General features: G+C 62.9%; 51 protein-coding genes and 1 pseudogene (2 of these 52 cut by a window edge). 24 read left to right on the forward strand and 28 right to left on the reverse strand.

All coding sequences use genetic code 11. The annotated features are described in order from the left end of the window. The 5 genes from AC0L2R_RS08360 to AC0L2R_RS08380 form a co-directional block, all read left to right on the forward strand. Positions 1-343: the 3' end of a FadR/GntR family transcriptional regulator gene (locus AC0L2R_RS08360; RefSeq protein ID WP_473508425.1), read on the forward strand. 377 nt of this gene lie to the left of the window's left edge; the window shows 343 of its 720 coding nt (coding positions 378-720); the start codon falls outside the window, past its left edge; it ends in the stop codon at positions 341-343. A gap of 60 nt (positions 344-403) precedes the next feature. Beyond that, positions 404-1378 carry a sialic acid TRAP transporter substrate-binding protein SiaP gene (locus AC0L2R_RS08365; protein WP_027151856.1) on the forward strand — a complete coding sequence of 325 codons (975 nt, stop codon included), beginning with the start codon at positions 404-406 and terminating at the stop codon, positions 1376-1378. Between the two features lie 79 nt (positions 1379-1457). Beyond that, complete coding sequence (locus tag AC0L2R_RS08370) at positions 1458-2030, forward strand: TRAP transporter small permease (RefSeq protein ID WP_473508426.1); 573 nt, start codon at positions 1458-1460, stop codon at positions 2028-2030. A 3-nt stretch (positions 2031-2033) separates the two neighbouring features. Beyond that, a complete protein-coding gene (locus AC0L2R_RS08375; protein ID WP_473508427.1) occupies positions 2034-3440 on the forward strand; it encodes a TRAP transporter large permease in 1407 nt (468 codons plus the stop codon). Beyond that, positions 3437-4486, forward strand: coding sequence for an L-idonate 5-dehydrogenase (locus AC0L2R_RS08380; protein ID WP_473508428.1), 1050 nt, complete (start codon positions 3437-3439; stop codon positions 4484-4486). The genes AC0L2R_RS08375 and AC0L2R_RS08380 overlap by 4 nt, the downstream gene beginning before the upstream one ends. A 43-nt stretch (positions 4487-4529) precedes the next feature. Here AC0L2R_RS08380 and AC0L2R_RS08385 read toward each other — a convergent pair whose 3' ends face one another. After that, positions 4530-7133 (reverse strand): TRAP transporter permease, encoded by a 2604-nt coding sequence (locus tag AC0L2R_RS08385; protein ID WP_473508429.1) that lies wholly within the window; start codon positions 7131-7133, stop codon positions 4530-4532. 72 nt (positions 7134-7205) lie between these two features. Then, entirely contained in the window at positions 7206-8189 is a 984-nt protein-coding gene (locus AC0L2R_RS08390) for a TAXI family TRAP transporter solute-binding subunit (protein WP_473508430.1), read from the reverse strand. 117 nt (positions 8190-8306) lie between these two features. On the opposite strand from AC0L2R_RS08390, the gene AC0L2R_RS08395 reads away from it, so the two are divergent. Continuing rightward, complete coding sequence (locus AC0L2R_RS08395) at positions 8307-9179, forward strand: MurR/RpiR family transcriptional regulator (RefSeq protein ID WP_473508431.1); 873 nt, start codon at positions 8307-8309, stop codon at positions 9177-9179. Between the two features lie 12 nt (positions 9180-9191). Here the strand turns inward: AC0L2R_RS08395 and AC0L2R_RS08400 are convergent, their stop codons facing one another. Further along, positions 9192-10514: an aspartate aminotransferase family protein gene (locus AC0L2R_RS08400; RefSeq protein WP_473508432.1), complete on the reverse strand. Its 1323-nt coding sequence runs from the start codon at positions 10512-10514 to the stop codon at positions 9192-9194. A 94-nt stretch (positions 10515-10608) separates the two neighbouring features. Here AC0L2R_RS08400 and AC0L2R_RS08405 point away from each other — a divergent pair, with 94 nt between their 5' ends. Next, complete coding sequence (locus AC0L2R_RS08405; protein WP_473508433.1) at positions 10609-11466, forward strand: beta-keto acid cleavage family enzyme; 858 nt, start codon at positions 10609-10611, stop codon at positions 11464-11466. 114 nt (positions 11467-11580) lie between these two features. Beyond that, entirely contained in the window at positions 11581-11856 is a 276-nt protein-coding gene (locus AC0L2R_RS08410; protein ID WP_287051813.1) for a hypothetical protein, read from the forward strand. Between the two features lie 86 nt (positions 11857-11942). Here the strand turns inward: AC0L2R_RS08410 and AC0L2R_RS08415 are convergent, their stop codons facing one another. Then, positions 11943-12629: a N5-glutamine methyltransferase family protein gene (locus tag AC0L2R_RS08415; RefSeq protein WP_473508434.1), complete on the reverse strand. Its 687-nt coding sequence runs from the start codon at positions 12627-12629 to the stop codon at positions 11943-11945. A gap of 371 nt (positions 12630-13000) precedes the next feature. Here AC0L2R_RS08415 and AC0L2R_RS08420 point away from each other — a divergent pair, with 371 nt between their 5' ends. Then, positions 13001-13675 (forward strand): LuxR C-terminal-related transcriptional regulator, encoded by a 675-nt coding sequence (locus AC0L2R_RS08420; RefSeq protein ID WP_091593852.1) that lies wholly within the window; start codon positions 13001-13003, stop codon positions 13673-13675. Between the two features lie 67 nt (positions 13676-13742). On the opposite strand, the gene AC0L2R_RS08425 is transcribed toward AC0L2R_RS08420, so the two are convergent. Continuing rightward, positions 13743-15494 (reverse strand): PAS domain S-box protein, encoded by a 1752-nt coding sequence (locus AC0L2R_RS08425; protein WP_473508435.1) that lies wholly within the window; start codon positions 15492-15494, stop codon positions 13743-13745. Positions 15495-15740: 246 nt separating this feature from the next. Here AC0L2R_RS08425 and AC0L2R_RS08430 point away from each other — a divergent pair, with 246 nt between their 5' ends. Further along, complete coding sequence (locus AC0L2R_RS08430; protein WP_473508436.1) at positions 15741-16481, forward strand: helix-turn-helix transcriptional regulator; 741 nt, start codon at positions 15741-15743, stop codon at positions 16479-16481. A 124-nt stretch (positions 16482-16605) separates the two neighbouring features. On the opposite strand, the gene AC0L2R_RS08435 is transcribed toward AC0L2R_RS08430, so the two are convergent. Then, complete coding sequence (locus AC0L2R_RS08435; protein WP_473508437.1) at positions 16606-16908, reverse strand: DUF982 domain-containing protein; 303 nt, start codon at positions 16906-16908, stop codon at positions 16606-16608. A gap of 188 nt (positions 16909-17096) precedes the next feature. Between AC0L2R_RS08435 and AC0L2R_RS08440 the strand changes: the two genes are divergently transcribed. From AC0L2R_RS08440 to otsB, 4 genes are all read left to right on the forward strand, one after another. Further along, entirely contained in the window at positions 17097-18158 is a 1062-nt protein-coding gene (locus AC0L2R_RS08440; RefSeq protein WP_473508438.1) for a glycosyltransferase family 4 protein, read from the forward strand. A gap of 41 nt (positions 18159-18199) precedes the next feature. Next, positions 18200-20362, forward strand: coding sequence for an amylo-alpha-1,6-glucosidase (locus AC0L2R_RS08445; protein ID WP_473508439.1), 2163 nt, complete (start codon positions 18200-18202; stop codon positions 20360-20362). A gap of 152 nt (positions 20363-20514) precedes the next feature. Next, the gene (locus tag AC0L2R_RS08450) at positions 20515-22275 is read left to right on the forward strand and encodes an alpha,alpha-trehalose-phosphate synthase (UDP-forming) (protein ID WP_473508440.1); all 1761 of its coding nucleotides are present in this window, start codon (positions 20515-20517) and stop codon (positions 22273-22275) included. After that, the gene (gene otsB / locus AC0L2R_RS08455; RefSeq protein ID WP_473508441.1) at positions 22272-23033 is read left to right on the forward strand and encodes a trehalose-phosphatase; all 762 of its coding nucleotides are present in this window, start codon (positions 22272-22274) and stop codon (positions 23031-23033) included. The genes AC0L2R_RS08450 and otsB overlap by 4 nt, the downstream gene beginning before the upstream one ends. A 69-nt stretch (positions 23034-23102) precedes the next feature. Here otsB and AC0L2R_RS08460 read toward each other — a convergent pair whose 3' ends face one another. Genes AC0L2R_RS08460 through AC0L2R_RS08470 form a run of 3 tightly spaced genes read right to left on the reverse strand, consistent with a single transcriptional unit; the run spans position 23103 to position 26044 of the window. Continuing rightward, a complete protein-coding gene (locus AC0L2R_RS08460) occupies positions 23103-23774 on the reverse strand; it encodes an ABC transporter ATP-binding protein (protein ID WP_473508442.1) in 672 nt (223 codons plus the stop codon). After that, positions 23771-25012 (reverse strand): ABC transporter permease, encoded by a 1242-nt coding sequence (locus AC0L2R_RS08465; protein ID WP_473508443.1) that lies wholly within the window; start codon positions 25010-25012, stop codon positions 23771-23773. The genes AC0L2R_RS08460 and AC0L2R_RS08465 overlap by 4 nt, the downstream gene beginning before the upstream one ends. A gap of 6 nt (positions 25013-25018) precedes the next feature. Beyond that, complete coding sequence (locus AC0L2R_RS08470; protein ID WP_473508444.1) at positions 25019-26044, reverse strand: efflux RND transporter periplasmic adaptor subunit; 1026 nt, start codon at positions 26042-26044, stop codon at positions 25019-25021. Positions 26045-26175: 131 nt separating this feature from the next. Between AC0L2R_RS08470 and AC0L2R_RS08475 the strand changes: the two genes are divergently transcribed. Continuing rightward, positions 26176-26859, forward strand: a complete 684-nt coding sequence (locus AC0L2R_RS08475) for a TetR/AcrR family transcriptional regulator (RefSeq protein ID WP_473508445.1) — start codon at positions 26176-26178, stop codon at positions 26857-26859. Between the two features lie 84 nt (positions 26860-26943). Here the strand turns inward: AC0L2R_RS08475 and AC0L2R_RS08480 are convergent, their stop codons facing one another. From AC0L2R_RS08480 to AC0L2R_RS08500, 5 genes are all read right to left on the reverse strand, one after another. Then, on the reverse strand, positions 26944-27474 hold the full coding sequence (locus AC0L2R_RS08480) for a cupin domain-containing protein (RefSeq protein WP_473508446.1): 531 nt from the start codon (positions 27472-27474) through the stop codon (positions 26944-26946). A 14-nt stretch (positions 27475-27488) separates the two neighbouring features. Beyond that, a complete protein-coding gene (locus AC0L2R_RS08485) occupies positions 27489-28364 on the reverse strand; it encodes a class I SAM-dependent methyltransferase (RefSeq protein ID WP_473508447.1) in 876 nt (291 codons plus the stop codon). A gap of 230 nt (positions 28365-28594) precedes the next feature. Further along, a complete protein-coding gene (locus AC0L2R_RS08490; RefSeq protein ID WP_473508448.1) occupies positions 28595-29101 on the reverse strand; it encodes a c-type cytochrome in 507 nt (168 codons plus the stop codon). A gap of 149 nt (positions 29102-29250) precedes the next feature. After that, positions 29251-31776 (reverse strand): two-component system VirA-like sensor kinase, encoded by a 2526-nt coding sequence (locus tag AC0L2R_RS08495; protein WP_473508449.1) that lies wholly within the window; start codon positions 31774-31776, stop codon positions 29251-29253. Continuing rightward, positions 31773-32795, reverse strand: coding sequence for a cytochrome-c peroxidase (locus AC0L2R_RS08500; protein WP_473508450.1), 1023 nt, complete (start codon positions 32793-32795; stop codon positions 31773-31775). Before AC0L2R_RS08500 ends, AC0L2R_RS08495 begins: the two co-directional genes overlap by 4 nt. Before the next feature lie 137 nt (positions 32796-32932). Between AC0L2R_RS08500 and AC0L2R_RS08505 the strand changes: the two genes are divergently transcribed. After that, positions 32933-33715 carry a response regulator gene (locus tag AC0L2R_RS08505; protein WP_473508451.1) on the forward strand — a complete coding sequence of 261 codons (783 nt, stop codon included), beginning with the start codon at positions 32933-32935 and terminating at the stop codon, positions 33713-33715. Between the two features lie 59 nt (positions 33716-33774). Here the strand turns inward: AC0L2R_RS08505 and AC0L2R_RS08510 are convergent, their stop codons facing one another. The 8 genes from AC0L2R_RS08510 to tpiA form a co-directional block, all read right to left on the reverse strand. Next, entirely contained in the window at positions 33775-34077 is a 303-nt protein-coding gene (locus AC0L2R_RS08510; protein ID WP_027151877.1) for a DUF982 domain-containing protein, read from the reverse strand. A 305-nt stretch (positions 34078-34382) separates the two neighbouring features. After that, positions 34383-34817 carry a PIN domain-containing protein gene (locus AC0L2R_RS08515; protein WP_473508452.1) on the reverse strand — a complete coding sequence of 145 codons (435 nt, stop codon included), beginning with the start codon at positions 34815-34817 and terminating at the stop codon, positions 34383-34385. Beyond that, positions 34814-35065, reverse strand: a complete 252-nt coding sequence (locus AC0L2R_RS08520; protein WP_236374081.1) for a type II toxin-antitoxin system Phd/YefM family antitoxin — start codon at positions 35063-35065, stop codon at positions 34814-34816. Before AC0L2R_RS08520 ends, AC0L2R_RS08515 begins: the two co-directional genes overlap by 4 nt. A gap of 331 nt (positions 35066-35396) precedes the next feature. After that, the gene (locus AC0L2R_RS08525; RefSeq protein ID WP_473508453.1) at positions 35397-35936 is read right to left on the reverse strand and encodes a DUF1697 domain-containing protein; all 540 of its coding nucleotides are present in this window, start codon (positions 35934-35936) and stop codon (positions 35397-35399) included. A gap of 26 nt (positions 35937-35962) precedes the next feature. Further along, entirely contained in the window at positions 35963-37600 is a 1638-nt protein-coding gene (locus AC0L2R_RS08530) for a CTP synthase (protein WP_084646645.1), read from the reverse strand. A gap of 137 nt (positions 37601-37737) precedes the next feature. Then, positions 37738-38856 carry a L,D-transpeptidase gene (locus AC0L2R_RS08535; protein ID WP_473508454.1) on the reverse strand — a complete coding sequence of 373 codons (1119 nt, stop codon included), beginning with the start codon at positions 38854-38856 and terminating at the stop codon, positions 37738-37740. A gap of 211 nt (positions 38857-39067) precedes the next feature. After that, a complete protein-coding gene (gene secG / locus AC0L2R_RS08540; RefSeq protein ID WP_023801242.1) occupies positions 39068-39526 on the reverse strand; it encodes a preprotein translocase subunit SecG in 459 nt (152 codons plus the stop codon). Positions 39527-39772: 246 nt separating this feature from the next. After that, positions 39773-40540, reverse strand: a complete 768-nt coding sequence (gene tpiA / locus AC0L2R_RS08545; RefSeq protein ID WP_473508455.1) for a triose-phosphate isomerase — start codon at positions 40538-40540, stop codon at positions 39773-39775. 146 nt (positions 40541-40686) lie between these two features. On the opposite strand from tpiA, the gene AC0L2R_RS08550 reads away from it, so the two are divergent. The 6 genes from AC0L2R_RS08550 (at position 40687) to lexA (ending at position 47068) form a co-directional block, all read left to right on the forward strand. Continuing rightward, entirely contained in the window at positions 40687-42579 is a 1893-nt protein-coding gene (locus AC0L2R_RS08550; protein WP_473508456.1) for a SurA N-terminal domain-containing protein, read from the forward strand. Beyond that, entirely contained in the window at positions 42576-43586 is a 1011-nt protein-coding gene (gene trpD, locus AC0L2R_RS08555) for an anthranilate phosphoribosyltransferase (protein WP_473508457.1), read from the forward strand. Before AC0L2R_RS08550 ends, trpD begins: the two co-directional genes overlap by 4 nt. A gap of 4 nt (positions 43587-43590) precedes the next feature. Then, positions 43591-44442 (forward strand): indole-3-glycerol phosphate synthase TrpC, encoded by an 852-nt coding sequence (trpC, locus tag AC0L2R_RS08560; protein WP_473508458.1) that lies wholly within the window; start codon positions 43591-43593, stop codon positions 44440-44442. A gap of 66 nt (positions 44443-44508) precedes the next feature. After that, the gene (gene moaC, locus AC0L2R_RS08565) at positions 44509-45006 is read left to right on the forward strand and encodes a cyclic pyranopterin monophosphate synthase MoaC (RefSeq protein ID WP_473508459.1); all 498 of its coding nucleotides are present in this window, start codon (positions 44509-44511) and stop codon (positions 45004-45006) included. Next, positions 45006-46211 (forward strand): molybdopterin molybdotransferase MoeA, encoded by a 1206-nt coding sequence (locus AC0L2R_RS08570; RefSeq protein ID WP_473508460.1) that lies wholly within the window; start codon positions 45006-45008, stop codon positions 46209-46211. Before moaC ends, AC0L2R_RS08570 begins: the two co-directional genes overlap by 1 nt. A gap of 104 nt (positions 46212-46315) precedes the next feature. Further along, positions 46316-47068: a transcriptional repressor LexA gene (gene lexA / locus AC0L2R_RS08575; protein WP_027151887.1), complete on the forward strand. Its 753-nt coding sequence runs from the start codon at positions 46316-46318 to the stop codon at positions 47066-47068. Here the strand turns inward: lexA and AC0L2R_RS08580 are convergent. Continuing rightward, positions 47062-49517 (reverse strand): annotated as a pseudogene (locus AC0L2R_RS08580) (ComEC/Rec2 family competence protein). The gene lexA and the pseudogene AC0L2R_RS08580 sit on opposite strands and share 7 nt — an antisense overlap. Positions 49518-49620: 103 nt before the next feature. Here AC0L2R_RS08580 and gltX point away from each other — a divergent pair. Continuing rightward, positions 49621-51045: a glutamate--tRNA ligase gene (gltX, locus tag AC0L2R_RS08585; protein WP_473508461.1), complete on the forward strand. Its 1425-nt coding sequence runs from the start codon at positions 49621-49623 to the stop codon at positions 51043-51045. 180 nt (positions 51046-51225) lie between these two features. Next, on the forward strand, positions 51226-52554 hold the full coding sequence (gene gltA / locus AC0L2R_RS08590) for a citrate synthase (RefSeq protein ID WP_031255684.1): 1329 nt from the start codon (positions 51226-51228) through the stop codon (positions 52552-52554). A gap of 151 nt (positions 52555-52705) precedes the next feature. On the opposite strand, the gene lpxB is transcribed toward gltA, so the two are convergent. The 5 genes in view from lpxB to lpxD are tightly spaced (at most 13 nt apart) and all read right to left on the reverse strand, a layout consistent with a single transcriptional unit that may run on beyond the window. Next, positions 52706-53872: a lipid-A-disaccharide synthase gene (gene lpxB, locus AC0L2R_RS08595; RefSeq protein WP_473508462.1), complete on the reverse strand. Its 1167-nt coding sequence runs from the start codon at positions 53870-53872 to the stop codon at positions 52706-52708. Beyond that, positions 53862-54764 carry an LpxI family protein gene (locus tag AC0L2R_RS08600; protein WP_287222065.1) on the reverse strand — a complete coding sequence of 301 codons (903 nt, stop codon included), beginning with the start codon at positions 54762-54764 and terminating at the stop codon, positions 53862-53864. The genes lpxB and AC0L2R_RS08600 overlap by 11 nt, the downstream gene beginning before the upstream one ends. Further along, on the reverse strand, positions 54751-55584 hold the full coding sequence (lpxA, locus tag AC0L2R_RS08605) for an acyl-ACP--UDP-N-acetylglucosamine O-acyltransferase (protein ID WP_473508463.1): 834 nt from the start codon (positions 55582-55584) through the stop codon (positions 54751-54753). The genes AC0L2R_RS08600 and lpxA overlap by 14 nt, the downstream gene beginning before the upstream one ends. 13 nt (positions 55585-55597) lie before the next feature. Then, positions 55598-56056: a 3-hydroxyacyl-ACP dehydratase FabZ gene (fabZ, locus tag AC0L2R_RS08610; RefSeq protein ID WP_023801228.1), complete on the reverse strand. Its 459-nt coding sequence runs from the start codon at positions 56054-56056 to the stop codon at positions 55598-55600. A gap of 1 nt (position 56057) precedes the next feature. Beyond that, positions 56058-56265 carry the 3' portion of a UDP-3-O-(3-hydroxymyristoyl)glucosamine N-acyltransferase gene (lpxD, locus tag AC0L2R_RS08615; RefSeq protein ID WP_023801227.1) on the reverse strand. 851 nt of this gene lie beyond the right edge of the window, so the window shows 208 of its 1059 coding nt (coding positions 852-1059); its start codon lies beyond the right edge, outside the window; its stop codon occupies positions 56058-56060.

Genomic DNA, 56265 nt, shown 5'->3' on the forward strand with positions numbered 1-56265 from the left:
CCGCATGGAGGACATACCTCGCCCGACCAAAATGACGATCGCGCTCGACCGCGAGTTCCATACGATGGTGGCGGGCATTCTCGGAAACGCCGTTCTGGTGCGCTGCATCGGCGAGCTCTTCGATCAGCGCATGAACCCATATTTCGAACGCCTGTCGAGCTATTTCGAGAACAGGGAGTCCTGGCGGGCCGCCGCGGAGGAGCATCGCGCGGTGCGCGACGCGATCGCGGCGCGCGAGCCTGAACGGGCCAAAGCCGCGATGCAGGAACATCTGCGTCAGTCGCAACTGAGATTCTCACGCAATTTCGGTGAGAAATCCGCGGCCAAGGAGGCCGCGGGATAGGAGTCAGCCGACCGGGAGGATCCTGTCGGCACCGTCAATCCATTCACAGGGAGGAATATGATGTTGAGGAAATACGCCGTTCTGCTCGGCACGATCGCCGCAATCGCTCTGCCCATGGCTTCGGCCTCTGCACAAACCGCGCTGAAATGGGCCCACGTCTACGAAACGTCCGAACCCTTCCACACCGAGTCGGTGTGGGCGGCAGAAGAGATCAAGAAGCGCACCGACGGCCGCTATACGATCGATGTCTTCCCAGCTTCGCAACTCGGCAAGGAAGCCGACATCAACCAGGGGCTGACGCTCGGCACGGTCGACATCATCATCTCCGGATCGAGCTTCGCCGCCCGCGAATACCCGCCGATCGGCGTGACCTACTTCCCGTTCACTTTCCGCGACGCGGATCACCTGCTCGCTTACACCAAGAGCGACAAATACAAGGAGTTGACCGCCGGCTTCGAAGAGGCCTCCGGCCATCACATCACGGCGACCACCTACTACGGCACGCGTCACACGACCTCCAACCGGCCCATCGAGAAATGCGCCGACATGCAGGGCCTGAAGATCCGCGTGCCTGATGTGCCGGCCTATCTCGCCATGCCGCGCGCCTGCGGCGCCAACACCGCGCCGATCGCCTTCGCCGAGGTCTATCTCGCCTTGCAGCAGGGCACGGTGGAAGCGCAGGAAAACCCGCTGACGACGATCGACGCCAAGAAGTTCTACGAAGTGCAAAAGCACATTATCCTGACCGGGCACATCGTCGATCATCTCAACACGATCGTGTCGCAATCGCGCTGGTCGCAATTGTCGGACGAGGACAAGGCGATCTTCACCGAGGTGATGCAGGAAGCCGCCGCGCGAGCGACAAAGATCATCGTCGATCGCGAGAAGGCCCTGGTTGAAACCTTCAAGGAGCGCGGTCTCACCGTCACCGAAGTCGATCGCGCCGATTTCGAAAAGAACGTGATGGAGAAGGTGACGTTCGACGAGTTCGGCTACCGCAAGGAGGATTGGGAGGCGATCCGCGCCGTCAAGTAACCCGCATCGATCCGGGCCCGGCGCGACAAGCGCGTCGGGTCTGTCGAGCCCGCTGTCCAACAGTGCCCGGAGCTTGCCGATGACCCAAGAGGTCCACACCCAGGTTACAGCAGAAGAACTGGCGCATGCCTTCGAGGAAGAAGTGCCGCCCATCGATCTGTCGCGATACGCGGTAGAGGACTGGGTCACGCTCGCCGTGTTCTGGGGCATGTCGTTCTGCGTGTTCCTGCAGTTCTTCACGCGCTACGTCATGAACAACAGTTTTGCCTGGACCGAGGAGATCGCCATCAACTGCCTCGTCGTAGTGGTCTTCCTGGGCTCGGTGATGTGCACGCGCACCACGCGCCACATCCACGTCGACGTGCTCTATCACTATCTGCCCGCTGGGGCGGGGCGCTACCTGGCGCTCGCGGTCAATGTGATTACCATTTGCTTCTTCGCCTACATGTCCTGGCTCCTCTGGCGCTATGTCGGGATCGTCCACCGCGAGCGGATGGTCACCATCAACCTGCCGCGCAACGTCGTCTTCTACGCCGTCTTCGCCGGTTTCGTGCTGATGATGCTGCGCGCCATCCAGGTCTTCATCGGCAACATTCGCCGTGGCTACTCGGCGCTGGAGCGCCCCGCCGCGTTCGACGGATTGGGGGAATAGGCCATGCTGCTTCTGATCGGAGCCTTTCTCGTCCTGATGCTGGTCGGCGTGCCTGTCGCTGTGTCGATGGCGGTGTCGTCGCTGCTCTATCTCGTCTTCTATGGCGTGGCGCCCGACATCATCGCCGCGCAGCGCATGATCGCCGGTGTCGAGAGCTTTCCGCTGCTTGCCGTGCCGTTCTTCATATTCGCCGGCAATCTCATGAACATCGCCGGTGTCACCGGGCGGATCTATTCCTTCGCGCTGGCGCTTGTCGGCTGGATGAAGGGCGGCCTCGCGCAGGTGAACATCATCGGATCGGTGGTCTTCGCCGGCATGTCGGGCGCAGCCCTTGCCGATGCCGCCGGCATCGGCACCATCGAGATCAAGGCGATGAAGGACCACGGCTATCCCGTGGAGGCGGCGGTCGGCGTCACCGCCGCCTCCTCGACGCTCGGCCCGATCTTCCCGCCGTCGCTGCCCTTCGTCATCTACGGCATGATGGCCAACGTCTCGATCGGCGCGCTGTTCATGGCCGGCATCCTGCCCGGCGTCGTCATGACGGCGCTGATGATGGTGACGGTCGCGATCTTCGCCCACCGCCGGGGCTGGGGTTCGGACACGCCGTTCAAACTGAACCGGCTCGCCGCCGCCTCGATCGAGGTTGCCGTCGTGTGCTGCTTTCCGCTGGCGGTTTATGTCCTTGTCCAGATGGGACTGTCGCTCAACATTGCCGTTGGCCTCGTGCTCGTCATCCTGATCGCCTGCGACTGGTATTTCGACTTTTCCGCCGTCATGGCGTTGATGACGCCGATCATCCTGATCGGCGGCATGACCATGGGCTGGTTCACCCCGACCGAAGCGGCCATGGCCGCCGTCATCTGGTCGTTGTTTCTCGGACTCGTGCGCTATCGGACGATGACACTCGCAGCCCTCGCCAAGGCCAGTTTCGACACGATCGAGACGACCGCGTCGGTCCTCTTCATCGTCACCGCGGCATCGATCTTCGCCTGGTTGCTCACGGTCAGCCAGGCGGCGCAGCTGTTCTCGGTCTTCATCACATCGCTGACCGAAAACAAATGGGTGTTCCTGATCCTGGTCAACATCCTGATGCTGGTCGTCGGCTGTTTTCTCGACACGATCGCCGCCATCACGATCCTTGTGCCGATCCTCCTGCCGATCGTGGTTCTCTACGGCATCGATCCGGTGCATTTCGGTCTGATCATGACGCTCAACCTGATGATCGGTCTGCTCCATCCACCGCTCGGCATGGTGCTGTTCGTCCTCTCGCGGGTCGCAAAACTGTCGGTTGAGCGTACGACCATGGCAATTCTGCCCTGGCTCGTGCCGCTGATCGTCGCGCTGATCCTGATCACCTTCGTCCCCGCCATCACGCTGTGGCTGCCGACGCAAATGGGGCTGATCCGTTGATCGACAGTCCAATCGCCGCAACGCTTTTTGGCCCTGAGGATCTGCGCGTCGTCGAGCATCCGCTCGGCCCGCTCGCGCCCGGAATGGTGCGCGTGCGCTTTGGCGCCGGCGGCATCTGCGGTTCCGACCTGCACTATTTTCGCCACGCGCGGACCGGCGATTTTGTCGTCACATCGCCGCTCGTGCTCGGCCACGAGGTCGCCGGCGAGATCGTCGAAATCAACGCGGACGCGCCAGGACTTGCCGTCGGTGATCGCGTGGCGGTCAACCCGTCGCGCTGGTGCGGACAATGCCCCCGATGCGCGGAGGGCCGCGCCAATCTCTGTGAAAACATCTATTTCATGGGCTCGGCGTCGAAAACGCCGCACATGCAAGGCGGTTTTGCCAGCCTGTTCGACGCCACGCCGGCGCAATGCATCAAAGTCCGGCCTGATGTCGCCTACCAGGCGGCGGCGCTCGCCGAGCCGCTCGCCGTCAGCCTGCATGCCGTGGCGCGGGCCGGCGACATTGCCGGCCGCAACGTCATCCTGATCGGCGCCGGCCCCATTGGGCTCCTGACCATGCTCGCCGCCAGGCTCAAGGGTTGTGGCGAGCTCACCGTCGCCGACATAGCCGAGGCGCCGCTCGCCTTCGCCAGCAAACTTGGAGCAAACAGGACGATCAACCTGTTCGGCGGCGACGACGAACTCAAGGCGCTCGCGGCCGACAAGATGATCGATGTCGCGTTTGAGATTTCAGGCACCGCCGCCGGTCTCGCAGCTGCGATCGCCAGCGTCCGGCGTGGCGGCACGGTCGTTCAGGTCGGCAATCTGCCGGGTGGTCAGATCCCGGTGGCCGCCAATGCTGTGATGGCCAAGGAAATCAATCTAAACGGCACGTTTCGTTTCGGCGCAGAATTCAACGAGGCGGTCGACCTCATCGTCAGCGGGGATATCGATGTCCTGAATCTGGTGACCGCCGAACGCCCCCTCGCCTCGGCCCGCGATGCGTTTGCCTTGGCCTCCGACCGCTCGCGGAGCGTCAAGGTCGTGCTGACCGCCGACTGAGGCGTTTTCCCGGCGCCTCCCAACTGTATCAACCGTTCCGGTTTCAGCGCGCCGGCCCGGTTTCCTTCCTGTCGGCCTGCTTGCGCGCCCGCGCAAACTGCAGCCCGGCGACGCCGGCGGTCGCAGCGAGCGCCAGGCCGATCGGAATGAGGCTCGAGGGCTGGTCGGCCTTTCTGAGCACCGCCACCACGTCATACCCGACATCCAGCCCGATGCGCTTGGCGTAGGATCCGAAATCGACATTGCTGATCATCAGCGCGTCGCCCGCTTGCGCGATGGTAAGGCCGATGCCGCGCAGCCGCTCCAGCGGCTCGCCCGGCTCGCCGAGCGGCACGTTGACCGTCTTGCGGACATCATCGCCCATGAGGTCGACGCCCTCGACGACGAAATTGATGCGGCCATCGGCCGGCGTCTGCGCCACCGCCGACAGGAACTCGCTCGCCGGCAACTCCTCGTAAGGCGGCGACACCTGGTTGAGCCACCAGTCCGGCCGAAACAGCGTGAAGCAGATGAGCAGCAGCGCCGCGCTTTCCCACAGGCGGCTTTTCGTCACGAACCAGTTCATCGTCGCCGCTGAAAACAGCAATATTGCGATCAGCGACACGGTTGCCACCCAGATCGTCTGGGGCCAGGTGTCGACTCCGATCAGCAGGATCGCCGGATTGAAGATGAAGACGAACGGCAGGATCGCCGTGCGCAGCGAATAGAGGGCGCCCTGGAAACCGGTGGCGATCGGATCCTCCTTGGAAATCGCCGCCGCCGCGAACGCGGCCAGCCCGACGGGCGGGGTGATGTCGGCCATGATGCCGAAGTAGAAGACGAACAGGTGGACCGCGATCAGCGGGATCGGCAGTCCGGCCTGGGCGCCGAGATCGACCACGACCGGGGCCATCAGCGTGGCGACCAGAATGTAGTTTGCGGTGGTCGGGATGCCCATGCCGAGCACAAGGCTGATCGCGGCGATCAGGATCAGCATCAGGATGACGTTGCCGCCGGAGATGAACTCGACGAGTTCCGTCATCATCAGGCCAAGACCGGTCAGCGTGATCGTGCCGACGACGATGCCGGCGGTGGCCGTGGCGATACCGATGCCGATCATGTTGCGGGCGCCGAGCGCCAATCCGTCGATCAGATCGTCCCAGGCAGCCCGCACCGAGGCGGCGAGATTTTCTTGACGGAACAGCGCCATCAGCGGCTTGCGGGTGGCGACAATAGCGAGGATTGAAACGGTCGCCCAGAACGCCGAGAGGCCGGGCGACATCTGCTCGACCATCAGGCACCACAGAAGCACCGCGATCGGGATGAGGAAATCGAGCCCGGTCCGCGTGACGTCCCAGGCGCGCGGCAGTTCCAGGATTGGGGCGTTCGGATCGTCGAGTGCGAGGTCCGGATAGCGCGAGGAATACCAGACCGAGGCCACGTAGAGAGCGACGCCGGCGAGCGCGAGCAGCGGCGGCGCGGCCCCACCGAAGACAGCCTGGATAGCAATGATGCCGTAATAGACGATACAGACGGCGAGAACGCTGCCCGACAGTCCCAGTCCCATCCGCAGCATCCGTTCTCTTGCCGGCGTCGGACGCTGCGGGATCGTCTTCAGGCCCGTCTTAATCGCTTCGAGATGAACCATGTAGAGCAGCGCGATATAGGAGAAGACCGCCGGCAGCAGCGCGTGCTTGACGATCTCCGCATAGGGAATGCCGACATATTCGACCATCAGGAAGGCGGCCGCGCCCATGACCGGCGGCATGATCTGGCCGTTGATCGAAGCTGAAGCCTCGATGGCGCCCGCCTTGACGCCGGAAAGGCCGGTGCGCTTCATCAGCGGGATGGTGAAGATGCCGCCTGAAACCACGTTGGAGACGGACGAGCCGGACACAACGCCGTTGAGGGCCGACGAGACCACCGCGACTTTCGCCGGGCCGCCGCGCAGATGGCCGAGCAGCGCAATGGAGATCTGCATCATCCAGTTGCCGGCGCCTGCCTTTTCCAGAAGCGTGCCGAACAGGACGAACAGAAAGACGAAGCTCGTGGACACGCCAAGGGCAATGCCGAAGACGCCTTCGGTTGTCAGCCATTGATGGTTGAGAAACTTGGTCAGCGACGCGCCGCGATGCTGAATCACGTCCGGCATATACTGGCCGGCAAAGGTGTAGAAGATGAAGGTACAGGCCACGACCACCATCGGCAGGCCGAGCGCACGGCGCGTCGCCTCGAGCAGCAACAGGATGCCAACGGTGCCGGTCACCAGATCGAGCGTGGTCGGCTGGCCCGGCCGTCCGGAAAGCACGACGTAAAAGAGAAAGAGGTAGGCGCCGGCAAATCCACCGACCACGGCCAGCACCCAGTCGAGCAGCGGCACGCGATCGCGGGGTGAGGATCTTAGCGCCGGATAGGCGAGGAAGGTCAAGAACAGCGCAAAGCCAAGATGGATGGCGCGCGCTTCCGTGTCATTGAGGATGCCGAAGCCGAACACGAACGGCAAAGGCGAAGCGTACCAGAGCTGGAAAAGCGACCACGCGACTGCAACCCACAGCAGGACTCGCCCGACCGTGCCAGCCGGATGCCGGCCACCAGTGTCGGCCTCCGCGACAAGTTGTTCGAGCTTTTCGAGATCGACGCCGGCCGGTTGTGCCTTCACTTCGCTCATGACGTCGTCTCCTGTTGCGGATGGCCCCGGCGGATCAGCTGGACCCGCCGGCCCGTCGTCAGGTCACGAAGCCTACTTCAACCAGCCCTTCTCCTTGAAGTATTTTTCAGCGCCCGGATGCAGCGGCGCGGAATTTCCTTCCGCCACCATCTTGGCGGGATCGAGATTGGCGAAGGCCGGATGCAGCGACTTGAACTCGTCGAAGTTCTCGAACACCGCCCTGGTCAATTGGTAGACGCTCTCATCGGGAACCTTGGCTGAAGTGACCAGCGTGGCGAGCACGCCGAAAGTCCCGGTATCGTCGGGATTGTTTGCGTAAAGACCGCCTGGGATGATCGCCTTGGCGTAGTACGGATTCTCGGCGACAAGCTTATCCACGACTTCTCCAGTTAACGGCACCAGCTTGGCGGCGCAGGTGGTCGTCGGATCCTGGATGTTCGCTGAAGGATGGCCGACGCCGTAGAAGAACCCGTCGATCTTGCCGTCGCAGAGCGCCGGCCCGTGCTCGTCAGCCTTCAGCTCCGATGCGAGCGAAAAGTCGGCCAGCGTCCAGCCCATCGCGCCGAGCAGACGCTCCATGGAAGCGCGCGTCCCGGAACCGGGATTGCCGACGTTGAAACGCTTGCCCTTGAAATCCTCGAACTTCGTCACGCCGGCATTGGGATGCGCCAGCACCGTGAACGGCTCCGGATGGATCGAGAAAACCGCGCGCAGATCGGTATGGGCGCCACCGTCCTTGAACGATTCCAGCCCCTTGTAGGCGTTATACTGCACGTCCGACTGGGCCATGCCGAAGTCGAGTTCGCCTTCCTTGATCGTGTTCACGTTGAATGCCGATCCGCCGGTCGATTCAACCGAGCAGCGGATGCCGTGTGTCTTGCGATCCTTGTTGAGCAACCGGCAGATAGCGCCGCCGGCGGCATAGTAGACGCCGGTGACGCCACCGGTCCCGATGGTAACGAAATTCTGCTGCGCCATTGCGCTGGCCGAAAACAGCAGCGCCGCCGACAAGGCGGCGATCTGCGCTCCGAGGCGTGCAGTCCGGGCATGTTTCATCTGGTTCTCCCTTGGTACTTTGCGTGCCGTCGCGGCCGTCCGGTGTTTTGGTGTCAAGGCACGTCGATGCATGCTACGATTGTTGCGCTTTATCAATCAAGGGAAATGCTTGTTACAATGGACAGTCGGGAGATGGGTTTCGACGCGCTTTTGGCGCGCATACTGACCGAACTCCCAAAATTGAGCTCGGAACTGCGCAAGGCGGCGCGTTTCCTGGTCGATCACCCCGACGAGGTGGCGCTGGTGTCCATGCGGGTGCTGGCTTCGAGATCAGAGGTGACACCGACGACCTTCGTGCGACTGGCGCGGCGACTGGGTTTTGGCGACTGGGCGGCGCTGCGCAAGCCGTTCGAAGACCGGCTGCGCTCCGGCAAGGCGCCTTTCGCGGCAAGGGCCGATGCGCTTGTCAGGCGCCGGTCGGAGGCGATCTTCGCCGAATCGCTGAGGACGACGGTGGCCAATCTGGCGACGGCCGAAGCCGTCAACGGCAGCGAAGAAATCGCAAGGGCCTGCGCGATACTGGAGAAGGCTCAGCGCATACGTGTCGCCGGGTTCCGAAGCTGCCGCGCGCCCGCCCACGCGCTTGTCTATCTCTGCCGGATGTTTCGGCGCGAGATCACGCTGCTCGGCGGCGACGGCGGTGCGATCGAGGCGGATCTGGCAGCGCTTGGAAGGAAGGAAGCGGTCGTCGCGATCGGCTTTTCGCCCTATTCGCGAGAACTCGGGCCCGTGGTGGAGGCTGCGCAACGACACGGCGTTCCGATTGTCGCGATCGTCGACAGCATGGCTGCTCCGATCGCGCGGCATGCGCAGGTTGTCTTGCGATTCTCTACCGACAGCCCGTCCTTCTTCCCGTCGGTAGCCGCAGCCATGGCTATCGTGGAAGCGCTGGCCGCAACGATGCTGGCTCGCAGCGGGCCGGCTGCCGCGGCTCGCGTCAGGGAGACGGAACTGGAGTTACAGGCGTTCGGGGCCTATCTGCCGGAATGAAGAGCGCTGGCGCTATGCCACTGCAGCGTCTATCGCGTCGCCGAGCCGTTCAACAACCGCGTCGATTGCCGCGGCGTCTATGATGAAGGGCGGCGCCAGCAACACATGATCGCCGCGCACGCCGTCGATCGTGCCCCCTGCGGGATAGACCAGCAGTCCGCGCGCCATCGCCTCGCGCTTGATCTTCGCATTGAGCTTCCGCTTCGGTTCGAAGGGCGCCTTGGTCGAGCGATCCTCGACCAGCTCTACACCCATGAAAAGGCCACGGCCGCGAATGTCGCCGACATGGGCATGGTTGCCGAACCGTTCGCCCAGTCGCCGCGAAAGATGCGCTCCCATCGCCCGGACATTGGCAAGCAGATCGTCGCGAGCGATCACCTCCTGGACGGCGAGCGCCGCCGCGCAGGCCATCGGATGGCACATATAGGTGTGGCCGTGCTGGAAGAAGCCGGAGCCTTCGGCGAAAGCGTCGAAGATGCGGCGCGAAAGCAGCACCGCACCGATGGGCTGGTAGCCGCCGCCGAGGCCTTTGGCGATCGTCATCAGGTCGGGCGCGACGCCGTCCTGCTCGCAGGCGTGCAGCGTGCCGGTGCGGCCCATGCCGCACATCACCTCATCGAGGATGAGGAGCACACCGTAGCGGTCGCAGATTTCGCGAACGCGCCTGAAATAGCCGGGAACCGCGGGCACAGCTCCTGCTGTCGCGCCGACCACAGGTTCCGCGACGAAGGCCATGACAGTGTCCGGACCGAGTTCGAGAATTTTATCCTCGAGCGCCTGGGCGGCGCGCAGTCCGTAGGCCGCCTCGCTCTCACCGGCTTTCTGGTAGCGGTAGGCATAGCATGGGTCGATGTGATGCGTGTCGATCAGCAAAGGGCGGAATTGGGCGCGGCGCCACTCATTGCCCCCGGCAGCGAGAGCGCCGAGCGTGTTGCCGTGATAGCTCTGGCGGCGGGCGATGACGTTTCGCCGTTCTGGCCTGCCGGTCTCGACGAAAAACTGCCGTGCCATCTTGAGCGCCGCCTCCACCGCTTCGGAGCCGCCGGACACGAAGTAGGCGTGGCTGATACCTTGTGGCGCGCCGGCGACGAGCTTGTCGGCTAATGTCTCGGCCGGCTCGTTGGTGAAGAAACTGGTGTGGGCATAGGCGAGCTTGTCGGCCTGCGCATGGAGCGCGGCTGTCACCTCGGGATGGCCGTGGCCGAGGCAGGAAACCGCCGCACCGCCTGACGCATCGATATAGGCGCGGCCATCGCGGTCGAACAGTTCGATGCCGTTGCCGCCCGCCGCGACGGGCAGGCTCGCATGGATCTGGCGGTGCAGGATGTGTGTCATGCCTTCCCCGATTGACGATGGCGCGATTTGCAGCGAACCTATCATGCAACATATGTTACACACTGCGCAATACTGAAACAATTGGACTGAGCTTATGACCGCCAACAGGGACGTGACCGGCTCCGGATTTATCGCACCGACGGCAATCGCCGTTGCGCCGAATGGTGGACGGCGTGGCAAGCAAGACCACCCTGCCCTGCCGATCGGCCCCTGGGAATTGGCCCGGACTGCCGCCGCCTGCCTCGAGGCCGGCGCCGCCATGATCCACACCCATGTCCGCGACCGCGACGGCGGCCATTTGCTCGACGCGCACGCTTATCGCGAGACGACGAAAGCGATACGTGATGCGGTGGGCGAGCGGCTGATCATCCAGATCACCAGCGAAGCGATCGGCCGCTACGAGCCGGCCGAGCAGATGGCGGTGGTGCGCGCTGCCCGCCCTGAGGCGGTTTCGCTGGCGCTGCGTGAACTGGTGCCGGACGCTGCCCATGAGACCGATTTCGCGCAGTTCCTGGCGTGGTTGAAAAGCGAGCGGATCGCCCCCCAAATCATCCTTTACGCGCCCGAAGAGGCGTCGGCCCTGGCCGCCATGCGGCAGCGAGGTCTGGTGCCTTTCGACGACATCCCGGTGCTCTATGTGCTCGGCCGCTACACGCCGGGACAGGTTTCGCGACCGGCCGATCTGCTGCCCTTCCTTGCGCAGGACCGCCCGCGCTTCGCGCACTGGATGGTCTGTGCCTTCGGTCGGCAGGAAACCGCTTGCGTTACGGCCGGTGCGCTGCTGGGCGGTCATGCCCGCGTCGGCTTCGAGAACAATTTTACCCTGGCCGACGGCACGACTGCCAAGGACAATGCCGCGCTCGTGACAGCGACCAAAGGCGCTCTGACTGGTTGCGGCGTCAGGATCGCACAAGCCAACGACCTGCGCGCCGCTTGGTCGATCCAGGGCTAACCCTCGGCCCACACGCCTCTTCGGTCCGTCACATTTGTCGAAAATCTCTTTGCTACGCTGCAACCGAACTTTTTGGCTGACGTTAAGGTTGCAGTGGGCGCTGGGGAGGCCTTTATGCAGACGTACCTCGTCGAACAAATGGAGGGCGATGACGTGATTACGGTGCGTGTCATCAACGCGCCGAGCCCGTTCAAAGCCGCCGCCATGTCGACAGATCGACATGTTACGCTGCGAAGGTGGGAAAAGGATTGGATCCGAGTAACCGACGAGAACCGGGGACACATCTTTGCATACAGCTTTGTCTCCGACGCAAACCCGGACAACAGCGGGCTTGCAATAGCACCGAATAAATCGAGAAAAGCCCAAAAAGCCGATCAGGGACGCGAGTAAGCGCCACCTTTTTTTTGCTTTTTGCTGGAGCGCGCCAGAAGCGTGAACACCGCGAATTGAGCCAGCCGTTGCGGCATGGCTGACGCTCACGGCGTGGTATGTCCCACAACCACCCTTCCCTCGCCGGCTTCGTTCGTGACCGCCCGGATCCCCTCGAAGGACCTGGAGCGCTCCAGCAGACGCATGACCTGCCGGTCCTGGCCGAGACCGACCTCGAAGAGCAGGATGCCTCCGCGCCGCAAGTAGCGCGGCGCGTCGTTGATCACCCGCATATGGATGCTCAGGCCGTAGGGGCCGGCTGCAAACGCTTCACGCGGCTCGAGCTCGGTCAGATGCGCGCGGTCGCCCTCGAGCCGCTTTTCCGAAATGTATGGCGGGTTGCAGACGATCACGTCGATCGTGCTGTCGAGCTCCAAGCCCGAGAAAGCACTGAACAAGTCACCCCTCAGCACCGACACGCGATCTGCCATGTTGTGATGGGCGACGTTGCGGCGCGCGACCTCGACGGATCCATCGGTGAGATCGCTCGCCCAGACCTGCGCGGCAGGAGCGTAATGCGCGATGGCGCAGGCCAGATTGCCGGCCCCGCAGCACATGTCGACAACCCGCGGCGCCGACAGGTTCATTTGCCGCAGAACATCAAGTGCTGTCGTGCCGAGCAACTCCGTCTCCGGCCGGGGAACGAGCGCACCGGGCGCGATGAGCAACTCCAGCCCCATGAAGATGGTGCGGCCTCTGCGGTAGGCTTCGGCGACACTGATCTCTTCGCTCACGACATCTCCCTCCCTGTCTTGCCGGTCGCAGTGCCGACAATTGAGTGGAAGTTAAATCACTAAGTTCCCGATCAGCAATCGAAAAACACGCCTCGCCATGGGCATTTGCGATCGCGAGTTATCGCATCGTCTCAAAGGCGTTGGCACATGGTCCTGGAGGATAGGAGCGCATGATTCGACGTGTCCAGCGGCTCCCGTTGACAGCGTTCAAAAAAAGAGGAGCCTTACCTGCCTTTTAGGATTATATTAGCAAGCTGGGCTTGCGGTGTTGGGGCACCGCTGGCGTTGACTGGATGGATTGACGAGTGATTGGCCACGACTCCAAAGGCCGGTGACCGTTCAATCCATGCAGGTTTCGTTGGGGTAGTTCAATGTATCGAATCGTCATCGCCGACGATCACGGCCTGTATCGTCGTGGCCTGCGCTTGGCTCTGAGCGCAGGCATTCCAGGTGTGGAGATATTTGAGGCGTCGTGTTTCGACGCCGCGCTCAGTCTGCTGGCCGAGCAGGAGTCCGTTGACCTTGCGATCCTGGATTTGAACATGCCGGGATTGTTCAATCAGGAAGTGCTCAGCGGCATTCTATCGGCTTATCCGGATACGCGATTTGCCATCGTTTCCGGAAACGATTCACGCTCGGAGATACTCACGGCTCTGTCGATCGGTCTCCACGGCTATATCGTAAAGTCGCAAAAAGACGAGGAGGTCGTCATGGCCGTCAACGAAATCCTCTCGGGCCGCATCTACGTCCCTGCACTTCTGTCGCGCCCCGGTGCTGCGCAAACAACTCACGTACCTGCTCCCGCCGAGCCTGTCCCGCAGCGACGTACCACCACCGGCAATCTTGGCAGGCTGACCTCGAGGCAAAAGGAGGTCCTCAAGCTGATGGCTGAAGGGTATTCGAACAAGGAAATCGCGCGCGATCTGGAGATCGCCGAAGCGACGACGAAAATCCATGCCGCTGCGGTTTTGCGTGAGCTTGGGGTGCGGAATCGGACGGAGGCTGCCGTTATGCTGAAGACATGGTTAACTAGGGATATCAATTAATTAGAGCGCTACGTTCTTTTGATACGCAAGGGGCGTTGTTAACGCTTCCGATCTTGGCCCGCTGGCGTCAAGGGCCGATTTCCTTGCGCGACAGCCGCAGCGAATAGCGCAGCCCGTGATCCGTCATTTCCAGCTTGGGGGAGTGACCGACAAGCGGCGCCCCATCCACTCCGATTATCATTGAACCGAAACCATGGCGGACAACTTTTGAAGGCGGCCGCCGCCGCCCTGATTCCACCCAATCGAACACGATGTCACCGCCCGCATCTTCCGATGCGAACGTCCAATTTACCTCGACCCGGCCCTTTGAATCGCCAAGCGCTCCATGTTTCAAGGAATTGGTCGCAAGCTCGTGAACAATCATCGCAAAGCTCTCGGCGGCGCCTCCCGACATCGTAACCGAGGGACCGCTGACAGATATTTCGCGTGTCCCCATATACGGTTGCAACTCCTGGGCAATGAGATCGTGAAGCAACCCCGACCCGCTGCTGTTGCCCGAAAGCAGCAGATGCGTTGCCTCGAGCGAACGAATCCTGTCGATCAGCGTCTCCTTGTACCTGGCGACATTGTTCTCGGGACCATTGACCATGTTCACCAGTGCCGTGATCACCGGGAACAGGTTGATGAACCTGTGGCGTTGCTCGAGCATGATGCGCTCCCGCTTCTTTGCCGCGGCACGCAGCAGCGTGGTTTGCCGTCGCTCGGTCAGGTCGGCGGCCACGCCGAGCCGCTGTAGACGATCATCGTATTTCTCTTCCCTTCCGCGCAGAGCAACCCAGCGGATATGTCCGTCCGGTCGTCGGACGCGAATCTCGACGTCGTAGTTCGTGACCGATGCGAGCTTTCTCGATACAGCCAGCTTTGGCCAGTCCGCCGGATGAATGACGGCCGACAGTTCCTCCAACCGGCGGCTGCCGGCGGGGGGCAGTCCGAGAATGTCCCAGAATGCGCCCGAACCGGTGACGATGCCGTCTTTAAGGTCGATCCGCCACGTGGCCAGGCGTCCAGCAGACAAAGCCAGATCCAGCCACTCCTTCTGAGCCCGAAGCGCTTCGTGCACGGCTCGTCGTCCCGAGATATCGTCGACCACAACGAAAATAGTCTCTGAGAGAACCCCGTCGGGCACGGACAAAGACAGCGTTAGCCGCGCCCAGAATGCCGAACCGTTCTTTCTTGACAGACGCACCTCCGAAGCGAACGAAGCAGAGTCTTTGCCCAGGCCAGCCAGCAATTGCGCCAAGGCATCACGGTCGTCCGGATGGACGAGTGTCTCCAGCTGCAATTGGGCAAGCTCCTCCTCCTCGTAGCCTGTCATCTCGCTGAGCCGTCTGTTGGATTGCAGCAGCTCACCTTTGTCGTTGATGTTGGCGAACCCCATGGCGGCGCGCTCGAAAGCCCAGCGATAGCGGCTTTCGGTTGCTTCGACGGCAGCGAGCCTGGCTTCGGCTACCTCCAGCAGCTCACGCACGTCCTGTCGCAGCCGATGGAATGTCATGGCAATCACGCCACCGGAAATCAGAAGCAGAATGGCGCGCGCCCAATCTTCGCCGGAGATCTGACCATACAGGGTGCTTCGTGTCCACAAGCCGGCAGCCACCATCAGGACCGTTGCCGCAAGCGCAGGACCACGGTCTTCAAGGTAGGAAATGATAATAATAGCTGGAATGAATTCCAGGAAACTCGACCCTTCTCCGATGTATGCTGACGCTTTTGTTTCAAATATCAGCGTAGCAGCCAGCACCGATGCGGAGGCAATGTGAGTTAGCAGTCTGCCCGTTGGGTTCAAATCCGACCTGCGCGACTGCCAGTTCATCGACATAGACTACTACCTTATGACTAGGCCATCGAGACTAGAGCAAAAAACGTACAACCTAGTCCGACTGCGGGATTGCCATACCACTATCACAGCGCGCATTTTATCAAACAGGGGCGAACAGAACTCATCAGAATATAACGAGTTTCAAGACAGTAGGGAGCGCATTTTTTGCGAGCCCTGCGCAAGAAGACTGTTCGTAAATCCCGGGCAAGTTACTACGGGCTGATGGACCTTTGGGGAGGTTGGAAAATGGCTATGATCGATAGATACAGTGATGCCGTTGTGGGCGACCGGTACATCACGACAGGAACCAAGTATAACCCTGACGCGCAGGTGACGCGCCCCTCCTATGCTTATCCTTCAGCTCGTGCATCAGATCGGCCGGAGACAGGGGGCGACGAACCAAGGAGACGCAGCCTGGAATCCGTCACCGGCATGCTTGATCGCCTTGGCTGTGGTTATCTCGTACTAGACCGCGACAGAAAAGTAATCGAATGGAACGCGGCCGCTCTAACCACGCTGGAGCGCCCCACACCGGAGCGCCCCACTCTGGAGCACAAAGGCGAAGCGGCTGATACAGCCAGTGCGCTTTCGGCAGCCCTAAGGCGGCTGGTCGCAAATGTTCCGGCGCCTTTCCTGCCGGGCTCCCTTTCCTGGGTGGTGATCCGCAGCACAGGTGACAGGCCGGTGGTACTGAAAGAGAACGGTCTTATCGCCCCCGACGGAACCAGCATCGTGGCATTGCTTGGCCGTGTGAACAGGTCGGGGCCAAATCCTCAGACACTGCAAAGGATGTTTGGCTTGACGAGCGCGGAAACGCATCTGGCTCTGCGTTTGGCTCAGGGCGATGCGCCTTTGGAGATCGCCCGCAGCTGGCGGCTCAGTCGCACCACGATCCGCTCACAGCTTGCCTCGCTGTTCGCCAAGACCGAAACGAGACGTCAGGCGGAACTGGTGGCTCTTCTGGGGCGCATTTCGGTCTTGCCATGATTTTGGGGTCGGCCTGGATCCAGGCGCCCGGGCTTCCTGCGCGCCGACGCAGATCGCCGGTGTCGCGGTGATGCTGCTCGCCAACTGGGCTGGTCGGCAAACTGGCACCTGAGAGCGCTGGCGTCTATCGCCGAGGCGTGTATGCGCTGTCCATCTTTTCGCCGCGTATCGGCAGCGCTATGTCGTCATCCAGGAGCCGGGTGATCCGGGCAAAGCCCACAAAAGCCTTTCTTGCTTCCTCGGCAGACATCTGACCTGCCAGTGCCGCAGCGGCGCAGTTCAGCGCGCATTGATACACCGGGCCGCGCCTACCTTTCGGCCAGTGGCGCAAAAACGTCATCGCTTCGCTGACATTGTCGATTTCTTCCACAGGTTCTCCGTGCCCGCGCGCAATTCGCACCGGCGTAAAGAATTCCAGGCGATTCATCTTTTCCTCCCGTCGATCGCGATGCGTTCGATCGAACCTAGTTAAATTCACGGCCAGCCAATTGGTTCCCGGCAAAAACGCCGGCTGGGTGAATCACCAGTCATCGCCCGACTTCTTGCCGTTGCGGAACGTTCGGGGGAGTGGTGCATTTCGACATCAGCGATGATCTTTCTGGGAAATGCCAGCCTATGAAAATAGCCCATGTGGCGCCGCTCCACGAATCCGTGCCGCCTCGGCTCTATGGAGGCACGGAGCGCATTGTCTCCTATCTGACTGAAGGGTTGGTGGAGCTCGGCCATGACGTAACTTTGTTCGCCAGTGGCGATACAAGGACCTCGGCAAAATTAGTGCCGTGTCGCGAGCGTGCGCTGCGTCTTGACCCAAGCCCGTTGAAATCCGAGACGGCCGCGCACCTTTCGATGCTTTCCGAGGTGAGGAAACGCGCTCAAGAATTTGACATCATTCACTTCCACCTCAGCCATTTCCTGCATTTTTCCTTCTTCGAGCACATCCATGAGCGGACGGTGACGACGCCGCATGGCAGGCTCGACTACGTCGATCTGGCACCGGCCTATAAGCGTTTTCCGCGCTTTCCGATGATCTCCGTGTCCGGCAGCCAAAGGACGGGGCTGGCCGACGCCAACTGGCTGGCGACGATCCACCACGGACTGCCGACCGAACTCTACAGGCCGGTTTTCGAGCCGAGCCCAGGGGAGCGCTACCTCGCCTTCCTTGGCCGGATGTCGCGCGACAAGCGTCCGGATCGTGCCATTGAGATCGCGCTGCGCTCGGGGCTGAAACTGAAGCTTGCAGCAAAGATCGGCGACGACGACCGGGCTTATTTCCGCAAAATGGTCGAGCCGCTGGTCGATGGTGATCGTGTCGACTATGTCGGCGAGATCGAGGAAGACAAGAAGGCGGAATTCCTCGGCAACGCGGCCGGCCTCGTATTCCCGATCGACTGGCCGGAGCCGTTCGGTCTTGCCGTCATAGAAGCGATGGCCTGCGGCACGCCGGTGATTGGCTGGAACTGCGGCGCCTTGCCGGAAATCGTCGATCAAGGCGTGACCGGTTTTATCGTGGATTCCATGCAAGGGGCGGTTGCCTCGGTGCCCGATTTGCTGCGGCTCGACAGGCGGAGGGTGCGAGCTGTCTTCGAAAGGCGGTTTTCTGCCAAAAGAATGACGCGCGACTATGTTTCCGTTTATGCGCGCCTGATCGGCGCCTCGGCCGAAGCAAGAGCGTCGTGAGCGGCATTACCTCAGGGGCGAAACGAGAGGATATGTAGAGAATGGCCCAACTCGACGAGCGTCAGCTTGATCCCGCGGTGGCACTTGCGTCCCTGGACGCCACCGCGCCTCGAGAGCCGCATCGGCTGTTCGCCCTCAAGCAAGGCGATTGCTTTGCCGTGTCCGACGCCTACGGCGATATCCGCGGCGCCGGCGACGGTTTCTTCCGTGACGACACGCGAGTGCTTTCCGAATTCCGGCTGACCGTCGGCGACCGGCAGACATCGCTGCTCGGTGCGTCGCTCAGCCAGGACAATGTGCTCTTCACCTCCAACCTGACCAATCTGCCGATGCAGAGCGTCCGCGGCCGGGACATTCCGCAGGGCGCGATCCATATCGAACGCGTCAGGCTGCTTTGGCAGGACCGGCTGTTTGAACGCGTCACCCTTTCCAACTATAGCCAGGAACACTCCACCATCCGCGTTTCGCTGCATTTTTCCGCCGATTTCCGCGACATGTTCGAAGTGCGCGGCTCGACAAGACTGAAGCGCGGCATGGCCCATGCGGCCAAGACGGATGCGACCTGCGTGCTGCTTCGCTACGACGGGTTGGACGGGCTGGCGCGGATGTCGGCGATATCGTTCTCGCAGGCGCCAGACCAGCTGACGGGCGACCGAGCGGACTTTCTGATTGCCGTGACGAGGCGCAGCAGCAAGGTGCTGTATGTCGAAGTCGGTCCCGAAATGGCGGAAACACCGAACCGCGACCGCTTCCGCGCCGCCGCGGCCCGGGCTCGCTTCGGCATGCGGGCCAAACGCCGCCATGGTGCTACGATGCACAGTTCCGGGCGCGTCTTCAACGATTGGGTCGAGCGCGCCCGCGCGGATGTGGCGCTGCTGACCACCGAGCTTACGACCGGACCCTACCCCTATGCGGGCATCCCCTGGTTTTCGACGGCGTTCGGCCGCGATGGCGTGATCTCCGCCTTGCAGATGCTGTGGCTCAACCCGGGCTTGGCGCGAGGCGTGCTGGCCTTCCTTGCCCAGCACCAGGCGACGGAGACATCGCCGTTCAGCGATTCGCAGCCGGGCAAGATCATGCATGAGACCCGCAAAGGCGAAATGGCGGCGCTGCGGGAACTCCCCTTCGGCCGCTACTATGGCGGTGTCGACACGACGCCACTCTACATCCATCTCGCCTGCGCCTATGCGGACCGTACCGGTGATATGGCGTTCGTCGACAGCCAGTGGCCGTCGCTCTGCGCTGCGGCTGAATGGATCGAGGAGGCGAGCCGGCCGACCGGCTTCGTCACCTATCAGCGTGCCGCCGAGACCGGCCTCGCCAACCAGGGATGGAAGGACAGCGGCGATTCCGTGTTCCATGCCGACGGCCGAATCCCGAAGGGACCGATCGCCCTGGTGGAGGTGCAAGGCTATGCCTTTGCGGCGTTCCGGGGATTGGCGGCGCTCGCCCGCCGCCGCGGCGAAATCGACAGGGCCGATCATTGGGAGAGCAGCGCCGAGGCCATGCGCGCCGCTGTCGAACGCCATTTCTGGCTGGACGATCTCGGCTTCTATGCCTTGGCGGTCGACGGCGCCGGCGAGCCCTGCAAGGTGCGGACGTCTAATGCCGGGCACCTTCTCTATGTCGGCCTCCCCGCGCCGGCACGGGCGCAGATGGTCGCCGACCAGCTGCTTTCGGCGTCCTTCCATTCCGGCTGGGGGCTGAGGACGCTCGCTGACGATGCTGTGTTCTTCAACCCGATGTCATACCACAACGGCTCGATCTGGCCGCATGACACCGCAATATGCGGCGCCGGTCTGGCACGCTTTGGCGAGCGCGAAAGCGTGATCCGGCTGATGAGCAGCACCTTCGAATCGGCTGTCCATTTCAACATGCGGCTGCCCGAACTGTTCTGCGGCTTTACCCGCGCGCCGGGCGAAGCGCCCATCGCCTATCCCGTCGCCTGCCTGCCGCAGGCGTGGTCGGCCGGTTCTGCCTTCATGCTGATGCAGGCCTGCCTCGGCCTCGAGATCGACGGCTGGGACGGCGAAATCCACGTCACGCGTCCCAGGCTGCCGATTGGTATCGACACGCTCACGCTGAGGCATCTTGGGGTTGGCACCAGGAAAGTGGATCTGACATTCCAGCGTGTCGGCGACAGGGTCGTCGCCTTTCTCGCCGAACGGCATGAGGGGTTGGTGCCGCTCGTCGTGCGGACCTAGCTTGGCTTTTCGCATGGAACCAACCGCGGGGCTGCAATTAGCGGAACCGATGGCCCGTCCGAGCGTTCCGACGCACGGCAGCTGATTGGCGGCCGCGAATTCGAAAAACAAATAAAATGGCCACCGACCGGCCGGAGAAGATCGTTGTTCCCATGTCAGACTTTGGCATAGAGGTACTCTGGGTTCTAATCATTGCAAGCCTTGGCCTTTCCGCTGTTGCCCTGGTGTTCTCGATATCCCGCTGGCGCCACATACCAGCGGCCGCATCCTCCGCAGGCGATGACTTGGCTTCGGAAGCGGCTCGCACCGTGCTGCGGGAGTTTGAAAAGAATGGCCACTCGGCCGATGCAGCGCTGATCACATGGTCGCCCGACACGTTGCGCAAGATCCTGGCCGACGATCTGCCGGAGACGCAGGTGGTCGTCGTATCCAACCGCGAGCCCTACATCCACAACACCAGGGATGACGGCATCGAGCTCCTGGTACCGGCCAGCGGGCTGGTTTCGGCACTTGAGCCTATCACCCGCGCCTGTGCCGGTACCTGGATTGCGTATGGCGGCGGAACAGCGGACCGTCTCACCGTCGACGAGAACGACCGGGTTGAGGTGCCGCCTGGCAATCCCTCCTACACGCTGCGCAGGGTCTGGCTGACCGAGGAAGAATACCAGGCCTATTATCTAGGCTTCGCCAATGAAGGTCTGTGGCCGCTTTGTCATATCGCCTTCACTCGCCCGATTTTTCGCGCCTCGGACTGGCAGGTCTATGAGGCGGTCAACCGGAAGTTCGCCGATACGGTGGTTGCCGAAGCGCGCAACGAGCGGCCGATCGTGCTGGTTCAGGACTACCATTTCGCGCTCTTGCCGCGCATGATCCGTGAGCGCCTGCCCGAGGCGATCATCATTACTTTCTGGCATATCCCATGGCCCAACTCGGAAGTGTACAGCATCTGTCCATGGCGTGAACGGATCCTGGAAGGCTTGCTGGGCAGCTCCATCATCGGCTTCCATACGCAGTTTCATGCCAATAATTTCACCGAGAGCGTCGATCGCTTCCTGGAAAGCCGGATAGAACGGGCGGACGCGGCGATCTCCTATGGCGGGCAAACGACGCTGGTCCACGCTTACCCCATCTCCATAGAATGGCCGGCCGAACTGCTGGCAAGATTGCCGGCTGTCGAGGAATGCCGTGCCCGTGTCCGCCAAAGATTCGGGCTGCCGGCGAACGTCAAACTGTGCGTCGGCGTCGAGCGCCTCGACTACACCAAAGGCATTCTCGATCGCTTTCACGCCTTGGACGAATTGTTCACGCGACATTCCGAATGGGTAGGCAGAGTGGTTTTCCTGCAGGTCGCGGCGCCCAGCCGGGGCTCATTGCCAGCCTACCAGCAGCTTCATGACGAATGCCTTCGCTATGCCGAAGAGCTCAACCAGCGCTATGGCGGAGAGAACTACAGTCCCGTCCTGATGCTCGCCGAACATCATTCGCAGGAGCAGGTCTACCAGATCTATCGCGCCGCCGACATATGCATGGTCACCAGCCTGCATGACGGCATGAACCTGGTGGCCAAGGAATTCGTCGCAGCACGCGACGACGAACAGGGCGTGCTGTTGCTCAGCACCTTTGCCGGCGCTTCGCGCGAACTGCTGGAGGCACTGATCGTCAACCCCTATGATGCGACCATGATGAGCGAGGCGCTGCTGCAGGCGTTGACCATGACGCCGGACGAGCAGCGCGAGCGGATGCGGCCCATGCGCGAGATGGTCCGCGACAACAACGTCTATCGCTGGGCCGGCAGCATGCTGCTGGACGCTGCGCGCCTTCGCAAGCGCGGGGTGACCGGCAACGGCGAGCGGCCATCCAACAGCAACAACGTCGTTTCCATCTTCGAGCGGGCACGAAAGGCGGCGTCGTGACGGACCTTCGACTGCCGCTGGCCCCCGACCTGCCGGAAGGGCAATGGGCGCTTTTTCTCGATATCGACGGCACCTTGCTGGAACATGCCGCTCATCCGGATGCCGTCTTCGTCGGTGATGAACTGCGTGAGCTTCTCGGAAAAATCGAGCGGAGGCTGGGCGGCGCCCTCGCCTTCATCACCGGGCGTTCGGTCTCTGCCGTGGACAGATTGTTTCATCCCCTGAAGCTGCGCGTTGCAGGGCTGTACGGACTCGAACATCGGTTGACGGCGGACGGTCAAGTCGAGCTTGCCGACGCTCCGGCGGATATCGCGGCTCTTGCCGACGAGATTGAGGCCGAACTGGGTGGAGGCAAGGTCTACGTCGAGCGCAAGGGACCGGTCCTGGCCATCCATACCCGCGCTGCGCCGCAACTGCTTGCCCGGGCAACGCAGCTTGTCGAACAGGCATTGACGCAACTTCCGCCCGGCTACCGCGTGATTGCGGGAAACGCTGGCGTTGAACTCATGCCGCTGGAAGCCGTCAAAGGAGCTGCCATCCGGCGTTTCATGGAAATCCAGCCCTTTGCCGGTCGGCGCCCCGTATTCCTTGGAGACGACACTTCGGACGAAAACGGTTTCGAGGCAATAAACGAAGCCAACGGCATCTCTATCCGCGTAAAACCGCGCGGGCCGACGGTTGCAAGCTATGGTCTCGACGACGTGACCGAGGCGATAGCCTGGCTCGCGGCCAATTTCGGCGCGGCGCGAGTGTCCTGATCGCGACCCCGGTGATCATTGGACAGGCTCGCGCCATGCCTGATCCGATGAACGCCGATTGGTTCCGGTTCAGCCGATCTTCCCGTCCACGATGTGAATGCGGCGATCCATGCGCGCCGCCATGTCGAGATCATGCGTAACTGCCACGACGGTCTTGCCACCCTCGCGTACCAGGTTCTCCAGGATTGCGAAGACCTGCTCGGAGCTCTTGCTGTCGAGGCTCCCCGTCGGCTCATCGGCGAGGATAAGCGGCGGGTCGTTGGCGAGCGAGCGTGCTACCGCGACGCGCTGACGCTGGCCGCCCGAGAGTTGGTCAGGCCGCTTGTCGAGATGTTCGCCGAGTCCCAGGGATGAGAGCAGCTCACCGGCCCGTTCGCGCATCTGAGGACGCGCCAGCCGGCCAAGCTTGCGCATTGGGATTTCGACATTTTCGCGCGCCGTGAACTCCGGCAGCAGAAAGTGGAACTGGAACACGAAGCCCAGCATCGAAAGCCTGGTCCGCGCGCGCTCCCTTTCATTCATCGGCTCGGCGTCGCGGCCGCCTATTGTCAACGTCCCGGCGGTCGGCCGGTCGAGCAGCCCGAGCAGATAGAGCAATGACGATTTTCCGGAGCCGGAGGGACCGGTGACGGCGACGAATTCCCTTTCGTTGATCGCCAGCGTGATGTCCTTGACCAGCGTGACGGGAACCGTCTCGGGCAACACGCGGGTCAGTTTCTTGGTCTCGATGAGTGCGCTCATGACGCGCCTCTGATGATCTCGACGGGGTTCAGGCGCGCCGCACGACGCGCCGGCAGGTAGCCGGCCACTGCCGCCGAGCCCAGCGCGAAAGCCGACGCGATGACGTAGTGCATCAAGCTCCAGGCGATCGGCAGGCGGGTCATCTCCTGGCCGGTCGCGGCGATCTCGAAACGCACCAGAGACAGCGCATAGGTCATGGAGACGCCGAGCAGCCCGCCGAGCACGGAGCCGGCAGCGCCGATCGCGACGCCTTCCAGCAGAAAGAGCCGGCGCATGTCGGATTCCGGGAAGCCAAGCGACTTCATGATGGCGATGTCGCGCGCCTTTTCGTGCGTGATGGTGGAGATGATGTTGTAGATGCCGAAGCCAGCGACTAGCATGATCGCGCCGACAACGGTGTACATGATGACGTTGCGTACGACGAGCGCTTCGAGGATCGATTCATTGGCCTCCTGCCACGCCACCGCCTTGTAGCCCAGTTCGGCCTCGGCACGCTGCGCCACCGCCGGAGCGCGGTCAGGATCGTCGAGCTTGATGCGGATCTCGTTGATGGCGTTCGGACGCGCCGAGAGGATCTGCGCGTTTTTCAGAAGCACATAGGCCTCGCCTTCGTCGCGCGCGGTGGTGCCGGTGTGGAACAGGCCGGCGATCTTGAAGTTGCGCGTCAGTCCCTCGGCGGAAACCGCCGTTATTGTGTCACCGAACCCGGCGCCGAGCCGGCTCGCCATCGTGTCGCCGATGAGCACGTTGTTGCCGCCCGCGGCAAGCGCCGAAAAGCTGCCTTCGACGAAGTTTCCGACAATCGGCGACACGCCGGACTCGCGCTCTGGTTCGATGCCAATGATCGCCGCGCCGACTTCGCGGCTGGAAAAGCGGATCACACCCTGCGTTTTGAGGCTTGCCGCGAACCGACCGGGAATCCAGCTCTCCAGCCAGGAGGTCGCGGCGGTCGGGTTGATGATGCCGCGTCGATCGTCACGTGGCCTGAGCCCGGAAATCGCCACTGTCGCAAAAGCATCCTCAGCCGGTTGACGGCGGGCTGTGCGCTGCTCGTCGGTGATGTCGACATGCGGCATCGTGTCGACGAGCTGCCTGACGAAATCGTCCTGCCCACCCTGCATCAGCGCCGCCATGGCAATGGAGAATCCGACACCGACCGCAACGCCGATCACGGCAACCAGCGTCTGGCGACCGCGGCCGGCAATGTGCGTGAGGGCGATGTCGAAGATGAGCGGCATCCTGCTTCATCGCTCCTGGGCGCCAGTGATGTTGGCGCGCGCGCCGTCGGTGAGGTCGGCGGGATAGGGCGAGACGACGCGAGCCTTCTCATCGAGCCCCGACAGAACCTCGATGCCATTGGTGCCGCGAATGCCGGTTCGGATTTCACGTCGCCAGGCCTTGTCGCCTTCGACGACGAACACCTTATTCCCGTCCACAGCAACGGGCGGGATCAACAGCGCATTTTTCGAAACGCGGATGACGATGTTCACGTCGGTCGACATGCCGATACGAAGCGGCGTATCGTCCGGCAGGCGGAACCGGACGCGATAGGTCTTCGTCACCGGATCGCCCTTGGGTGTGATGCTGTCGACCACGGCTTCCAGGTTCTGCTGGAGGAACGCGTCGGATTTAAGCAGCGCGCGCTGGCCGACCTCGACCCGGGGTATGTCCTCCTCGTTGACCTCGGCGACCACCAGGAGCGGCTTCGGCTCGCCGACCCAGAACAACACCGTGCCGAGTTCGGCGACCTCACCCACCTCGCCGTCCTGCCTAAGCACGACACCGGCGCTCGGCGCGCGTAACACGTAGGTGTCAAGTCGCGCTTTCTGTCCGGCGACCAGCGCTTCGATCTGGCCGAGCTCGCTCTGCGCACGATCGAGAGCCTGCTGGCTCGCCGCACGCCTTTCGGCAAGCACCGTCAGCCGCCGGAGCTCTTCCTGGGCAAGCGCTTGACGCGCTTCGAGTTCGCCAAGCACGGCCCGGGCCTCGCTGTCGTCGAGCGTGGCGAGCACGTCGCCTTGTGCAACCCTCGACCCCTCGCAATTGCATTGCTCGACGATCCTTTCGCGAACCACCGGAGTTACCTTGGCCCAGGTTCGCGGCTCGACGGAGCCACTCGCGTAAACGATTTCCGCCGCGTCGCCGCGTTGTGGCGTCACCAGCGAAACCTTGGCCGGTTGCCAAAGATACCAAGCGCCGAAAGCAGCCGCGGCCGCGACAACAACGATGCCGACAGTCCAGCGTATCCGTCGCAAGGGACTCTCCTTCATGATCGAATCCGAATGTCCTGCGGTGACAGATAATAGCACTAGACCGACCGTCGGTCTATAAAAGTTGCATAAAGCTCCGGTTCGTGCTCCTCTTGCTCCACCTGCACTTTGTGAGGTTCGATTTGCCCCGAATGATAAAGCCGCCGGAGATACGATCCGCCGAGCTCCTCGACTGCGCCCAGCGGCTTTTCTTCGAGCGCGGCTACGACAACACGACGGTGAACGACATCATCCGCGAGGCCGGCCTGTCGAAGGGCGCGTTCTACCACTATTTCGCATCGAAAGAGGCCCTGCTGGAGGCGCTCGCCACACGTCTCGCCCGCGACAGCTTCACCGAGTTGCAGCCCGTGCTCAACGATCCCTCACTCGATGGGCTTGGCCGGCTCAATGCCCTGTTTGCCGGCTCGCGGCGGCTGAACGTCGAGCTTGCTCCGCACATGCGCAAGACATTTTTCGTCCTGTTCCGGCCCGAGAACCTTGCCCTCTTCCATCGGGTCGACCAGGCGGCCAGGGAATTGGCCATGCCGATAATCACCGATCTGCTCAGGAAAGGCAGCGACGAAGGCATCTTCGACGTGCCCGACCCGGAAGCCTTCGCCGAGATGTTCTTGCAGCTGCGGCTGATCTTTCGGGATGTAATGCACCGCGCCCTGCTGAAGGCCGAGCAGGGCAATATCGACGAAGCGGCGCGGCTGCTCGACGATCGGATGCGGCTCTACGGCATCGCAATCGACCGGCTCTTGAAGCTGCCCGATGGAACGATAGAAGCAGCGCAACCCGGGTTTGCCCGGGCTTTCCTCGAAGCAGGCCCGTGAGCCGCCGAGCCAGGCCACCGCGCCTGACAGATCGCCGCAGCGACTCCGCGTGCTGCCGTGGAAGCTTTGCCGGCGCTGTCCAGATCAGCGGGGCGTCGGTGAAAGACCTACACTCGCATTCTCTTCCGGCGTTGCGTTCCAGTAGCCATATGCCGCGGCGGTCTTCAGGAAATGCTGCATCGCATCGGCTGAGGGAAGATCAGAATGCCTGCTTTCCCCGGTGATCGGCTTGCCGATTTCCCGGAAGAACCGGCCGATCGTTGACGTGCTGACGAGGATCATCACGGCCGGCCCGGTCGACAGGTTCCGAAAGGCGTGCTTCGCCCCGCCCGGCACGTGGAAAATATCGCCCGGCCGGATGGCTACCCAGACGAAGCCTTCCGGCGACTGCGAAAGCCCTTCGATCTCGCCGGAAATCTGGATGAAGGTCTCCGGGTCGGCGTGGCTGTGCAGCGGCACGACTACGCCCGGCGGTATGGTGCCGCGCATGACGCAAGGCTCGCCATCGCGCGACGGTGTAAGAAACTGGACCACAGGTCCCAGCACGTCGAGCGTCTCGACATTGTATGGATCGACGAGATGGCCCGCGTGCTCGCTGACGGCAGTGTCGAGCATCGATCTCTCCTTCGTCATCCCTGCGTATTTGCCCATGCGCCGACAAGGGGCGGCAGCATAATGCACATCTGCTGTTCGACGGCCTCGCTGCGCAGTCGCTCGGCGAGCGTATCAACCCTCATTTCGGTGGCGGTCGCGGCGCCGACCGCCTCGGCCATCGGCATCAGGCTGCGCAAGGTCTCGGCAACATAGTCGTAGACCGGCGAGTCGGGCCCGCTACCGGCGAGGCCGGCGGAATTCATCTGCGGCGCCGGCAGCCCTGCGCCGGCGAAGACCATCGGTAGCCTGCCACCCATGTCGACCTCGAAACCTGCCCGCTCGATCGTCTCGATTATCCAGCCGCGGCATTTGCTGAACAGCGGCGCCTCCGGAAAACTGCGGGTGAGCGGCATTGCCATTTCCTGGAAGGCGACGATGCCGCCCGGCCGAAGAAACCCGACAAGCCTGCGCAGGGTTGCGGCCGGATCGGGCAGATACATCAGGACGAGCCTGCCGATCACCGCATCGAACGTCTCGTCGGGTGAGAATGTATCAAGCTCGCTGGTGGTAAAGCGTGTCCAGTAGCACTGGCCGGATTCGGTGGCGCGCCGCTCGGCAATGTCCACTGCCCCCGCCGAGCGATCGACGCCGAGCACTCTTCCCGAGGGCCCGACCAGCTTCCCGGCCAGCAAGGAGACGTCGCCGACGCCGCAGCCAATGTCGAGCACGCGCATGCCCGGTCCCAGCCCCGCGCGGCGCAGGAAATCCTCCGTAAGGTCGTGAATGAGCGCTCCCTGCAGTTCCAGGCGCTGGAATTCACGTTCCGTGTAGCCCAAGGCATAGGGACGCGGATCCGCGGTGCCTTGATCTCGGTCGATCTTCGGCGCGTATTGGCCAAGCAGATTGTCCATTATTTGACTCCCTGATCGATTTATCTGGTTTTGACTTTTCCTGATCGCCGGGCATCCATCTGACCGCCCCGGTTGGACCGTCACGATCGGCGATCAGTGCTACAACGCGATTTCCGGAATCGGGAATTGCGTTACGACCGAAACAGACGGCCGTGTCTGACGTACCGCACAGGCGGAGAACATCCCCCTGCCCCCGGATCTTCGGCGGCGACTACGTCTTTCGGACGCGGCTACGGCTTCGGAGCCTGCGGGACGAACACGATATGCGGTGTCTTCGACGGACGACCGGGCGGCACATAATCCGGAACCGGCGTATCGTCTGCCGGCAGCGAAAGCACATAGCGGTGGATGGCGCGCAGGTCGGCCTCGGTCATGGCGCGCAGGTTGAACCACGGCATAGGCGGGCGCGTCTCGATTGTACGCGCTGACTTTACCCACTCGTCTTCGCTCATCGTGCGCAAAAGCTGGCGAAGATTCGTCGGGTAGGTCGTGCCCCACGGCCCATTGAAGCCAAGCGAGTCGCCGATCAGCCATCGATCCTCCGGAACGTTGCCGGCCTTCTCCAGATAATTTGGCGTGTGGCAATCGTTGCAGCCACCGATCTTTGCCAGGTATCGACCGCGCTCGATCGAGTCGATCGCCGCCGCCGCACCCATCTCACTGGGGTCGAGCGTTACGGTGGCGAGCAACCCGCTCAGGCCAAGGGCGGTAATTCCGATGAGAACCCACCGTGTCATCAGCTTCTCCTGCCGGTCCACTTTTTCGGGATCATGGTCTTTTCGCGATCACGATCTGGGCGTGAAACATAGAAACGCCCGGCTACAGGTTGATTTCAGCCAGGCGGAATTTTGGTTACGGTTGTAACGAGGAGCCCGGCCGACCGTGATCAGCCTGAATGCAGATGGCGGGCAAGGCATTGTGCAACAGAGGCCGACAGCAGCGGTTTCTTGATGACTTCGCTTATGCCGGCCGCCGCCAGTTGACGCGATCGCAGCGTGCGGCCGTAACCGGTCATCAGGACAATTGGCAGGTCAGACCGGATCTCATGCAACTTGCCGGAGAACTCGACCCCGGTCATGTCAGGCATGACCTCGTCCGTCAGCACCAGGTCGAAGCGCCCCGGATCGGCACGGAAGGCATTGAGAGCCGCGGGGCTGCGGTCGAACCCGACCGGCTCGTAGCCAAGCGCGGCGAGCATCTCCTCGGCAAGTTGCACCAGCGGCGTATCGTCATCGACAACCAGGATCGTCTCGCCGGTGCCATACTCGACCGGAACCTCGGTGGCCTCGCCCTCGCCCTCATCCGCTTGGGCTGAAGCGGGTTCGATCTGCGGAAAATAGATCTCGAAGGTCGTGCCTTGGCCCAGTTGGCTCATCACGTCCACCGCACCCCGATGTGCCGCGACAATGCCGTGCACCGTCGACAGGCCGAGCCCGGTGCCGTGCCCTGCCGGCTTGGTCGTAAAGAACGGCTCGAAGATGCGCTCGAGAGTCGCCTGATCCATGCCGCTGCCGGTGTCCCTGACGGCAAGGCGGATATAACGGCCGGCAGGCAGGTTGCCGTGCGACAGCGCCTGCGCCTCGTTGATCTCCGTCATGTCGAGAGCGATCTCCAATACGCCGCGGCTGTTCATCGCCTGCGCCGCGTTGGTACCGAGATTCATCACCACCTGCTGAAGCTCGGTCGGATCGCCCGTCATCGCGGCATCCGCGGCTGCAAGATGCGTCTCCACTGCAAGCGTGGCGGGGAACGAGGCGCGCAGCAGATCGACCGCCTCCGCAATCACGGGCTGCACCCGCAGCGCGTGATGCTGCCGCTCGCGGCGACGGCTGAAGGCAAGGATCTGCTCCGTGACGTCCTGCGCCCGCCTGCCGGCCTTCATGATCTGCTGGACGTAGCGCCGCGCACGAGACTCCTTCAGCAGCACCACCAGCGCCATCTCGCTATAGCCGAGGACGGCGCTGAGAATGTTGTTGAACTCGTGCGCTATGCCGCCGGCCAGCGTTCCGATTGCTTCCAGCCGCTGCGATTGGTTGAGCCGCGCCTGCAGCGCTTCGCGTTCCCGTTCGTTGTGTTGGCGCGCGATGGCATTGGCGAAGATCTCGGCGGCAGTGCGCAGCAGCGCGATGTCGTCGTCGGTCCAATGCTTTTCGTGCGTTACGCCATCGAGAGCCAGAAAACCCAGCCGCTCTTCGGCATGCCACATCGGTATGCACAGCCACGATCGAATTTGATGCGCCTGCAGGCATGCCCTCTCCCGCCCCTCCGGAAGCTCGCCGACGCGGGGGACGTCGATACAGCCTTGCCGTTCATGGTCCGCGAGCGTCCAGCGTGAAGCCAGATCGATCAAATCATTCGGCAGGCGGCGGGCCGTCGCGCTTCCGCTCGGGCGGCGATAGAAATAGCCGCCGGAAAGATTGGCATCGTATGTGCGGCTGACGAAAATCTGGGCGCCGTCGAGCCCGGCATGTTCCACCAGGCGCGCGAGGCCCTTGCTGATGCCGGCCCGGATGCGGTCACGCGGCAGATTGATGAACTGTGTCGAGATCGAAGCGATCAAGCCTTCGAATTCCAGCCGCTCGCGCAGGATCCGCGCATTGTGGCGCAGGCGGGCGAACAGGTAAGCCACATAGCCCACCAGGACCAGCGCCGCGACGTAGAGCAGCGTCTGGAACCGCGCAGCCCGTGCCGCCGCGCGCCCATGCATATCGAGATACAGGTCCTGCAGAGCGCGGGCCCGTTCGCTCGTTGGCGCAGTCTGCAGGCGGGAGACGAGATCGTCGACCGCCGGAAGCCTGGTGACGATAAGCCGGCCGTGGGAGACAAGGGAGAGGACATCGCTTGCAGCCACGGCATCGACGGATGGCCTGGCCAGCCGGTCAAGCGAGGCGGTCACTGCCCTTGCCGCCTCCGGCCGGGGATCGCTGATGAACCGCGACATGGCGATCATCAGGGCTCCGATCTCGACCGCTCGAAGGCCGTCGCCCTCGGTCGTGAGCCGGCCGCTCATATAGTTGAAATAGTTCAAAGAGTTCTGCAGCAGCGCGTTGTCCGACTTGAACGCCTCGACGAGCGTTTCCTCGTCGCGCACCGCGGCAATGACATCGGCAATCCGCCTCTCGATGTCCGCCCGTGCTTCGCCGCTTGCGACGTCCCCGGCAGCCGGCAGCGTCCGCGTCGCCTCATTCAGGTTCTCGATCGACCGCACAAGCGGATCGTAGCTGCGCAACAGCCCCGCCCGTGCCCGCAACACATCGCGCTGCAGGGCAGCGTTATAGAGGATGACGGTCCTGAGAGCGTCGAGCGTGCGTTCGTGGCGCGCGGCATTAGGAGCCGCGCCCTGCAGCAGGAGGTAGGTCAGGACGATGAGCAGGCACGCGACGACCGGCGCCAGGATGGATAGCGACTTCATTGCTGCAGACGATCCGCTGCGCTGGTCAACGGCTGGCCGCGATATTCCCCCGTCAGCGTCGCAAGGAACTTGACGATGAGATCGGTATCGCGCTGGTCGAGTTCCCGGCCGAGTTGGCTCCGCGCCATGATCTTTACTGCGTCTGCGAGCGATGCGGTGCGGCCGTCGTGGAAATACGGCGCCGTCACCGCGACATTGCGCAGGCTGGGAACGCGGAAGACATGGCGGTCGCTCTCGACGCCGGTAATGGCGAAGCGGCCGAGATCCGCCTGGGACAAGGTTTTCTGACCGGCGAAGGGATTCCGAAAGATGCCGAACTTCTGAAACAAATTGCCGCCGACATTGGCGCCCTGATGGCAAGCGACGCAGCCAAACGCCTTGAACAATTGATAGCCATGCTCCTCGTCCGCCTTGATGGCGTCGCGCTCGCCCTTGAGATAGCGGTCGAAACGGGCGTTGGGCGTGATCAGCGAGCGTTGAAAGATGGCCAGGGCGTCGAGCACATCCGTCCGGCCGGGAGCCGCGCCGTAGAGCGTCACGAACCGCCGCGAATAGTCCGGGTCGGAGCGCAGTTTCGGCAGCAATTCTTCCCAACTCGTATTCATCAGCCTGTCATCGAGCAGGACTGCCTCGTTCTGCTCCTCGACAGTGCGGAAATTGCCGCGCCAGTTCAGCCGGAAATTGAGCGCTGCGCTGAAGACGGTCGGCGCATTGAAATCGAGCTGCCCGCCATCCGCCGCCGTGGAACGAGCCCTGCCGTCGTCGCCGCTGAGATCGAGCCTGTGGCAACCGCTGCAGGCGATGACATCGTCATGCGACAGCCGGACATCGTTGAACAGGCTCTCGCCAAGGGCGATCTTCGCCTGTTCGAAAGGACCAGTGCCCGTTATCGGAGCAATCGGCTCGCCGATCGGCGCGGCCGGCTGATTGACCAGGGCCAACGCAAACGGTGCCGCCGCTGCCAGGCAAAGCGGAACCAAAAGCCCCGCCCGAACCTTACCAATCTGGCCATACGCCATCGAGTGAGCCTGTGGTATCCGATCACGAAGATTATCGGTGCTTACCAACAAATCGCCGTTAATCGGCGTTAAGTCTAATGTTAAGTCTAATAAAGCAACGGCTCGGTCATGGGTTCCATACCTGCGGACGGTCTGAGATGTTAGCCGAACAGAACACGCGCTACGAAGAGCAGTCGAAAGGCACAATCGAACAGGCAGCGGCGGCGAAGCATATTCTTGTCGTCGATGACGACCCCGAAATTCGCGAGATGCTCACCAATTACCTGGAGAGCGAGAATTTCAGGGTTAGCGCTGTTGCCGACAGCCGGGCCATGTCGCGCGTCCTCAATGAAAGACCGGTAGACCTGGTGCTCCTCGACATGCGGCTTGCCGACGAGGACGGGTTTGAAATCATGCGGCAACTCGGCAGTCCGCCGGAAGCGCCGCCCATCATCATCATCACCGGCCACAGGCGCGACGAGGTGGATCGCGTCGTCGGCCTGGAACTCGGGGCTGACGACTACATCACCAAGCCCTTCAGCCTCAGGGAACTGCTTGCGCGCGTTCGCGCCGTGCTGCGGCGATCGGGGTCAACACGCCAGCAGTCGCCTGGCAAGAAGCCCAAGCGTTACCGCTTTGCCGGCTGGGAACTCGACATGCGGATGCGGCGCCTGAGGTCGCCTGCCGGCGAAGCGACGCCGCTGACCGCCGGCGAGTTCAACCTGCTGGCAGCCTTCCTGCAATCGCCGCAACAAATCCTGAGCCGCGAGCAGCTTCTCGCTGCCAGCAGGATTCACGACGAAGAGGTGTTTGACCGCAGTATCGATGTGCAGATACTGCGCCTGCGCCGCAAGCTCGAGGTCAGCCCGAGCGAGCCGAAACTCATTGTCACCGAGCGGGGCGCTGGCTACGTCTTCGCTGCCCCGGTCGAGGTGCAGTGACTTTCGAGGTGCTGTGACTTTGCCGCGCCCCGTTCCTGGCAGGGGTCAAATAGGAACGTTCATCGCCTCAGCGCATGCACGCTATCAACATTGCCGCCGCCTATCGGCAGAGCCATGTCGTCGTCGAGCAAGCGCGTGATGCGGGCGAAGCCGGTAAAAGCCTTCCTTGCTTCCTCTGCCGACATCCGGCCCGCCAGAGCCGCGGAGCAGCAATTCACCGCGCATTGGTAGACGGGCCCACGCCGGCCGATTGGCCATCTACGCAAGAACTCCATCGCTTCGGCTACGCTATCAATTTCTTCGGCAGGACTTTCCTGCCCGCGCGAAATACGCACAGGCGTAAAGAATTGCAGGCGATCCATTGTTTCCTCCCGGTCGATCGCTATGTGCCTGATCGAACCTTTAAACTCACTGTTGACCATGTGGTTTCCGGCAAACAGGGCCCTATGATGAAAAAGTCGGGCCAAAAACGAAGTCTTTCACATCACGCGGCCGAAATCGAATCACCAAACGTGACAAACATGTGATGAACCGTTGCTCGCCGCCGCACTGCGACGTCAACTATCCCGAGCGGGGGCCTGGAGGCGCTCATCCCGCATTTGAGGTATGCGGATTACGCAACCGGATTTGGCTAGCCGCAGCAGACCCCTTTGGGATCTCTTCTCCGTCAAAGCGTCAGTGGATCGAGGCAGGGAACTCCTAAGGGCTGGAAGTGTCTCAGGTTCCCAGTCAGGAGCGTCAAGGAGTTCGCTTTAGCGGTCGCAGCGATGAGAATGTCAGCCAGCCCTGGATGACTCCCTGCGGCTGTGGCGGCGTCTTCCATGAGGCCTGCCTCCAACGCCACCGCCGCATCGATCGGTAAGATTTCCGCCCTGTAGCCCGTCATGATGCCCTGCAGCCACGCCATTAGCGTCTGAGCCTTCGCCGTGGCTCCCGAGCGGTCGAGCTTGGCGATGCCTCTCCGAAGTTCGTGGAGGGCAAAGGCAGGCACAAACAAGTTGCCCGTCTGCTGCAATAGCCAAGCTGCCGCATTTGGGGGCAGCGGAGGCTTTCCCGGCGCGGTCGCCGACAGCACCGAGGTGTCGAAAAGGTATGAGGTCAAAGGTTAACCTCGCGGCTTTGCTGGGTGCGGTCGCGCTCCGGTTCGAAGCCCTCGGGCCAACCGGGGAACGACAGCAGGTATTCCGCAAGGCTGGGCTTCTCGGGGTAAATCTTCCTCGCTTCGTCGATCGGAACGATAGCTGCCACTGGCTTGCCGTGCCTCGTGATCGTGATCGGGTCGCCGGCCTCGGCCGCATCGACGAGTGCCGTCAAAGTGGCCTTGGCTTCGCGAATGTTGATGTGTTTCACTGCCGTTGCCTCCATTGTGGTTGCACGCAACTACACTTAGCAAATCCGTCGTCGATTACAAGTGGACACTTCCCGGAGAACAGGCCCAGCACGGGGTGGTGTTGCGGATCGATCTCGATGGACAGGCCATGCGCCTGGATCAAGGAACATGGTCTTCATTGGGCTGCTTACAGGTGCCCACAGGAGATTGGATCCAGCAAAGGCGACCACGCTCCCGGAAGGATTCACGCCAAAGACATTCCGAAATCTCGATCACCTCTCGAAGGAAATCGCGGACAGTTTCGACGCCAAGATTTCCAATTTCCCCTTCTTCCTGGGCGAAGGGGGAGTCCTATTTGCCGACCATCTCGGCCAATTTGCGCACGGTGTTCCAGTTGCGCGAGGTGCCGATGCCGAGCCGTTTATGGCTTATCGCCGCCACAAGGCGCGAGCTTGGCGTCTCGCGCGAAAAGAACATCCAGATGTCACCGCCGACCGCCTGCATCCGCTCATCCTTGCCGATATAGGCCTCCAGCGCCGCAACGGCCTCAGCGGCAACGGGCCTGCGCATCACGCGCACCGCTACCTGATCCCCGGCGACAGCCGATTCGGTGGGAAACGGATTGCCGGCCGCAAGCTTCAACCAGTCATCCGCGCGGCGCACGATGATGTCGACATGGCGGCCAAAAGTCTTTTGGAACGCCGTCTCCAATCGGCGCTCCAGCGCGGCAATCTCTGTTTCTTTCGTCTCGAAAACCAGATTGCCGGTCGCCACCAGCGTGCGCGGGTTGTTCAGGCCCAGGCCTTCTGTCATGGCCCTGAGATCGGACATGACGACACGCCGCCCCTCGCTGAGCACGATGCTGTAAAGCAGAGCGACGTAGGTTTGCATGCTAGCCCGGACGATAGCCTGTCGATTTAGACCAAGCGGCTCTGCTCCACCGCCGCCTCGATGAAGCTGGCAAACAGCGGGTGCGGGTCAAGCGGCCGGCTTTTCAGCTCGGGATGATATTGCACGCCGATGAACCAGGGATGGTCGGGATATTCGACCGTTTCCGGCAGCACGCCGTCCGGCGACATGCCGGCAAAAACCAGGCCGCAATCTTCTAGCCGCTCCTTGTAGTCGACATTGACCTCGTAGCGGTGGCGGTGGCGCTCGGAAATCTGCGTGTCGCCATAGATCTCGGCGATCTTCGAGCCCCTGGCGAGGTCCGCCTGATAGGCACCGAGCCGCATGGTGCCGCCGAGATCGCCGGTTTCCCTGCGCTTCTCCAGCATGTTGCCTTTCAGCCATTCCGTCATCAGGCCGACGACCGGTTCCTCGGTCGGACCGAATTCGGTCGACGAGGCGTGCTTGACGCCGGCCAGCGAACGCGCTGCCTCGATGCAGGCCATCTGCATGCCGAAGCAGATGCCGAAATACGGCACTTTTCGCTCGCGGGCGAACTTCGCCGCAAGGATCTTGCCTTCCGCGCCGCGCTCGCCAAAACCGCCGGGGACCAGAATGCCGTGGACCTTTTCCAGCCACGGCGCCGGGTCTTCCTTCTCGAATATCTCGCTCTCGATCCAGTCGAGCTTGACCTTGACGCGGTTGGCGAGACCGCCATGCGACAGCGCCTCGATCAGCGATTTGTAGGCGTCCTTGAGGCCGGTATATTTGCCGACGACGGCGATGGTCACCTCGCCCTCCGGGTTGTGGATGCGTTTGGACACCGCTTGCCACGGCTCCATCCGCGGCTTCGGCGCCGGATCGATGCCGAAAGCGGCGAGCACTTCCGAATCCAGCCCTTCATTGTGATAGGCCATCGGCACGTCGTAGATGTGCGGCACGTCGAGCGCCTGGATGACCGCGCTCTCGCGCACATTGCAGAACAGCGACAGTTTGCGGCGCTCTTCCCTGGGGATGGGGCGGTCGGCGCGGACCAGCAGGATGTCGGGCGCGATGCCGATGCCGCGCAATTCCTTGACCGAATGCTGGGTCGGCTTGGTCTTCAATTCGCCCGCCGTTGGAATATAGGGCATCAGCGTCAGGTGCACGTAGACGGCGTTGTTGCGCGGCAGGTCGTTGCCAAGTTGGCGGATCGCCTCCAGAAACGGCATCGCCTCGATGTCGCCGACGGTGCCGCCGATCTCGCACAGGACGAAGTCATAGTCGTCATTGCCGTTGAGAATGAAATTCTTGATCTCGTCGGTGACATGCGGAATGACCTGCACGGTGGCGCCAAGATAATCGCCGCGTCGCTCCCGCTCGATGATATTCTTGTAGATGCGGCCCGTGGTGATGTTGTCCTGCTGGTTGGCCGAGCGGCCGGTGAACCGCTCATAATGGCCAAGATCGAGATCGGTCTCGGCGCCGTCATCCGTCACGAAGACTTCGCCATGCTGGTATGGCGACATCGTGCCGGGATCGACATTGAGATAGGGATCGAGCTTCTTGATGCGCGCGCGATAGCCTCGCGCCTGCAAGAGAGCCCCAAGGGCCGCTGCAGCGATGCCTTTTCCGAGTGAGGAAACCACGCCGCCTGTGATGAATACATATCGCGCCATGGGAGTCATCGCTTAACGCGGCCGAATTGATTCCGCCAGAGAAAAAACCGCCGCGAAGGCTTTTTCCCAAGAAGGCGCCCTGGTGATGCTCGAACCAAAGCAAAAGGGCCGGCGAGGCCGGCCCTTTTGTTTGACCCGTCAAGGCGTCAGATGATGACGACCCTGGTGCCCACTTTCACCCTGCGATAAAGGTCCATGACGTGCTCGTTGATCATGCGGAAACAGCCGTTGGAGGAGCTCGTCCCGATCGACTGCGGCGCAATGGTGCCGTGAATGCGCAGATGGGTGTCCTTCCTGCCGTCGTAGAGATAGATGGCGCGCGCGCCGAGCGGGTTATCGCCGCCGCCGGGCATGCCGTCCTTGTACCGGCCGTAATTCTTCGGCTCACGCTTCTGCATGTCGAGCGTCGGGATCCAGCGGGGCCATTCCTGCTTGTCGCCGACGGCGACCGTGCCCTTGAACTGCAGGCCGTCACGACCGACCGCAATCGCATAACGGCGGGCGGTCCAGGAGGATTCGACGAGATAGAGGCGGCGCGCACTCGTATCGATGACGATGGTGCCGGGGCTGTAGCCGGTGAACTCGACCTCTTGCGGCACGAACTCCGGCTTCACCTTGAACTGCTTCCTGGCTTCCTTGCTGGCGAGCGCGGCATCGAGGGCGCGGGTCTCGGGGAGCAGCGACATCGACGAGGACGTGCCGCCGAACAGGCCGGCGAACAGCCCGACGCGCTGGGGCTTCTGTCCGACCGGCTCGCTGCGCAATTCGCCGTTGTTGCCGGTCAGCGCGACGTTCATGGCCTCGGCGGGAATTGCCTCGGCCGACTGGATTGCGGCGATGGGTTGAATCGGGTCGATGATCTTGACCGGCCTGGCATCGGCCAGCCTGGCCTTGCCAGCGGACTTATCCTTCTTGACGAGGCCCTTCCTGGCAAGAAACGCCTGCCGTTCCGCGTCCGACCTGGCTTTGGCCGCCTCGCGCATCGCCAGCTTCCTTGCCTCGATCGCCTTTACTCGAGCAGACTGCTTGTCAGCCGCGATCTTGGCTTCGATCTTCCTGATCTGGGCAAGATCTGCCGCGCTCGGGTCTTTTTTCTTCTTGAGGAGCTTGAGTTGCGCCGTGTCGCTTTTGGCGGCGACGTAGACGACGTCAGTTGTGACTGCGGATTTAGGGGCCGAATTGCCCGCCGGCATGGCCGCGTAAGCGGGCGCACCAAGGCTGAGCACGGCCCAAAGGCCGGCTAAAATGAAGCTGCGAAGCTGCATGGCGAAGATCCGATCGTTCAATGCTTGTTGCCACGGCGTCGCCCGGCGTCCCCCAAGGACCCCGAATGTGCCGCGCGCAATCTATAATCGATTAATCGGAGACGCCTCAAGCGCCCTGGCGTGCCGCGCCCGGTCGAATCCTCGTGATCGTGCGGCATTTGCCGCGACTGTGTTCAAACAACAACAGATCGCGGCGACGGACGTCTGCTGATTACTGGTTTGGAACCTGCGGCGTTACTGGCTGGGTAGCGCCGTTTGTGGCCGGCGGCGTGGTCGCTCCCGCCGCTGGCGGTGCAGCGGGGGCCGGGGCTGCGGCATCATTGCCGGAAGGCGGCGTTGGCGCCGTATTGCCGGACGGCGGTGTCGGCGTCGTGGTGCCAGGCAACTGGTTGAGCACGCCGCCCCCGCCGTTCGTCACAGGCACGCGATCGAGAATGTCGATCGGCTTCTCGCCGTAACGGGCGACGATCGACAAGGTCAGCGAGGTGGCGAAGAACGCCGCCGCCAGGATCGCCGTCGCCCGCGTCAGCGCGTTGGCGGCACCGCGCGCGGTCATGAAGCCCGATCCGCCGCCGATGCCGAGGCCGCCGCCTTCGGAGCGCTGCAGCAGCACCACGCCGACAAGAGCGAGCACGACCATGAGGTGGACGACGATCAGTACGGTTTCCATAATTTATCCTGGCAAAGCCTTGCGCGGCCGCAGATACGACCGGTGATTTGGAGGCGGCTCAATACAATGCTTTGACGGCAATTCCAAGCCCGTGGCCGGAATATGGGAAGCAATGCGGCCGTTGCAACATTTTCCGCTGCGAAACAGTATCCGAAGTGCCCGACAGCCTTTCGATGCTAAAGCATGTCGCGCAAAAGCATGCCCTTGGGCCTGACCCCGCATTAGGCCGGCCAAACGCGACGCGCTTTAGGAGATATTTCGATAAGCTTCGGCAATGCCGAGAAAGTCCGCCGCCTTCAGGCTGGCGCCGCCGACCAGCGCGCCGTCGACGTTGTTTACGCCAAGCAGTTCGACCGCGTTCGACGGCTTGACCGATCCGCCATAGAGGATGCGCATCTTTGCCGCTGCGCTGCCAAGCCTTTCCGACAGTTTTTCGCGAATATGCGCATGCGCCTCAGCAACGTCGGCGACAGTCGGCGTCAGTCCCGTGCCGATCGCCCATACCGGCTCGTAGGCGATGACGGTATTCGATGCCGTTGCAGTCGGCGGCACCGAGCCGGCGACCTGGCGCGACAGCACGTCGAGCGTGGCGCCCGCCTCGCGCTCGGCTCTCGTCTCGCCGATGCAGATGATGGCAACCAGCCCGGCGCGCCACGCGGCGGACGCCTTTGCCTGGACAATGGCGTCGTCCTCATTGTGATCGGCGCGGCGTTCGGAATGGCCGACGATGACGTGGCTGGCGCCCGCATCTTTCAGCATCTCGGCCGAAATACAGCCGGTATGGGCGCCGCTCTCCTTGCTGTGGCAATCCTCGCCCCCGGCCCGGACCGGCGTGCGCGACAAGATCTCCGCGGCATGCGCAAGCAGCGTCGCCGGAACGCAGACCAGCGCTTCGGTCTCGGCATCGAGCCCGCTCATGAAGCCGTTGCCGATCATCCTGAGTTCGTTGAGCGAGGCGCTGGTGCCGTTCATTTTCCAGTTGCCAGCGACCAACGGGCGGATTCCAAGCGTCATGGGATTTGCTTCTCCGGGCAATATTCGGCTGCGTCCTCACTACCAAACTCAGCCCACAAAGCAATCGACAGTGGGCCGGAAGGACGCTATTGCGCTTGTTTCAGACTCGGCGCATGCGAAAATGCGCGAAAAAATCGGAAGTGACCATGCTTGGTATCTTGAGAAGCGCCGCGGGGACCTGGATCGCGAAAGCGCTGCTGATATTGTTGGTGTTGAGCTTCGCCGTCTGGGGCATTTCCGGACAGATGGTCGGTGGTTTTGCAGGCCACGACGCCGTTGTCACGGCCGGCGGCACTAAAGTGTCGATCAACGAGTATCGGCTGGCCTATGACCGGCAGATCAGCGTGATGTCGCAGCAATTCGGCCAGCGCATCAGCCGCGAGCAGGCGACGGCGCTCGGCCTCGACAACCAGGTGCTGGCGCAACTCGTGTCGGGCGCGGTCCTCGATGAGCAGGCCCGCAAGCTCGGGCTTGGGCTGTCCAAGGACCGGCTGGCCCAACTCACGCATGAAGACCCGGCCTTCAAGGGTCCCGGCGGCAACTTCGACAGAAGGACTTTCGAATACATACTGCAACAGGTCGGCATGCGGCCGGAAGACTATCTCAGGAATCGCGCCCAGCTGGCTGTGCGCCAGCAGATCGTCGAGGCGGTTTCGGACGGCCTCAAGGCCCCGAATACGTTCTTGAGGGCGGTGGCGCTTTATCGTGGCGAAGACCGCACCATCGACTATTTGACCTTGCCGAAATCGCTGGTCGAGCCGATCGAAGCGCCATCCGACACTACGCTTTCGGCCTATTTCGAGGAAAACAAGAAGACCTATGCGGCGCCCGAATACCGCAAATTCTCCTATGTCAGGCTCGAGCCGGAAGACATCATGGATGTGAGTGCTGTGACCGACCAGCAGGTCAGCGACGACTACAACAAGAACAAGGGGCGCTACACCACGCCGGAAACGCGCACCATCGAACAGCTCGTGTTCAAAACGCCCGATGCCGCGAAGGCCGCGCTCGATTCACTCGAGACCGGCGCGACCTTCGACAAACTCGTCGCCGCCGAGGGCAAGACGCAGGCCGACACGCTGCTCGGCACGCTGTCCAAGGACAAGATCGCCGACAAGGCGGTGGCGGATGCGGCCTTTGCGCTCAAGGTCAACGAAGTCAGCCCGGTCGTTCAGGGCGCCTTCGGTCCGGTTCTGCTGCGCGTCACCGAGATCAAGCCCGAAGTGGTGAAGCCGCTGGCCGAAGTGGCCGCCGACATCCGCAAGGACCTGGCGCTCGGCGAGGCAAGCCGCATTCTGCTCGACGTCCATGACAGCTACGAAGATAGCCGCGCTTCGGGCAGCACGCTCAAGGAAGCGGCCGAAAAGCTGAAGCTGAAGGTCGTCACCGTCGACGCGATCGATCGCACCGGCCTGAGGCCGGACGGCGCCATCGTCAAGGATCTGCCGGAATCGCCGGAGCTCATCAAGGCGGTGTTCGATGCCGAACCCGGCACCGAGAATCCCGACCTCACCACCGCCAACAATGGCTTCGTGTTCTACGAGGTGGATTCGGTCACGCCGGCCCGCGACCGCACGCTGGATGAAGTCCGCCAGAAGGTAGTGGCCGACTGGACGGCGGCGGAAACGACCAAGCGGCTCACCGCAAAAGCGCAGGAGCTCGAAAAGCGTCTCGAGGCCGGCACCACGCTCGACGTGATCGCGAGCGAGCTCAAGCTTGAGAAGCAGACCAAGCGCGGCGTCAAGCGCGGGGCGGACGACGCCGAATTCGGCAAGGAAGGGGCGGCTGCGATGTTCGGCGAAGGCGAAGGCGGGACCGGATTGATCTCCTCGCCCACCGGCGACGGACAGATCCTGTTCAGGATCGCCGAAGTCTTCGAGCCTGCCGGTGCCGACGCCAGCTCGGTGCCGGACGACGCGCAGAAATCGTTCACCGCCGGCATGTCCGACGACCTGCTCGACCAGTTGGTGGCGCAGCTGCAGACGCAATATGACGTTCGCATCGACCAGACCGCCGTTGCCCAAGCCCTGACCAGATGAGCGCGCTCAAGACCCATATCGCCAAGGTCGCCGCCGGCAGCTCGCTTTCCTTCGAGGAAGCGCGCGATGCCTTCGACATCATCATGTCGGGCGACGCTACGCCCGGCCAGATCGGCGGCTTCCTGATGGCGCTGCGCGTGCGCGGCGAGACGGTGAGCGAGATTTCCGGCGCTGTCGCCACCATGCGCGCCAAGATGCTGCGCGTCGACGCGCCGGCTGGCGCCATCGACATCGTCGGCACCGGCGGCGACAATTCGCACAGCGTCAACATCTCGACCGCATCCGCCTTCGTCATCGCCGCCTGCGGCGTGCCGGTGGCCAAGCACGGCAATCGCGGACTGTCCTCGCAGACCGGCGCCGCCGACGTGCTGACCGCGCTCGGCGTCAAGCTCGACATCCCGCCGGAAACGATCGGCCGCTGCATCCACGACGCAGGCGTCGGCTTCATGTTCGCGCCGGCGCATCATCCGGCGATGAAGCATGTCGGCCCGATCCGCGTCGAGCTCGGCACCCGCACCATCTTCAACCTGCTTGGCCCGCTCTCCAATCCGGCTGGTGTCGTCAGGCAGATGGTTGGCGTCTTCTTGCCGGAATGGATTATTCCGGTGGCCGAGACGTTGAAGGCACTGGGCGCCGACCACGCCTGGGTCGCCCATGGCGACGGCTATGACGAGATCACCACCACCGGCGAAACCCAGGTCGCCGAACTGGTCGGCGGCGAGATCCGCAGCTTTACGCTGACCCCGGAAGCGGTCGGGCTGAAGCGGCATACCAAGGACGAGTTGCGCGGCGGCGATGCCGCCTACAACGCCCAGGCGCTGCGCGACATGCTGGGCGGCGCTGCCGGTGCCTTTCGCGATACGGTGCTGATGAACGCCGGCGCCGGACTGGTGGTGGCGGGAAAGGCGACGACGCTTGCCGATGGCATGGCGACGGCGGCGCAAGCCATCGACAGCGGCCGGGCGCTGAAGGTGCTTGACCGGCTGGTCGAGATTTCGAACGGATAGCGCCGTGTCTGATATCCTGCGCAAGATCGAAGCCTACAAGCGCGACGAGATCGCGGCGGCGAAGGCGCGGGTGCCGCTTGCCGAAATCAAGGCGCGGGCAAAGGATACCGACGCACCACGCGGCTTTCTCTCGGCCCTTGAAGCCAAACGCAAATCCGGCAGTTTCGCGCTGATCGCCGAGATCAAGAAGGCGAGCCCGTCCAAGGGCCTGATCCGCGCCGATTTCGATCCGCCGGCGCTGGCCAGGGCCTATGCCAAAGGTGGGGCTGCCTGCCTCTCGGTGCTGACCGATGCGCCGTCTTTCCAAGGGGCGCCTGAATTCCTCACCAATGCGCGCAGCGCCGTGACATTGCCGGCTTTGCGCAAGGATTTTCTATTCGAGCCCTATCAGGTGTTCGAGGCCCGTGCGTGGGGCGCGGACGCCATCCTGATCATCATGGCGAGCGTCGATGACGCCGTGGCCAGGGAACTCGAGACGACGGCGTTCGAGCTCGGCATGGATGCGCTGGTCGAGGTGCATGACGAGGCCGAGACGGAACGCGCGCTGAAACTGTCGTCGCGGCTGATCGGCATCAACAACCGCAATCTGCGGACGTTCGAAACCAGCATCGAGACATCGGAGCGGCTCGCGGCGATGGTGCCGGCCGACCGGCTGCTGGTCAGCGAGAGCGGTATTTTCTCGCACCAGGACTGCCGCAGGCTGGAACGGAGCGACATTGGCACTTTCCTCGTCGGCGAGAGCCTGATGCGGCAACAGGACGTGGCCACTGCGACGCACCTGCTTTTGACGGGCAAGGCGCCCGCCAATGCATCTGCCCGAAAATCGGAATCGATGTTCGGAGAGCATGATGCATAGATGCAAAGCGTCAGAGTGTACTTTGTGCGTCCAAACGGACGCACGTCGCTCCAGGGTGACCTGACGATGTCGGCCGCCCTCACCCATCTTGGCGCGAAAGGCGAAGCCAATATGGTCGATGTCGGCGACAAGGCGGAGACGACCCGCACGGCAATCGCCGAAGGTCTTGTCTCGATGCGGCCCGAAACGCTGAAAATGATTCTCGACGGCGATGCCAAGAAGGGCGACGTGCTGGGCACGGCGCGCATCGCCGGCATCATGGCGGCCAAGAGGACGCATGAACTGATCCCGCTCTGCCATCCGCTGCTGTTGACCAAGGTATCGGTAGACATCGAACCTGACGCGACGGTGCCCGGCCTGAAGGTCACGGCGCTGGCCCGCGTCACCGGCAAGACCGGCGTCGAGATGGAAGCGCTGACCGCCGTCTCGGTCGCCTGCCTGACCATCTATGATATGGCCAAGGCGGTCGATCGCGGCATGGCGATCTCCGGCATCAGGCTGGTGGAAAAAACCGGCGGCAAATCCGGCGACTACAAGGCGGATGCCCAGGGGGCAGGCCAATAATGGCGCTGCTGGCGGTCGCCGAGGCGCTCGAGCACCTGCTTGCGGATGCTGCGCCCTTGCAGGCTGAAAGCGTCGCCCTGATGGATGCCGCCGACCGCGTGCTGGCGGAGCCGCTCATGGCGCTCCGCACCCAGCCGCCATTCAACGCGTCGGCCATGGACGGCTATGCCGTGCGGGCCGACGATGTCGCGTCCGTGCCCGCGAGACTTTCGGTGATCGGCATGGCGCCGGCCGGACGAGGCTTTGCCGGAACAGTCGGCCCGGCGCAGGCCGTGCGCATCTTCACCGGCGCGCCGCTTCCTGCAGGCGCCGACACCATCGTCATCCAGGAGAATGTCCGCGACCTCGGCGGCGGCATGGTCGAAGTGACCGCGCCCACGGTTGAAGGCCGCAACATCCGCCGCCTCGGGCTCGATTTCTCGAAGGGCGACGCGCTGCTGGAGAAAGGCCGCCTGCTTGATCCGGCGGCATTGTCGCTGGCGGCGTCGGCCAACCACCAGCAGGTCCGCGTGGTGAAACGGCCGCTGGTCGCCATCATCGCCACCGGCGACGAATTGCTGCCGCCGGGCAGCGACCTTGGCCCCGACCAGATCATCTCCTCCAATGCGTATGGCGTCGCCGCCGCGGCCCGCTCGGTCGGCGCCAGCGCACTCGATCTCGGCATCGCCCCCGACCGCAAGGAGGCGATCGCCGCGCTGGTGACAAAAGCCGTCGACGCAGGCGCGGACGTCATCGTCACGCTGGGCGGCGCCTCGGTCGGGGACCATGACCTCGTCCATGACGTGCTGACCGGCGAAGGCATGGCGCTTGATTTCTGGAAAATCGCCATGCGGCCCGGCAAGCCACTGATGTTCGGGCGGCTGGGCGCCATCCGCTGCATCGGCCTGCCCGGCAATCCGGTGGCCAGCCTGGTCTGCACGCAGCTCTTTCTGAAGCCGCTGCTGGCGCGGCTCGGCGGCCGCGCCTTCCGCCAGGACATGCGTCAGGCGCGGCTCGGCGCCGCCATGCCGGCCAACGATCTCAGGCAGGACTATGTACGCGCGGTGGTGAAGGAAGAAGCCGGCACGCTTGAGGCAACGCCGTTCAGTATCCAGGATTCCTCGATGCTCAGAATGCTGGCCGACGCCAACGGACTGGTCGTGCGCGAGCCATTCGCTCCCGCAGCCGCAGCGGGCGCCGCCTGCAGCGTGCTGATGCTACGCTGAACAAAACGTCAACACATTCATTAAACTTTAAATGGTTGCGGAACACAACTGGAACAGATAGTGTTTGTTCTGGGTTTGTTTTTCTGATTCTGTTGGGGGTCGCGATGCTGACACGCAAACAACATGAACTGCTGATGTTCATTCACGAACGACTGAAGGAAAGCGGCATTCCGCCCTCGTTCGACGAGATGAAGGAAGCGCTCGACCTCGCCTCCAAATCGGGGATCCACCGGCTGATCACGGCGCTGGAGGAACGCGGTTTCATTCGCCGCCTGCCCAACCGCGCCCGCGCGCTGGAGGTGCTGCGGCTGCCCGATTCGATCGCGCCGGGCCTCAATGCGGCGCGCAAATTCTCGCCGAGCGTCATTCAAGGCAGCCTTGGCCAGGGCGGGCTTGGACAGGGCGGCCTCGGACGGCAGATCAAGCCGGCACCTTCGCGCATGCGTGCCGCCGGCAATGACGACGACGTCGTTGCCACCGTCTCCATACCGGTGATGGGCCGCATCGCTGCCGGTGTGCCGATCGACGCCATCCAGCACCAGACGCATTCGATCTCGGTGCCACCGGACATGATCACCGGCGGCACGCACTACGCGCTGGAGGTCAAGGGTGATTCGATGATCGAGGCCGGCATCTTCGACGGCGACACGGTCATCATCCGCAACGCCGACACCGCGCAGCCTGGCGAGATCATTGTCGCTCTGGTCGACGAGGAGGAAGCGACGCTGAAACGATTCCGCCGCAAAGGTGCCTCGATCGCACTGGAAGCCGCCAATCCGGCCTACGAGACGCGCATCTTCGGGCCGGACCGGGTCAAGGTGCAGGGCAAGCTCGTCGGACTGATCCGGCGTTACTGAAGGGCAGGCTTCTGGGGTTTCTCGGCCCTGCGGTATGGCGGCAGGCCCCTCGCCTCGCGCGAAAATCGCCGCTGCTCATGCCAGGGCCTGTATGGCTGTCTGACGGCAAAACGGATTTCTGCGCGCGTCGTCGCCGATAGCGGATCGAAGAAGACGGCGGCACTGCCCATGCGAGCGAGCTGCCGTTTGGTGACGACGAGAACCAGCGGGTGCGGCAGGGTTTGTAATAGGCTGTGGCGTCGTCGATGACGATCAAATCCGCAAAGGCACAGGCCGGCCGCGCGGTTTTGCGGTTGTCGGCGAGCGCAATGAGCGCGCCGGACGGATGCCGGGCCAAGCACAGGCCGGCAGTGCAGGTGAAAGGCGCTCCCGGCGGCAGGTCGGCCGGGTCGGCGATGTCGAACTGCACATCTCCTTTTTCGAATGTCTCCGGCTCGACGATCGTTGTTGAAACCAGCGCATGTTTCCAGTTGTCGGTGGTGAATTCGTTCGAACGCATCCGGTTGACGGCAAGTTCGCCGCCGCCGATCGGCAGCGCCACCAGGTGCGCATCCTCCGAGATCAGCACGTCGGGGGTGCGCGTCTCGGAAATCGTCAGCAGGCCGGCGAGCGCAAAGGGAAGTGCGGCAAGCCGCAGCCACGTCGTCGCCATCGTGGCGATGACCAGGGCGACCGTCACCAGCAGAACCGATTGCAACGAAATCAGTCCGACTGCATCGATCGGCGAACGCTCCGAGATCCATCCCGAAATTGCGATCATCGCCGTCAGGCCCTTGCCCATCATGTAGAGGAAGGGGCCGTCGAGGCCGAAAGGCATTGACAGGGCGCTGAGGACGGCCAGGAACATGACGATCGTGACGATCGGCATGACGGCCAGATTGGCGAACAGGCTGAGCGGCGAGACGCGCTGGAAGTGCCAGATGGCGAAGAGCGCGGTGGCGCTGCCGGCAATGATGGAGGTCATTGCGATGGTGCCTGCCCCGGCGACGACCTTGCGCGTGACGAAAGCGGCCGGTGACCGTCGCTGTCGCGGCGCCTTGGCCTTGTCGGCACGATAGTCGGACCAACCGGCATAGGCGCCCACGAGAGCCGCAGTCGCGGCGAACGACATCTGGAAGCTTGCGCCGACCACCTCGTGCGGCGACACGACGATAACGGCGATGGCCGAAATCGCCAGGTTGCGCATGGTGAGTGCCGCCCGGTCGAACAGCACGGCGACAAGCATTACCGCCAGCATGATGAAGCTGCGTTCAGCCGCGACCACGATACCGGAAAAGATCAGATAGGCAGCGATGGAGACGAGTGCGGCAGCAGCCGCATATTTCTTGACCGGCCGGCGCGACGAAAAGTCGGGAAACAGCGCAAAGGCGCCGCGCAGCAATCCCATGACGGTGCCGGCGACAAGCGCCATGTGCAGGCCGGAAATGGAGATGATGTGGTAGATGCCGGTGCGCCGCATCGATTCGTTTATCTCTTCGGGGATGCCGGCACGCACGCCGACGATCAACGCAGCGGCAATCTCCCCCTCGGCACCACCGATGCTGTCCCTGATATGGTCGGCGATGGTTTCGCGCGCCTTCTCGATCGACGAAGAAAGGCGTGCGGATAACGGTGCATCTTCGGAGACGACGATCTTTGGACTGCCGAGGAAAAAGCCACTGGCACCGATACCGGCGAAATAGCTGTCGAAGGAGAAGTCAAAGCTGTCCGGTCTGACCGGGCCAGTTGGAGGCAGAAGCCTCACATAGCCGGTTGCCACCGAGCCTGCGGTCATCTCAGCGGGAATCTTGCGTGCCGACACCCTGACACGTTCGGGTGCATAACGCAGTGTCGGCCGGGCGGTCGACATCACGTCGATGGTCAGCCTGATCCGGCCGTTCGCCATCTGGTCGAGCCTGACCACACGGCCGGTCAGCCGGGTCTGGATTTCCGAACCGAGCATCTTCGTTCCGGCGCGCCAGGTTTCAACCTTGGCGGCGAGCACACCAAGCGCGCACAGCAACGCTGCCATGAAGCACAGATGCGTTTTGCGGCGTGAGCGCGTGACGGCCGCACACAATGCCGTGAGGACCACGACGGCGACGGGCTGGGCAAAGTCCGGTTCGACGGCAAGCGAAAAATAGACGATCACCCCGCATGCCAGAAAAACCGGCACCAGCAGGAAGGCGACGCCGCGGTCGAGTTCCAGGCCGGCTGCCGAGGCCACGCTGTTGCGGACACCGGATGGTGAAAGATGGCTGAGCTGTCGGCGAAAACGAATGACAGGGCCGGGTGCTGGAGCCGGTATCGGCGCCGAGCGATCCGGCGAAAGAGGCTGGATGCCCGGCGGCGACGCAGGCAGCGAAACGGGTAGCGGCTCAGCGTGAGGAACGTCGGCGAACAGCGATCGTTCGCTGACGCTTGCGTTCGCGCCCTCGCTCTCGTCCACGCCGCGGCCTGGTCCAGCCATAGGGTTCGCCCCTTGCGCCCTTGACCTCCTATGCTACATGAACGCGCAACGCGCGAAAGTCCGCGCAGCCACATCCGTTTCCTGCGCTTGCCCCGAGAGTTCCATGTCCGACAAGGTCGTCACCCGTTTTGCCCCTTCGCCCACCGGATTCCTGCATATTGGCGGGGCGCGCACGGCGCTGTTCAACTGGCTGTATGCGAAACACACCGGCGGCAGGATGCTGCTGCGCATCGAGGACACCGATCGCGAGCGTTCGACCGATGCGGCAACCGCTGCCATCCTCGATGGGCTCTCCTGGCTCGGCCTCACCTGGGACGGCGAGCCGGTATCGCAGTTCGAGCGCGCGCCGCGCCACCGCGCGGTCGCCGAGGAGCTGGTGCGCCTCGGCAAAGCCTATTACTGCTATGCGGCGCCCGCTGAGTTGGAGGCAATGCGCGAGAGTGCGCGGGCCAAGGGCTTGCCTCCCCGCTATGACGGCCGCTGGCGCGACCGCGACCCGTCAGAGGCGCCGGTTGGCGCCAGGGGCGCGATCCGCATCAAGGCGCCGGCCGAAGGCGAGACGGTGGTGCATGACCGCGTGCAGGGCGAAGTCCGCTTCCCCAACAAGGACCTCGACGATTTCATCATCCTGCGCTCGGACGGCAACCCGACCTATATGCATGCCGTCGTCGTCGACGACCACGACATGGGCATCACCCACATCATCCGCGGCGACGACCATCTGACCAATGCCGCCCGCCAGATGGTGATCTATCGAGCCTTGGGCTGGGAGGTGCCGTCAATGGCGCATATCCCGCTGATCCATGGCGCCGACGGCGCCAAGCTGTCGAAGCGGCACGGCGCCCTCGGCGTCGAAGCCTATCGCGCCATGGGCTATCTGCCCGAGGCACTGCTCAACTACCTGGCGCGGCTCGGCTGGAGCCACGGCGACGACGAGGTCATGTCGATCGCCGACATGATTGCGTGGTTCGACATCGGCGATGTCAACAAGGGGGCCGCCCGCTTCGACTTCGCCAAGCTCGAGGCGCTGAACGGCGTGCATATGCGGCGCATGAACGACGCCGAATTGCTCGATATCTTCATCAACACCTTGCCCTATCTCGAAGGCGGCCCGGCGATCGCAGCGCGCCTCGACGACACACGCAAGGCGCAGTTGCTGGCCGCCCTGCCCGGCTTGAAGGAGCGCGCCAAGACGCTGGTCGAGCTGGTTGACGGTGCCGCCTTCCTGTTTGCCGAGCGGCCGCTGCCGATCGACGAGAAGGCGGCGGCGCTGCTCGGCGGTGAGGCGCGCGAGATCCTGCGGGGCGCCCATGCGGCGCTGAAGGCGATTTCAGGGGATTGGACGGCCGCAGCGGCCGAAGCGGCGATCCGCCAATATGCGCTCGCCGGCGGCCATAAGCTTGGCGCTGTGGCCCAACCTCTGCGCGCGGCGCTCACCGGCAAGAGCACCTCGCCCGGCGTGTTCGACGTGCTTGCCGTGCTTGGCCGCGAGGAAAGCCTGGCGCGCGTCGCGGATCAAATCGATTAGCAAAACTGGCCCAAGAAGATTGGCATTGAAAGGTGGGTTTCGCAGTGCAACATTAGGTCTTGGCCCAATTTGGCACGCAATCCAATTGCGGGCGCAAACGCGCGAACTCCGATACTTTCGACGTGTTGCGTTGCAGAAATTTTGCCTTTGCCGACATGAGAAAACAAAAAGGAGTTTGCAATGTCCGAAGCTGCGACAAAAATGGAATTTGGCGGCAAAACCCACGCGTCGACCGCGAAACTTGAATTCGGCGGCAAAACCCACGAACTCAAGGTGCGAAGCGGCTCGGTCGGACCTGACGTCATCGATATCGGCGCGCTTTACAGCACCACCGGGGCCTTCACCTACGATCCCGGCTTCACCTCGACAGCAAGTTGCGAGTCGGAAATCACCTTCATCGATGGCGATGCCGGCATCCTTTTGCATCGCGGTTATCCGATCGACCAGTTGGCCGAGCACGGCGACTTCCTCGAAGTCTGTTATCTCCTGCTCTACGGCGAACTGCCGACCAAGGCGCAGAAAGACGATTTCGACTACCGGGTGACGCGCCACACCATGGTGCACGAGCAGATGTCGCGCTTCTTCACCGGCTTTCGCCGCGACGCCCACCCGATGGCGGTGATGTGCGGCGTGGTCGGTGCGCTGTCAGCTTTCTATCACGATTCCACCGACATCTCGGACCCTTACCAGCGCATGGTCGCATCGATGCGGCTGATCGCCAAGATGCCGACGATCGCGGCGATGGCTTACAAATACCACATCGGCCAGCCCTTCATTTACCCGAAGAACGAGCTGAATTTCGCGGCCAACTTCCTGCATATGTGCTTTGCCGTGCCGTGCGAGGAATACAAGATCAACCCGGTGCTGGCGCGTGCGATGGAGCGCATCTTCATCCTGCACGCCGATCACGAGCAGAACGCCTCGACCTCGACCGTTCGCCTCGCCGGCTCGTCCGGCGCCAATCCGTTCGCCTGCATCGCCGCCGGCATCGCCTGCCTGTGGGGACCGGCCCATGGCGGCGCCAACGAGGCAGCCTTGAACATGCTGGGCGAGATCGGCCAAGTCGACCACATCCCGGAGTTCATCGCCCGCGCCAAGGATAAGAACGATCCGTTCCGATTGATGGGCTTTGGCCACCGCGTCTACAAAAACTACGATCCGCGCGCCAAGATCATGCAGAAGACCGCACATGAGGTCTTGGGCGAACTCGGCATCAAGGACGATCCGCTGCTCGACATCGCCATGGAACTGGAAAGGATCGCTCTGACCGATTCCTATTTCATCGAGAAGAAGCTTTATCCGAACGTCGATTTCTATTCCGGCATCACGCTGAAGGCGCTGGGCTTCCCCACCACCATGTTCACCGTGCTGTTCGCGGTCGCCCGCACCGTCGGCTGGATCGCGCAGTGGAAGGAGATGATCGAGGATCCGCACCAGAAGATCGGCCGCCCGCGCCAGCTCTATACAGGTGCGCCGGAACGCGACTACGTGCCGATTGCTAAACGGTGAATAGTGAATAGTGAATAGTGAATAGTGAATAGTGAATAGTGAATAGTGAATAGTGAATAGTGAATAGTGAATAGTGAAGCAGGGTCTCTTTGTGGCCTATGGTCAAGCACGATTTTGACCGTTCACCATTCACTATTCACCACTTCACCATTCACCGCTTGATACACCTCATCACGACCCCCGCAGCGATGTCGCCGGACGGTCTGTCCACAGCCATGCGTCTGGCCACCTCGGCAAAACCATCCTTCTGCCATGCGCGATAGGGGGTGTCGGAAAACAGCGCCTCCAACTGCCGCGCCAGGTAGTGCGGTCGCACATATTCGTTGTAGCTTTCCGGCACGATCGGGCGGTCGGCGATGAGATTGGGCAAGGAGGCGCTCCATACGGTGATCAGGCGTTGGGCCATCCGCATGACTGGATCGAGCCGGTAGCAGGAGATCATCGGCACACCCGACAGCGCCAGTTCCAGCGACACCGTTCCCGATGCGATCAGCGCTGCATCGGCCTTGCCGAAGGCCTGCCATTTGCGCTCGGGATCAAGGATGATCTCCGGCTTCTCGTACCAACTTGCCACCGAAGCCCTGACCAGGTCGGCGACATGCGGCACCGTCGGCAACAGCAGGCGCAAGCGGTGTCCGCGCGCACGCAGGATCGAGATCGTCTTGCCGAACGGGCCGGCCAGCCGTCGCACCTCGCCGCGGCGCGAGCCGGGCAGCACAAGCAGTGTCTTCACACGATCGTCGGACAGGTCGCGCGGCAGGCTTTGCGCCTTGGCGGCGCCGAGCATGCCCGGATCGTGGGTAAGGCGATGGCCGACATAGGTGCCGGTCGGACCGCCGAGGCGGGCGAGTTCCCTCACTTCGAAAGGCAGGATACAGAGGATGTGGTCGACATACGGTTTCATCGCCACCGCCCTGCCTGGCCGCCATGCCCAGACGCTCGGGCAGACATAGTGGACGATCGGGATTGCCGGATCGGCGGCACGCACCTTTTTCGCCACGCGCAGCGAAAAATCCGGGCTGTCGATGGTGACAAGGCAGTCGGGCTTTTCATTGGCGACCGCAGCGGCCGTCTGGCTGATCCGTCGTATCAGGCGCGGCAGATCGCGCAGGATGGCGCTCAATCCCATCAGCGCGATCTCGCCGCCGTCGAACAACGGCGTGAGGCCGAGCGCCTGCAAATGCCGGCCGCCGATGCCGACGAGCCGGACCTCGCGGCCGGTCACGCGCTTGAGCGCCTCTACGATGTCGGCGCCAAGCAGATCGCCGGATTCTTCGCCGGCGACGATGGCGATCTTCAGCGGTCGCTCAGTCGCCATGCACCGGCTCCGCAGCAGGCAGGCCGATCACGAACAGGCCGAGCGCGTTGGCGCGAGCGACGACTGTCGGGCCTTCGAGAACCAGCGAGCGGCCGGCTTCGACGGCAATGCCGGCAAGTCCGGCGGCATGCGCCGCCTCGATCGTCTGCGGCCCGATCGAGGGCAGATCGGCGCGCAACTCCTGGCCAGGCTTGGCGCATTTGACCAGGACGCCGCGCGTTCTGCCGGCCAGCCTGCCATGGCCGCGCAACTGCCGTGTTCGATCGAGCAATCCGTCGGTGCCCTCGATGCCTTCCAGCGCGATGGCGCGGCCGCCGATCGCAACAGCCGCCTGGCCGATATCCAGCGCGCCGATGGCCATTGCCGCTGCGTGGGCCGCTTTGATGTCGCGCCAGTCGGATTTCCGCGGCGCTGCCTTGGTCAGCGCGCCTTCGGCGGCGACCAGTTCCGGCACGATCTCATGGGCGCCGACCACCTTGATGCCGCTGCGCTCGACCCTTCGCACGAACAGTTTCAGCACGGTGTCGTCGCCTTGGGTTACACCGACAAGAAGGCTGGGCACCCAGGCGAGCAGGCCGAGATTGAGGCGCATGGCGCTCAGCCTGGGGCGGCGTGTGATATGTCCCGCTGTCACCAGATGGGTAACATGACTATTTTTGAGCGTCGGCAGCAGAGAGCCGACATCCTCCAGCCTCAACGTCGCCTGCTCATACGCGTCGAAGTCGGATATGCGGTCGACCTCGCCCGCCACTATCACCACGAAGGGAGACTTGCCTTGCACAGCAAGCGCCCTGGCGACTTCGACCGGTAAACTGCCGCCGCCGGCAATGATGCCGACTTTGACGTCTGGCGCGAGATCAAGGCCCGTCCGGGTGCCCTCAATCTTCGTCATCGGCATCGTCGCCGCCACCGGCCTTGAGCGACGGGACGGCATAGTGCCGCTTACCGCGACTGGCGATGAAATCGATGATCTTCATGGCGGTCGGTGACGAGGCGAATTCCGCCTTGGCGAACTCGATGTTTTCACCGACGGTTCGGGAGCGATCGAAGATCGTCCTGTAGGCCTTGCGCAGCGTGTGGATCTCGGAGCGCGGCAGGCCGGCGCGCTTCAGGCCGATGATATTGAGGCCGCGAAGGCTGGCGCGATTGCCGACGGCGATGGCGTAGGGAATGACATCGCCGACGAATGCCGAGCAACCGCCGAGAAAGGCGTTGTCGCCGACGCGGACAAACTGATGAACTGCGCTGAGACCACCGATATAGACGTTGTCGCCGATCTCGCAATGGCCGCCCAACGTCGCCTGATTGGCGAAGGTGGCGTTCTTGCCGACGATGCAATCATGCGCGATGTGGGCATAGGCAAGGAAGTTGCCGTTGTCACCGATCGTCGTCTCGCCGCGGCTGGAATCGGTGCCGACGTGCATGGTCACGCCTTCGCGGATCGTGCAGTTCTCACCGACGACCAGCGTGGTGCGGCCGCCCTTGTGCTTGTTGTTCTGCGGCGGCGCGCCCAGTGTCGCCATCGGATACACCTTGGTCGACGCACCGATGGTGGTCGCGCCCATCACCGAGACGTGGCTGACCAGTTCGACGCGGTCGCCGAGCACCGCGTCGGCGCTGATGTGGCAGAATGGCCCGATGCGGACGCCTTCGCCCATTTTTGCGCCGGCCTCGATGACCGACGATGGATGGATGACTGTCTGGATTTTCATAAGCATTCGATCGTCAGTCGCTCGCGACCATCATCGCCGAGATCTCGGCTTCCGCGGCCTTGACGCCGTCGACGAGAGCCTCGCAGGCGAATTTGAGAAGGTTGCCGCGTTTCTTGATTTTCTTCACATGGATCTTCAACTGGTCGCCGGGAACGACCGGTTTACGGAATTTGGCGTTGTCGATGGTCAGGAAATAGACCAGCGACGGTTTTTCGGTGCCTAGGCTGCGGATGCAGATGGCGCCGGCCGTCTGCGCCATCGCCTCGACGATCAACACGCCGGGCATGACCGGCTGATCCGGGAAATGACCTTGGAAATGCGGCTCGTTTATGGTCACGTTCTTGATGCCGGTGGCGGACTCGTCGCCATCGATATCGATGATGCGGTCGATCATCAGGAACGGATAGCGATGCGGCAGGAGCTTCATCAGCCCCAATATGTCGACCGCCTCGAGCGTTGTCGCCGCAACCATCTCAGCTCTTCCCTCCGTCGCCCGATTTGCGCGCCCTGGCCAGTCTTCGCAGAGCCGCGATCTCCCGCATGGCTTCCGCCATCGGCTGCGCCGGGTACCCTCCCCAAATCTCGCCTGCGGGGACGTTGCTCATGAACCCGCTTCTTGCAGCAAGCTTGGCCCCTGTCCCTACCGTCAGGTGATCCGCAAGACCGACACCGCCACCCATG

The organism is Mesorhizobium sp. WSM4820 (genome assembly GCF_055811075.1).

What these genes read in the sequence shown, in the direction of transcription:
- AC0L2R_RS08365 (WP_027151856.1), top strand. Translation starts at nt 404, where the DNA reads ATGTTGAGGAAATACGCCGTTCTGCTCGGCACGATCGCCGCAATCGCT.
- AC0L2R_RS08370 (WP_473508426.1), top strand. Translation starts at nt 1,458, where the DNA reads ATGACCCAAGAGGTCCACACCCAGGTTACAGCAGAAGAACTGGCGCAT.
- AC0L2R_RS08375 (WP_473508427.1), top strand. Translation starts at nt 2,034, where the DNA reads ATGCTGCTTCTGATCGGAGCCTTTCTCGTCCTGATGCTGGTCGGCGTG.
- AC0L2R_RS08385 (WP_473508429.1), bottom strand. Translation starts at nt 7,133, where the DNA reads ATGAGCGAAGTGAAGGCACAACCGGCCGGCGTCGATCTCGAAAAGCTC.
- AC0L2R_RS08390 (WP_473508430.1), bottom strand. Translation starts at nt 8,189, where the DNA reads ATGAAACATGCCCGGACTGCACGCCTCGGAGCGCAGATCGCCGCCTTG.
- AC0L2R_RS08395 (WP_473508431.1), top strand. Translation starts at nt 8,307, where the DNA reads ATGGACAGTCGGGAGATGGGTTTCGACGCGCTTTTGGCGCGCATACTG.
- AC0L2R_RS08400 (WP_473508432.1), bottom strand. Translation starts at nt 10,514, where the DNA reads ATGACACACATCCTGCACCGCCAGATCCATGCGAGCCTGCCCGTCGCG.
- AC0L2R_RS08405 (WP_473508433.1), top strand. Translation starts at nt 10,609, where the DNA reads ATGACCGCCAACAGGGACGTGACCGGCTCCGGATTTATCGCACCGACG.
- AC0L2R_RS08410 (WP_287051813.1), top strand. Translation starts at nt 11,581, where the DNA reads ATGCAGACGTACCTCGTCGAACAAATGGAGGGCGATGACGTGATTACG.
- AC0L2R_RS08420 (WP_091593852.1), top strand. Translation starts at nt 13,001, where the DNA reads ATGTATCGAATCGTCATCGCCGACGATCACGGCCTGTATCGTCGTGGC.
- AC0L2R_RS08425 (WP_473508435.1), bottom strand. Translation starts at nt 15,494, where the DNA reads ATGTCGATGAACTGGCAGTCGCGCAGGTCGGATTTGAACCCAACGGGC.
- AC0L2R_RS08430 (WP_473508436.1), top strand. Translation starts at nt 15,741, where the DNA reads ATGGCTATGATCGATAGATACAGTGATGCCGTTGTGGGCGACCGGTAC.
- AC0L2R_RS08435 (WP_473508437.1), bottom strand. Translation starts at nt 16,908, where the DNA reads ATGAATCGCCTGGAATTCTTTACGCCGGTGCGAATTGCGCGCGGGCAC.
- AC0L2R_RS08440 (WP_473508438.1), top strand. Translation starts at nt 17,097, where the DNA reads ATGAAAATAGCCCATGTGGCGCCGCTCCACGAATCCGTGCCGCCTCGG.
- AC0L2R_RS08445 (WP_473508439.1), top strand. Translation starts at nt 18,200, where the DNA reads ATGGCCCAACTCGACGAGCGTCAGCTTGATCCCGCGGTGGCACTTGCG.
- AC0L2R_RS08450 (WP_473508440.1), top strand. Translation starts at nt 20,515, where the DNA reads ATGTCAGACTTTGGCATAGAGGTACTCTGGGTTCTAATCATTGCAAGC.
- AC0L2R_RS08460 (WP_473508442.1), bottom strand. Translation starts at nt 23,774, where the DNA reads ATGAGCGCACTCATCGAGACCAAGAAACTGACCCGCGTGTTGCCCGAG.
- AC0L2R_RS08465 (WP_473508443.1), bottom strand. Translation starts at nt 25,012, where the DNA reads ATGCCGCTCATCTTCGACATCGCCCTCACGCACATTGCCGGCCGCGGT.
- AC0L2R_RS08470 (WP_473508444.1), bottom strand. Translation starts at nt 26,044, where the DNA reads ATGAAGGAGAGTCCCTTGCGACGGATACGCTGGACTGTCGGCATCGTT.
- AC0L2R_RS08475 (WP_473508445.1), top strand. Translation starts at nt 26,176, where the DNA reads ATGATAAAGCCGCCGGAGATACGATCCGCCGAGCTCCTCGACTGCGCC.
- AC0L2R_RS08480 (WP_473508446.1), bottom strand. Translation starts at nt 27,474, where the DNA reads ATGCTCGACACTGCCGTCAGCGAGCACGCGGGCCATCTCGTCGATCCA.
- AC0L2R_RS08485 (WP_473508447.1), bottom strand. Translation starts at nt 28,364, where the DNA reads ATGGACAATCTGCTTGGCCAATACGCGCCGAAGATCGACCGAGATCAA.
- AC0L2R_RS08490 (WP_473508448.1), bottom strand. Translation starts at nt 29,101, where the DNA reads ATGACACGGTGGGTTCTCATCGGAATTACCGCCCTTGGCCTGAGCGGG.
- AC0L2R_RS08495 (WP_473508449.1), bottom strand. Translation starts at nt 31,776, where the DNA reads ATGAAGTCGCTATCCATCCTGGCGCCGGTCGTCGCGTGCCTGCTCATC.
- AC0L2R_RS08500 (WP_473508450.1), bottom strand. Translation starts at nt 32,795, where the DNA reads ATGGCGTATGGCCAGATTGGTAAGGTTCGGGCGGGGCTTTTGGTTCCG.
- AC0L2R_RS08505 (WP_473508451.1), top strand. Translation starts at nt 32,933, where the DNA reads ATGTTAGCCGAACAGAACACGCGCTACGAAGAGCAGTCGAAAGGCACA.
- AC0L2R_RS08510 (WP_027151877.1), bottom strand. Translation starts at nt 34,077, where the DNA reads ATGGATCGCCTGCAATTCTTTACGCCTGTGCGTATTTCGCGCGGGCAG.
- AC0L2R_RS08525 (WP_473508453.1), bottom strand. Translation starts at nt 35,936, where the DNA reads ATGCAAACCTACGTCGCTCTGCTTTACAGCATCGTGCTCAGCGAGGGG.
- AC0L2R_RS08530 (WP_084646645.1), bottom strand. Translation starts at nt 37,600, where the DNA reads ATGACTCCCATGGCGCGATATGTATTCATCACAGGCGGCGTGGTTTCC.
- AC0L2R_RS08535 (WP_473508454.1), bottom strand. Translation starts at nt 38,856, where the DNA reads ATGCAGCTTCGCAGCTTCATTTTAGCCGGCCTTTGGGCCGTGCTCAGC.
- secG (WP_023801242.1), bottom strand. Translation starts at nt 39,526, where the DNA reads ATGGAAACCGTACTGATCGTCGTCCACCTCATGGTCGTGCTCGCTCTT.
- tpiA (WP_473508455.1), bottom strand. Translation starts at nt 40,540, where the DNA reads ATGACGCTTGGAATCCGCCCGTTGGTCGCTGGCAACTGGAAAATGAAC.
- AC0L2R_RS08550 (WP_473508456.1), top strand. Translation starts at nt 40,687, where the DNA reads ATGCTTGGTATCTTGAGAAGCGCCGCGGGGACCTGGATCGCGAAAGCG.
- trpD (WP_473508457.1), top strand. Translation starts at nt 42,576, where the DNA reads ATGAGCGCGCTCAAGACCCATATCGCCAAGGTCGCCGCCGGCAGCTCG.
- moaC (WP_473508459.1), top strand. Translation starts at nt 44,509, where the DNA reads ATGTCGGCCGCCCTCACCCATCTTGGCGCGAAAGGCGAAGCCAATATG.
- AC0L2R_RS08570 (WP_473508460.1), top strand. Translation starts at nt 45,006, where the DNA reads ATGGCGCTGCTGGCGGTCGCCGAGGCGCTCGAGCACCTGCTTGCGGAT.
- lexA (WP_027151887.1), top strand. Translation starts at nt 46,316, where the DNA reads ATGCTGACACGCAAACAACATGAACTGCTGATGTTCATTCACGAACGA.
- gltX (WP_473508461.1), top strand. Translation starts at nt 49,621, where the DNA reads ATGTCCGACAAGGTCGTCACCCGTTTTGCCCCTTCGCCCACCGGATTC.
- gltA (WP_031255684.1), top strand. Translation starts at nt 51,226, where the DNA reads ATGTCCGAAGCTGCGACAAAAATGGAATTTGGCGGCAAAACCCACGCG.
- lpxB (WP_473508462.1), bottom strand. Translation starts at nt 53,872, where the DNA reads ATGGCGACTGAGCGACCGCTGAAGATCGCCATCGTCGCCGGCGAAGAA.
- AC0L2R_RS08600 (WP_287222065.1), bottom strand. Translation starts at nt 54,764, where the DNA reads ATGACGAAGATTGAGGGCACCCGGACGGGCCTTGATCTCGCGCCAGAC.
- lpxA (WP_473508463.1), bottom strand. Translation starts at nt 55,584, where the DNA reads ATGAAAATCCAGACAGTCATCCATCCATCGTCGGTCATCGAGGCCGGC.
- fabZ (WP_023801228.1), bottom strand. Translation starts at nt 56,056, where the DNA reads ATGGTTGCGGCGACAACGCTCGAGGCGGTCGACATATTGGGGCTGATG.